Here is a 57,671-nt window from a genome sequence, read left to right as displayed (position 1 = left end):
AGCGGTTGCGGCCATTTTGCACTGGAAGCGGAATCCAGCCTGTTACGCAAAACTGACTCGCACCGTTTCCTCCGCCGGCATTACCCGGATCAGGTCCCAAGGGTCTATCTCTCAGGCCATCGTGCAGGTTTCCCCGTGATGACCACCCCTACGGTTGCGTGATCTCAAATGTAAAACAGTGCAGCCAGAATGTCAAGTGCGTTCAATCTGCTCGGCGAGACCGTGGCAACTCTTGCGGATGGGAACATGACCGCTGGGGAGCATCATCTGGGTTTTGATGCATCCGCGCTGGCATCGGGCGTTTACTTGTATCGCCTTGAAGGAGAGGGACTGTCAGCGTGCCGGAAGATGGTTCTCCTGAGATGAATGGCAACTCCAAAGCGCTGTGTCAAAGAGGACGTGAAATGTCTACTTTAACGCGGTGGATTGTCGCTATTATTTTGATTATGGGTGAGATATGATCCCGAAACGGACAAATATTAGAAGATTTTGAGATCTGTTAATGCGGCCCAACAGGGGAGAAGGCAGGGTCCATTGTGGTATGCTGCTGCCCCGTGCCTCCTCAGAAATCTGAATATTTTGCACCTGTCGGGATTTACGCTGTTTTGAGCGTCTGTTCTATACACTAAAGCGGTATTAAATATTACTTTGAGCAAACATTTGAACTGAACATCCGGGAAAAAGGACTCGAGTATTTTAAGTGGTAGTCCTTCCGGCGGTTTGGAAAAGACTTGACTCGGTAAGAATAATTATGTAATTTAACCAGACAAAATGGATCTGATTTAGGGGATTGTGACATGTTGGTTTCACTGCAAGCAGACTATGCACTCCGAGTGCTGGTAGACGTCGCCATGCATCAGGCACGCGGCACCGCCGTGGTCACCCGGGAGATTGCCGACCGGCAACACGTACCTCGAGTATTTCTCACCAAGATCGTCGCCCAGCTCGCCAGTCATGGCATGCTTCGCACTCAGCGCGGCAAAGGCGGCGGCGTGATGCTGGGACGTACACCGGATGCGATCAACTTGCTGGACGTGATCGAAACATTCGAAGGAAGCCTCCAGTTCAACCAGTGCGCGCACGATCCGAAGTTCTGTGTGCTTTCCAACGGGTGCATCATCCGTGGCTTCTGGCGCACAGCCGAGAGACATTTGAAAGAGTTTTTCCGCAACCGCACGTTGTCGGATCTGCTGGTGCTGATCGCCAAGGCGGAAGCGGAAGACACTCAGGGAGTTCCCGCGTCGTTCGAAGAGTCGGATGACCTGCGGATGATGCCGATGGTGCAGGCGGAAATCAGCCGCACTCAACCGACGGCATAGCCATACTTAGCACGGATAACGGAGAACGACTGTTGAATAGTCTTGAGATCAAAAACCTTCACGTCGCGGTGGAAGGCAAGGAGATTCTGAAGGGCCTCGACCTCGTAGTGCCCGTCGGAGAAGTCCATGCCGTGATGGGACCTAATGGCAGCGGTAAGTCTACGCTTGCATCGGCTATTATGGGGCACCCGCGCTATGAAGTGACCGGTGGCGACATTTTATGGAAAGGGCAGAGCCTGGTCGGTTTAGAGGCCAACGAGCGCGCTAAACTCGGCCTGTTTTTAGCCTTCCAGTATCCGCAGGAGATATACGGGGTATCTGTGACCAACTTTCTGCGGTTGGCCATGACCGAGAGATTCGGCAACACTCCATCGTTTGCCGAGTTCAATAAGGAGTTGAAGAAGTGGCTCGAGCTGCTCGAAATCACTCCGGAATTTGCGAAGCGCTACCTGAATGAAGGTTTCTCCGGTGGCGAAAAGAAGCGCAATGAGATCCTGCAGATGGGGATGCTCAAGCCGGAGATGTCCGTGCTGGACGAGACCGATTCCGGTCTGGATATCGATGCCCTGCGTATCGTGTCTAACGGTGTCAACGCTCTGCGCGGCCCCGATTTTGGTGCGCTGGTGATCACGCACTATCAGCGTCTGCTTAACTATATCGTGCCCGACTACGTGCACGTGCTGGTGAATGGCCGCATTGTCAAAACCGGTGACCGCACGCTCGCTCTCGAACTCGAAGACCAGGGCTACGACACTATCCGGGAAGCTTCCGAAGCCTGAAATCAAAAGTACTGAAATCAGAACCCCCTTCTGATTCCCCCTTTTACAAAGGGGGAATGATCAGAGTCTCCCCCTTAGAATAAGGGGGGATAAAAGGGGGGTATGGCTGTTTCAGTCTTTCGGCACCTGCTTAATAATGCATTGGCGGAATAGGGCGTTCTAATTATGGAGTGGTCCTATGGAAGCAAAGAAGTTCTTGCTGGCGTCTGCGGCCGCCTCGGGTGTGCTGGCTGCGGGCAGTCTGGTCTGGTACGGTTTGCTGCGCGACTTTTATAAGTCGCAGTCCGCCCGGGGTGGCCACAGGTCCCGGCCATCTTTAAGCGCAGACACTCTGGCCCGTGTGGTCTACGGTGTCGGCCTCGCGGTGACGTATCCACGGTCACGGTCCAATGCTCGCACGCCGGAAGGCAAAGGCTTCCGGACCGGGCTTTTGGTCGGCGCTCTGGCCAGCATCCCATCCAGTCTTTCCGAATACGGCGGGAAGCGCATGAGCCTGCGCGCCGCACTGGCCACGGCAGGTTTTGAAACTCTGCTGGGCGGTCTGGCCGGATCTCTGGTGGGCAGCATCTATGGCTACCCGGTGAACCGGCGGACGGATGAAGACATGGCGGGGTATGTGTCGATTGACCGTGAACCTGCTGAAGGCCCCATCGAGGACGAGCCTGTGCATCATTTTCGCAAGCAGGGTGCGCGGGCGCACAATGGCCGCTAAGCGGAACGCACGCCAAGGCCAACATTCCGGCCTGCTTTTGGCGTTTCCGCACTGAACTTTTTATGCCGGCGATGGACGATAGTGAAGACGATTATGACGGGACATCCTTATGGATACGAAGAAGTTTTGGATGGCATCGGCGGCGGCATCAGCCATTTTTTGGGCCGGGTCCGCCCTGTGGTATTCGGGAGTGATGCGGAGGTTCTACACGTCGCAGGCCCGGCGTGGCGTGAAGCGGCGGCATCCCCTTTACCCGGTCGATGTGCTCAGCCGGGCCATCTATGGCATGTGGTTCGCCTATGAATTTCCACGGGCGATGCGGCGCGACGGACATGCTCCGGTAAAAGATGGCGCGCGCTACGGAGCCTGGGCCGGATCACTGCAAGCGGTGCCCGCATCTCTGGTGCAGTTTGCCAACACCCGCGTTGGACTTCCGGCGACGCTTGCTTCGGGAATGTTTGAGACCGCGCTGGGTGCTGTAGCCGGGATGGCCGTGGGGGCCATTTACGGCAAGGACTATCATAGCAACGGCACCGAGACCTTGCCCGTGGAGGATGAAGAAACATCGTACCCTGCATTAGGCAGGCCGTGACCTCGACCTGATGAGTCGGATCTTTATACAGAGCCTGAGACCGCGGCGGGGGAAGGTCCCATGCAGCCGCCCACCGGAGCGCCGCTGGATGCCGAAGTGGCCGGGTAGCTTCGCGGCACTCTTCAGTGAAGTAGGATAAAGTTTGACGGCAGGGCCATCGAGTCCTGCCGCTCTACCTCCGCCGCCCACGCGCGGCCATAGTCATGCTCTACTTTATCTGTTCCACGGCACATCATTATGAAACAGGAGAAACTCCATGAAAGGGAATTTAGGAGCGACGGACAGGCTGGTACGCACGGCAATCGGTGCCGGTATGGTGGGAATCGGTCTTCTGCGCGGACGCAGGTTCATGGGGCTGCTGGGACTCTATCCGCTGATCACGGGCATCACGGGGACCTGCCCGGTGTACAAGGCCTTGGGCATCTCCACTAACAAGGATATGGATGATGAGATGGTGGAGAGCTTCGAAGAATCAACCGTTGAGGTAGCCGCGCCGTAATGCGACGCCCTGTCCTGATCCTGTTTGCAGCGATGTTTGCGTGGAGTCTGCTGGCTTTCGGCAAACCGCCGGAGCCGCCGGTGACGCTTCTGATTGGCAGCGTTCCCGCCGCGAAAGTTCATCCGGGGGATACTCTGGTGGTCACCATTCCGATCACCGTTGCTCGCGGCTACCATGTAAATGCCAATCCCGCGGCGAGTGATGACTACATCCCGCTTGAGGTGAAGCTGGACAGCACCGACGGCATTCGGGCGGGTGACGCTGTTTACCCCAAAGGAACCGTGTGGCGGCTCGAGGGTACAACGGAGAATCTTCTCGTGTATGGCGGGGATATCATGGTCAAGCTGCGGCTGGCGGTAAGCCGCAGCGCCGCCGCCGGGAAACGCGTGATGAAGGGAACGCTTGACTTTCAGGCGTGTAACAATCAGGTGTGCTTTCTGCCTGAATCGCGGCCGCTCGCGGTGACGGTAGAGGTACTGGCTACGCAGCCGTAGCCGACCGCTCTTTGTCACTGCGGACAGAGAACAACCCGCATAGTAACCCGTTCCTATTTACAAAGACATTTGTTCTGATTTCGGCGCGGTCTTATGACGTGGCGCGCGAAGTCTTCCCGGTCTTGCCCGGGAAGCGTCGGAATGGACACTTATTGAAAAACTACGCACGCGAGGCGTCTGCTGACCGGAACGAACCGACGCAGCAGGTTTAGACGACTCGTTTGGAATTTATGACTTAATGATTGACAGAATGGAGGAGTTCAGCTATGAAAGCACGTCGGTATGCACCCGGTCTTGCGATGGCTTTGGCGGCGTTAGTGCTGGCATGGGGCTCAATCGGAACACTCTCCGCGCAGGACTCAGGGGACTCGACTGGAACCACAAAGTCATCCAGGCACACATCGAAGATGCCCCACAAGTCATCTTCGAAAGAAACCGTTTACGATAAGCTGGGCGGTATCTCCGCGATTGACGCGCTCACCGACCGCTTTCTTGCGGATCTGATGGGCACGACGCCGATGGGTATGACCGGCACGGGCACCAGCAGCGGTTCGATGTCCGGCACCATGGGGCAAGGGCAGGGTGGCGTGAGTGGTATCGGTCAGACCGGCGTCAGTGGCAGCGGTATGGGTGCGGACACGATGGGCAATACCGGAATGGCTCCGCATGCGACCGTTGACAGCACCGGCAGAATGACCCCCGGAGTCTCGGGCACGACCGGAACTACCGGACCTGCCGGAACCACCGGCAGCCAAGGGTATTCCACGGGCACGATGGGTAACACCGGCACCATGGGGAACTCCGGCATGGGCAACACGGGTATGGGCACATCCGGTACGATGGGCAGCAGCCGCAACATGGGCGGCTGGGACTACACCGCCATCCGTGAGCATGTGCGCACCAAGTTGTGCAAAGCAGCCGGTGGCGACTGCAAGGTTGTCAAGCTGTCCAAATCGGAAATGAAGAATCAGCCGAAGGTCGGCCAGGGTGAATGGGACAAGGCCGTCGATGACCTGAAGACCGCGCTGAGTTCGTACAACCTGACGCAGGCCGACCAGAACAAGCTGATCGCGGCTGTGAACAGCATGCGCGGGGACTTCGTGAGCGGCGCCGGCAAGACCAGCAAGAGCCACACCGGTTCCAGCAGCTACTAAGTCCGTCACTTCCGTCGGAGTCTGACGAAGTCATGGGTATCGGGAGACCGGGTGACGGTCAACGATCATCCGGCCTCCCGGTTTTATATTTGGCCGTATACAAAAGAAAATAATGAAAAGATTACGCAACATTGGCTGGGGTGCCGTCGCTTTGGCGGTGCTCTCTGCCGTTATGGTCTTTCCACTGCTGGCGCAGCAGCAACCCCCGGCAGCCGGTCAGCGTGCCCGGTCTTCACCATCGTTGTACGAAGCTCTGGGCCAATTGAGCGGCATCGATTCTCTGGCGACGGACCTGACCGCCCGCATCCTGCAGGACTCGGTGATCATGGTCAACAGGTCCGTCACGGATGCCCTGGCCCTGTATAATCCTGCCGATTTGCATCGACTGCTGGTCAGCGGCGTCTGCCGGATTTCGGGCGGACCCTGCCAGATTGACACGGCGCTGCTGAACAAAGTGCCGTCCGCCCGGGTACGTATCCGGCTGACGGAACGGCAATGGAACGCGGGCATTAGCGATTTGCAGACGACGCTTACCAAGTACAGCGTCCCGGCAGACATCGCGGATCAACTGCTCATGATAGCACGGTCCGCCAAACATAAACTGGTGCCGATGTCGCGTCCCGCAAACTCGCGCGACAGGCAGGGCTGAGCGGCCGGCGCAATCCCATTGCCGGCGAGCATCTATGGAGTGTTTCTTACGGCATGATCGAACGAAAGCTCGGTTACGGGCTGCGACGCATCTGGTTTGATTTGACGGCCCCGAAGGATATGATCGCGGTGACCCACTGCGGCAAACTCGGGGATCTCATCGCGTGTCTGCCTATCACCTCCTGGCTGTTTAAGACCCGCCGCAAAAAAATCCATTTTATTCTCGCCCGCAAGTTCGCCCCGTTTACCCAGATCAAAAGCCTGCTGTGCTTGCAGGAGATGACCGGCGCGGTGACTCTGGCGGAATTTCCCGTGCGCGACTGGGAGTGCGGGGGCACCCCGTATAAATTCGATCCGCGCCGCTACTATGTGCCCTGCGGTGAGTATTACAATCTGGGTTTCCGCCGCCATCCGCGCAAGTTTGTGCCCGAGTATTGCGCCGAAGAGCACGGCCTGTCTTATGATCCGGATTTCAAGCTGAATCTCGGTGACTACCCGCGCACGGATGAGATCCTCTGCTCGGATGCCTACATCCGCGAGGAAGTCCCGCAGGCTACGCCGATCGATTTGAGCCGGCCCGTGCTCGACAATGCGCAGCGCATGGCCGGAGCGCGCGAATCGTATGTCAGCCAGTCCGGCCTGTTTCACATCTTCGATCTTGCCGGTGTGAAGCCCACCCGCGTTTTCATTTATCCCCACTCGGTGAACATTCATCTGTTTACTCCCAATCTGGATGCGCTGGATGTCGTGTACGTGCAGCGCGATGTCCGGTAGCTGACTCTTCTGATGGCCAACTACATTATCCACTCCGGCTGGTGGTGCGACGGCACCAGTGTGCATCCCGGCGCCACCAAGCATTCCGATCCCCGCATCCGCTCGCAAGACTGGTTCGAAGTCTGGTACGAGTTCGTGCGCTCCTACACCCATCCCGAAAAAGTCATCGTGGTGGATTCGGCCAGTCCTGTGATTCCCGATCTGGAAGGCAAGGACCTCGAATTTGTTTCCATGCGCCGCAATTTTCTGCATGGCATGAAGTGCGACACCAAGTGGGGCGGCTGGACGCGCTCCTTTTTCCTCGGCGCGTGCTACGCCATGCTGAACGAGGTGGACTATGCGGTGTTCATCGAGCAGGATTGCCTGTGCGTGGGGGAAGGGATCATCGAACGCGCCATCGAAAACATGGGAGACAAGCGGATTACGTTCTCCGTGGGCGGACCCAACCGCTCGGATCAGAGCCTGACCATTCTGCGCACGGATTACGTGCTGCCCTTCATGCAGAAGTTCATGGCCATTCCGCAGGATGACCGCGACATGGACACCGAAGACAAGTTTATGCACATCGTCGAAGAAGACGACTCCTTTGTGCCGCTGCCCTTCGGCTATGGCCGCAACCGTCCCATCGATTTCGGAGATCGGCATTTTTCCGCGCAGCAGTGGCGCCGTAAAGAACTCCTGCAGCTTTTCGACCTGACCGATTTTCAATCTTTGAAGCTGGTGCTGGGCTTCGAAAAATCGCCCGCATTAAAACTGCGCCGCTTCGTCAAGCGCGCTACGCGGTTGCGCTGAGGACTTCTCCTTGGGCAGACACACCGTACTTTTTTTAGGAACAGGTGGCTTAAGCAACGCCAGCGCTCGCGCCCGGGCCTTTGCCTATCTGCCCTATCTTGAGAAGTATGGCCTGCGCGGGTTTGTCGGCAGTTATGTCTACCACAGACACCTGCACCGCGCATCGGAAAAACGCGGGTTATGCGCCAAGCTCGCACTGGAACTGGTGCCTTTGCGCACCGCTTTCAACTTCCTGTCAGCGCGAACGCTCTGGTTCCATCGTCTGTCTTATACGCGGTGGCAAGTGAGGCTCGGGAAATGGCTGGGCAAGCGGATTGTCTATGATTTGGACGACGCCGTGTATCTCACGCCTTTGCCGGAAACGGCGGTACGCGTCGAGCATGTTCCCGAAGTTAATTCACAAAAGCGCGAACGCTGCGAATGGATCATGAAACGCGCCGATGTGGTGCTGGTCAGCGGGAACGAACTGGCCTCTTACGCCCGGCAACATAGTTCCAATGTCCGTATTCTGCCGTCGGTGGTTCCGAGTGTCGCTTCCGGGCCGTCGCCAAGCGCCAATCCGCCGGTCATTGGCTGGGTGGGAGCGCCGGAAAATCAGCGGTACATTTGGGATATAGAAGACGTACTGGTGCGTTTACAGGAGGAGCGGCCTGCGCTTGAAGTCTGGCTGGTCACCTCGCGCCTGACCGATCCGCCGCCGCGTTACCGCCACCGGCTGTTTCCGTGGAGTCTGGCAGCGGAGGCAGAATTCATCCCGCAGTTCACTGTAGGCATTGCGCCTCTGCGCGATGACCCATGGTGCCGCGCCAAGATGAATTTTAAGGCTATAGTTTGTCTGGGACATGGAGTGCCGGTTGTGGTCAGTCCTACAGGTTTACCGCTGGCTGAATTTGCAGATGGCCGCAGCGTATCGGTCGCAAATTCGCCGGAAGAGTGGTATCTTTGTCTGAAGCAGATTCTGGATAATCCGGCGCGGCGGAATGACTTGGCCGCCGCAGGCCTGGACGTCATCCGCCACCGCTTTTCAGCAGAGGCAAGGGCCGGGGAATTTGCGGAGGCGGTGCGGGGATAGAGTCAGACTTGCGGTATACATTGCTTACTATGAACCCAACATAAAAATATTAGAGAGTTACTCATGAAGCTATGGATTCTGCTTACGATTGTTTTGGGGATTCTGACCGGATCGGCATGGGCGTGCGATCCTCCGCGCCCAAGTGGCGAGTATCTACCCGCCGTGCGCATGGTTTTGCTTCGCTCGCTTCTTGAAAACACTCCGGCCGATGCCCGGTCCGAACCGGACACCATGTATGTGGCGCTCGTCGGTGAGCAGGATCCGCCTGCGGAACTCTTGCAGAATTTGCGGTCTGCGGATCTGGTGCTGGAGCCGTGGTCCAAACACCCGGGCAACTGGGCTCCTAACAACGCGGGATTCACTTTCTTTGAATTTCCGTCGCAGGATACTCTCAAGACACAGTTCAAGTGGATGCGCGCCCGTCACGAGAAGCCCGGCGGTACGGTCTATGGGGGTGCGGATGCCACGGTCATTCGCAAGGGCGATGCTTGGGAAATCCTTGCGTGGAATGATCTCGGTGGGAATGATAAATGATCTCCGGTTAAGGCGGATTAGGTGGCCGGTTCCATCCGGCCACACCGCCATCGCGCTTCACGCGCGGTCGGAGGGGCGGATCTTAAGATCCGCCCGCCAACTTTCCCTAAGGAGGACCCATGAAACAGTGGTGGCTGTTGGTGTTCATGGCGGGGGCTATGGTAGCGGTGGTGTCCGCGCGAGAACCACAATACGCGACTCCCGAAGCCGCTAAGTTCGCCCCGGCGGCCCGCGAGGTGTTGATCCGCATCATGTCCGAGAGCATCTCGGCCATACAGCCCGCGTCCGGTCAGGCAGACACCATGTACGTTGCCTATCCGTACTTGGCATCACCACCGCCGGATTTTCTGGCCGGCTTGCACTTCGAGAACGTCGTGTTCGAACCGATCTCCAGTAAGCCGCACGACCTTCGCGACAACTACGCTTACGTGAGCCTCCGTGTCATCGCGGCAGACTCTCTGATAGTTGCGGTGGAATGGTCGTTCTACGGGTTGCGAAATGCAGATGGTACGCCGAAGACGGCTCTGACCATGCCATACGCCAAAGCCGTCGAGGCTTCGGTGGTGCGGAAACAAGGGAAATGGGAAATTGCTTTGTGGAAGAGTATTCCGCTGATGTGAGCACAGCGGGGACGAATCAGGCTGAGTAAGATCTGAGGAATGAATGGAACAGAAAAAGTTTGAATTGGATCTCGACAATTACGACAAGTACGGGTTTCATGTGGCCGAGCACAATCTGGTCACCATGCCCAAGGGGCTGTCCCGGAAAGTCGTGGAAGAGATTTCCGAATATAAGAAAGAGCCCGAGTGGATGCTCAAGCTCCGTCTGAAGGGGCTCGAGTATTTCATGCGCAAGCCGACTCCCAACTGGGGACCGGATCTCTCCACTATCGACTACGACGACATTCACTACTACATCAAGCCCACGGACAAGGTCGCGTCGGACTGGAATGCCGTCCCCGCCGAAATCCGGGAGACTTATGACAAGCTCGGCATTCCCGAAGCGGAGAAGAAATTCCTCGCCGGGGTGGGCGCGCAGTATGAATCGGAAGTGGTCTACCACAGCTTACAGGAGCAATGGAGCAAGCAAGGCGTCGTGTTTCTCGATACCGACACCGGGCTGCGCGAGTACCCGGACCTGTTCAAGGAGTATTTCTCCAAGCTGATTCCGGCGGGCGACAACAAGCTGGCGGCGCTGAATACGGCGGTCTGGTCGGGCGGCAGTTTCATCTATGTGCCCAAGGGTGTGCACATGACCATTCCGTTGCAGGCCTACTTCCGCATCAATGCCAAGAACATGGGCCAGTTCGAGCGCACGCTGATCATCGCCGATGAAGGCGCCTTTGTCCACTATGTGGAAGGCTGCACCGCTCCGGTCTATTCCTCCGATTCGCTGCATGCGGCAGTGGTGGAAATCTTCGTCAAGAAGCACGCCCGCGTGCGCTACACGACGATTCAGAACTGGTCGAAAAATGTTTACAACCTTGTCACCAAGCGCACCGTCTGCGATGAAGACGCCACCATGGAATGGGTGGACTGCAATCTTGGTTCCAAGATCACTATGAAATATCCGTCGGTCTACATGGTGGGACGCCACGCCCGCGCGGACGTGCTTTCTGTGGCCTATGCGGGCAACGGCATGCACACCGAAGCCGGGGCCAAGGTGATTCACCGCGCACCGGAGACGACTTCGGTGATTCTTTCCAAGTCCATTTCGCGCGGCGGCGGCAGAACATCCTATCGCGGCCTTGTGGAAGTGGCGGCGGATGCTCCGAACTGCAAGTCCACTGTAAGCTGTGACGCACTTTTAATGGATGATCACAGCCGCAGCGACACCTACCCCTACATGAATATCAAAAATGATAAGGTGGAACTGGGGCATGAAGCCACGGTCTCCAAGATCGGCGACGAGCAACTGTTCTACCTGATGACGCGCGGCATTTCGCAGGCCGAAGCCATGACACTCATTGTGCGCGGCTTCATTGAGCCTGTCGTCAAAGAGTTGCCGATGGAATACGCACTTGAGATGAACCGCCTGATCCAGCTTCAGATGGAGGGTTCCGTTGGCTGATAAGACCACCGCAAAAGAGCAGGTGCTCGCGTACATCGAAGCGGCACCGGGACGTCTGTTTACGATGCAAGAGAGCGAACACGCCTTGGAGCAGGCCCGCAACGCCGCTGCGCCGTCACGTTTAGAAGAGGATTGGCGCAAGACCGATCCCGACGTCTTCCCCTGGAACCGCCTCGAAGAAGTCGATCCGGCGCAGACGCGTACGGACGTTGCCGTGTCAGCCATTGGCGGCGGGCAGGCAACAGGCCTTGAGCCCCTCGAAGCCAACGGCGAAGAACGCTGCCGCGCCATGCAGATGATTGCCGGCGACGATTACGATGCCAAGTTTCTCTATTATCACAAGGCGCTGAGCCGCAATGCGGTCTGCTTCCGTGTGATGAAGGGTTTTAAGGGTGATCCGGTCCAACTGGTGCAGAAAGCCACCGGCCCCGGTCTGGCCACCTTTACCACCGTGCTCCTTGTAGAGGCCGGTGCGGATGTGGTGCTTTATGACCGCTGGGAAGCCAGCGACGACTCTCCCGCTGCCGTTGGCCGAACGGAAATCATCGTCGAGGACGGCGCTAAGCTGACCTACCTGCAGGAAGACCAGATTAGCGCGCACACAGCCTTCTATCGCCGCGCGCGGATTCAGCTTGGCAATGACGCAAAGTTGAACTGGTTTTCTGCGACTCCGGGAGCGCCGTGGCATGCCGCGCGGCTCGAAATCGCGTTGCTGGGCAAAGGTTCGGAAGCGACCTTTAAGGGTCTGTTTGCCGGTACGGGCGAGTCCCATGCCGACCACCGCACCCATCAGTATCATGGCGCGCCTCAGTGTACGTCCAATCTGACCATGAAGACGCTGCTGGCCGGGCATTCGCATTCGATCTATCAGGGCTTAATCACCGTGCCGCAGCAGGCGCAGCGCACCGATGCCTATCAGCAGTGCCGCAATCTGTTGCTGGAAGCCGGTACCCATGCCGACGCGATTCCCAAGCTGGAAATCATCGCCGACGACGTGCGCTGCACGCACGGCGCGTCCATGGGATCGGTCAATCCCGAGCAGGTTTTCTATATGGAAACCCGAGGCCTGACCAAACTGCAGGCGATGGTCGCTATCGCCTCGGGCTTCGCCGAAGAGATTATCCGCTTTGTGCCCGTGGAAGCCGTCCAAAGCCGCTGGCGGAATCTCGTGGCGAGAACCATCGGTAGAGTTCAGGGCTGAGACAAGACCTGAGACCAAAAACCTGAGACAGGAAGAGAAACTTATGGCCAACCAGAACATTCGGATTTGCAGCGTCAAAGACATTCCTAAGGGAGAAGGCAAGGCCTTCAAAGTGGGAAGCCTTGACCTGGCCATCTTCCGCACGGAAGACGGCTACTTTGCCAGCAGCGACATTTGCAGCCATGAAGAGGAGCATCTGCACGACGGCTGGCTTGAAGGCCATTGCATCGAATGCCCGCGGCACGGCTCGCAATTTGATTTGAAGACAGGCGAGGCGCTCTCCCTGCCGGCCATAGACCCGATTGAGGTCTATGAGTTGAAGCTCGAAGGCGACGACATCTTCGTCACCATTCCGGAGAAGTATCTGGCTTCAGTCGAAGCCAGGAAGGATGCATGAAAACGGTTGAAGAGATCCGTAAGGATTTTCCCATATTGCAGGTGAAGGTGAATGGCCGCCCGCTGGTCTATCTGGACAGCGCCGCCAGTTCCCAGAAGCCGCAGCAGGTGCTCAACGCCTATTGCCGCTTCTGCGAGTCGCGCTATTCCAACGTGCATCGCGGTGTGCATACCTTAGGCGAGAATGCCACCAGCGACTATGAAGCCGCGCGCCAGACCGTGGCGACGTTCGTCAATGCGCCCTCCACCAAGGGGATCATCTTCACACGCGGCACCACCGAGTCCATCAACCTCGTGGCGCAGGCCTACGGACGCAAGTTCATCAAGCACGGCCAGGCGATTCTGCTGACGCCGCTGGAACATCACGCCAATCTGGTTCCGTGGCAGCTTGTCGCCAAAGCCGTCGGCGCGGAACTGCGTTTCTGGCCGCTGGCAAGTGACGGATCGCTCGACATGGAAGCGGGCCGCAAACTGCTGGACAGCCATGTCGCCATGGTGGCCTTTACCCATGTTTCGAATGTGCTGGGCACGATTACTCCGGTGCGCGAAATCGTGGAAATGTCTCACCGCGTCGGGGCGAAAGTGCTGGTGGATGGCGCGCAGGCGGCACCGCATATGGCGGTAGACCTGACCGATCTGGGCGCGGATTTCTATGCCTTCTCCGGCCATAAGATGCTGGGACCCACCGGCATCGGTGTGCTGTGGGGCAAGCCCGAAGTGCTCGATGACATGGATCCCTACATGACCGGCGGCGAGATGATCCGCGAAGTCTGGCTCGACCATGCCACGTGGAATGATCTGCCGTACAAGTTCGAAGCGGGTACGCCGCCCATTACCGAAGCGGTGAGCCTTGCCGCGGCCATCCGCTATCTGGATGACGTCAGCATGCAATGGATCGAAAGCCACGACCGCATGCTGAGTTCCCTCGCCTATGAAAAGCTGATGCAGGAACCGGGAGTCACCGTGTATGGTCCTTCCGGCGAGCGCGGCGGGCTGGTGACCTTCAATGTGGAAGGCATTCATCCGCATGACGTGGCGGCGCTGCTCGACCGCGAGGGCGTGGCCATTCGCGCCGGGCATCACTGCGCGCAGCCGCTCATGCGCTGGCTGGGAGTGCAAGCCACGGCGCGAGCGAGTTTCTATCTGTACAACACCGCAGAGGAGATCGACGAGTTGGTGTCGGCGATCCGTATGGCAAAAAAGGTACTGCAGCTCGTCTAACGCCGGAGTCTACGACTTGTTTGATCTCTACAGCGAAATTCTGCTTGACCATTATCGTCTGCCCCGCAACAAAGGCCGGCTTGAACATCCCACCGTGTCGGTCGAAGGCGTCAACCCGCTCTGTGGCGACGACCTGACCTTCGACCTCGAATTCGAAGGGGACGTGCTCCGGAAGGTGCGGTTTATCGGCAAGGGCTGCGCCATCTCCATGGCGTCGGCATCCATGCTGACCGAGATGCTCGAAGGCAAGACCACGGCAGAAATCGAGCACTGGATTCAGAACTTCAAAGAGTTCATTCGTGAAGGCGAAGCGCCCGACGGCGTGGACATGGGAGATTTGACGGCGCTGTCCGGCATCTCGAAGCTGCCCGTGCGTGTCAAGTGTGCCACTTTGCCATGGACGACGATAGAAGAAGGACTTCAGCGCTACCGGGGAACGTGAACGCAGGTTGACGTTCAGCGCGAACACAAAGCCGCTCGAGCCATCGGGCGGCTTTCTTTTTGTCTGCCATGCACCTACGATTGATAAAATGGAGGATCAATTTATAAAAATCACGCTTATGTATAAAATAAATCCCATATTTATAAAAATTGATTCTCAATATATCATGACGCGCAGGTAAAGATTAATAGCAGAGAAATGCCTCTATGATGATTGTGTTCAGCCGAAGAAAGTGGAGATAGATAAATAAAGGCATATTGACATCTCTTGTGTGGGGCGGTATATTTAAGCCATGAAGTCTGGGTCCGACAACATTTGACAATGGGGAGGGGGCCGTTTATCAACAAGGAGGTCTGTGATGAAAGTCGTTCTTGTTTTGGCGCTGGCGATACTGCTGGCTCTGCCCACTTTCAGTATGGCGCAAATCGTCTCGGTGAGCGACAAAGGCTGTACACTGGGGGATTGCCCGCCGCTCAATGCCACCGGATGCACATCGGCGAGCTTCACTGTTCCCACCACGGGGGAGTACGCTCTGGACGCATGGGTGGTGTGTCCCGATCATGACTGTCGTAGCTGCTATGCCTGCACCGCCATCTACCTCGCGGATGGGTCGCGGGTCCCCATAGCCACCTGCGGCGGCGGCTGTGGAAGCGCGAACTGCGGCAACACCTGCACTGTGCGGCTTGCAGCCGGCCAGACCTACATTATCGGAGTCTGCCTGGAGCCCTGTCCCACGGGAGCGGCTGATTGCAGCCCGTGTCGCGACTGTACGGCCAACGCCTGTGTGCGGTACCCGAACACCATCAGGCCCTGCTACTGACCTACATCCGCCGCGTAACAGCGGCGGACGCCGTTTTTGTCCGGGAACAATTCGGGGAGGTCGTCACCAACCCCACCTGTTACTGACGCGTCCCCGTTGGGATGCAGAATCATGAACGGAAAGAGTAGAATCCAAACCGGAGGTGTAGAATGAAAAATTTCTTTTTGGCTTTGCTGGCCGTTGCCCTGATGCTGCCGGCCATCGCGTCGGCACAGCCGCTGATCACGCTCAGCGACACGCGTCCGACTTCGAGCATGACCTGTCCGCCCGATGGGTTTGCAGGTTGCACGTCCGCCACATTTACCGTGCCCGTCACGGGGGACTATGTCATCGACTCGTGGATCCGCTGTCCTAACACCCCATGCCAGAGCTGCGTGTCGTGCGTGACCATTCACAGCATGACGGGTGCCCAGCTCTACAAGTGCAGCGTCGGATGTCCCGGCAGTGACTGCAATGAGAGCTGCCGCGTGAGCCTGCCGGCTGGAACCTACACGATCGACGTATGCCTGCTGCAGTGCGTGACCGGCACCACTCCGTGCGACGAGCGTTGCCAAGCCTGGGGCTGTGTACGGCCGCCCACAACGCCACCTTGCTACTAAGTGTCGAGTTGAGCGTTGTTCGCAAGGAGAAGAGAGTACACGAAACAGGAGGTGAACTATGAAATCCATTCTGTATGTGCTTTTCGCTCTCGCGCTGCTGCTGCCCCTGGCAGGCACGGCGCAACCCATTATCGCCTTAAAGGACACCGGATGCGATATTCTGCCCTGTCCGCCCACCAGCCCGTCCAATCTGTGCAAGGTATCGACCTTTACTGTTCCTGTGACGGGGACCTACGAGATGGACACGTGGACGGCCTGCGCTACCGAGTGCTGGCACTGCATGTCCTGTGCGACGATCTGGGGCACGACCGTTGTTCCCCTGATCACCTGCGCGACCACCGGATGCAGCAATCGCGACTGCAACAACACGTGCCGGGTCAATCTGCAGGCCGGAGTCATCTATACGTTCCAGGTGTGTCTGGAACCTTGTCCGAATGAGCGCGATTGCACGGCCTGCGCGAACGGGTGTGTCGCCGGAGGCTGCGTCCGGCCCGCGGCGTCGCCGCCCTGCAATTAATCGGGTATAGGCGGCGTCAGATGCGGAAAGCGAGATGCCGCCGGTGTATCTCACAAACGAAGAGGTGTGAAATGAGAGTCGTCATTGGTTTGTTACTGACATTGGCGCTGGTTCTGCCCATGACTGTTTGGGCTCAGCCGCCGAATCCCGTCGTCACCGTGATCGACCGCGGCTGCGAGCGTCTCACGTGTCCGCCTACGTTCATCACTCCTACCAGTTGCACGTCAGCGACGTTCACCGTGGAGGTGTCCGGAACGTATGCGTTCGATGTGTGGACGGCCTGCCAGTCCAGTACGAACTGCTTTGGCTGTATGTCTTGTGCGGCGATCTATTCTCCGTCCGGCACTCAGCCGGTGGCGGTATGCAGCAGCCGGGACTGCGTGAACCGGGACTGCAATAACACCTGCACCGTCAATCTCAGAGCCGGGGAACGCTATACCCTGCAAGTATGCCTTGAACCCTGCCCCAATCAGCCCGATTGCGGACAATGCAGGGATGACTGCGTGGCCGGTGGATGCATACGCGCACTCAGCGCACGGCCCTGTTATCAGTGATCTGCGGAGCAGGTCCGGGCGCGGCTGGTGTGCCGCCGCCGTGCCCGGCTGCTAATTGACAAGCGAGGGTTCTCACTGCCGGAGAACCCTCGCTTGTTTTCGGCCTGTCCTATCCCCCAACGTGCCTCTGCCTTGCCCGGCAAAATCTCGGCGGAACGTCTGTTCAGATGTTTGGGGCAGGCAATTGCCGCCTGTAGTGGCGGGGGGTTGCTTTTCGCAGTTATTGCCAAGCGGGGCAGGCCTAAGTCTCAAGAGGCCTGCCGCCGCGAAGCGTAAGGCCGCCGCCAAGCTCGCTTCTCTCCTCACATGCTGATCTATCTTATGCAAAGTGGGTCGAGGCCGAGGGTGTCGTTTCTCGTATTTCGTTCATTGATTCAAGCTCCCTCCGTTCTGCTGCTTGATTTTCGGCTAATCCACGTGCAAAGCATTGCGAATTGCTGAGGATTTTTCTATATTAGCCGATGGGAAAAGACCCGCTCTGGCGCGGCGTTTGCTACATACGGCTTGGATAAAGTGTAGAGAGGTGTTGCCGTATGGGAATGTACCGAAAAGTTTGTCTGGTGGGATTTGATCGCGTCGTTGGAAGCTTTGCGCTCGGGCTGAAGCGTATCGGCTTCCGCGGCTCCATTGTCGGCGTCGCCGAACCGGCGATCATCAGCGAGTGCTGGAAGCTCGGGCTGATTCAGGATGGCACGCAAGATCTCGCCAAGGCCATGGTGGGGGCGGATCTTGTCATGCTCTCGTCGCAGAGCGGCCACTCGTGCAGCCAGCTCGCTGCTGTGCTCGAGCATGCCGATGACGGAGCGACGATCTCCGAGATGACGCGTGTCAAGGGCGATGTCAAGGAGCTTTTTGAAAGCCGCCAGCGCTCGGATGTCCACTATGTGGGGTTTCGCCTGCTGGGCGACACGAGCAGCGACGGCGACGCATCGGAGTCCAACCGGTTCTTCTTCGAGAACAAGACGGTGATTCTGACGCCGCGCGGCAAAGATGACCTCGAAGCGTTCTCGACATTGCAGGATGTGACCAAGCGGATGGGTGCGAATGTGGTCGCCATGAGTCCGCAAGCGCACGACCGCCTGCTGGCCGTTCTGAGTCAGGTGCCCAAGACGGCAATGGTTGCCATTATCCAGTCCATGATGAACGACAATGCGGGTCTGAAGATCCAGCCGGAGATGCTCGGGCAGCGAATGCTTGATGAGATCCAGGATCTGGCCGCACTGCGGAAATCGGACTGGGTGCAGGATATGGCCGCGAACCGCGAACTGGTGCTGCAAGGGATCGACTCGCTGCTGGACCATTTGAAGCGCATCAAGGACTCCATCAGAAACGGGACCCTCGAGCGGGAACTGGACGCGTTGATCGAACTTTCGGGATTTGCCCTGAACCTTAGCGGGCCTGCCGACACTAAAGCCGACCTGGTGCTGGTGGCCGGGCAGGACATGAAGGTGCTGGAGAAGGCGTCGGAAATGATGGCCAAGGCGCGCATCACCATCGGTGCGCTGGAACGAATGGAAGATGCCGAGCCGGGAACCTATCGGCTGAGTCTGAAGTCCTCAGATGAGAGAAACCGCGCCTTGACGATGCTGCGTCACGCCGGAATAAATGTCGAACTATTAGCGTAGAGACTACCGTGGCAGACAAGACCGAGCAGAAAATGTCCGCATCGGTGGAAACGGCAACTTTGCCCGATCCGCTGGAACTGGTGGCGACCGAGTTCAGCCACACGGCGCTGATCGGCGTGGGGGTGATCGGCGGCTCCATCGGCCTGAAGATGAAGGCGATGGGATATACCGGAATCATCGTCGGCCACGACCAGCCGAATGTGCTGGACGAAGCGCTGGAGCGCGGCGCGATTGACCGCGGCGTAGGGGATCTGTCCGAAGCCGTGATGGACGCCGATCTTATCGTGCTGAGTACGCCGATCGAAGAGACGATTAAGCTGCTGCCCACGATTCTCAAAACCGCAAAACCCGGGGCGGTGGTTACGGATACGGCTCCCGTGAAAGTGGAACTGGCCAAATTGGCGCGGGAGACCGAGAACGCCGTCGGGCGCTATATCGGCGGCCATCCGCTGGCGGGAAGCAGCCGGCAGGGTGTGGCGAATGCGGACGCGAATCTGTTCGATGATGCCTTCTGGCTCTTGACGCCCGACGCCGATACGATGCAGGTGTGCCGTGATACGCTGATGTGGTGGGTGCGGATGCTGGGAGCCTATCCGCAGGCGATGGATGCAGAGACCCATGACAAGATCGCCGCCATGGTAACGCACGTGCCGCTGATGATCGCGCTGTCGCTCTCCAACTGGGTGGCGCAAAACAGCGGGGAAATTCCGGTGCTTGCCAAACTGGCGACGGGGAATTTTCAGAGCATGACCAGCATGGCGGCGCTGCCGCTGGGAGTGTGGGAAGGCGTCGTGCGCTCCAACCAGCGGGAACTGGAAGCGGCCATGAAGGAATTCCGCGAGATGCTGGACGGCACGATGAAGGATTTGCAGGAAGGCAAGTTCGCCGACCTCTGGCAGCACGCCCACGCCTTTCAGCGCAAACTGGCCCGCGAACGCCCCGGTGACTGGGACGCCAACTGCGAACTGGTGGTGACCGTGGCGGACCGTCCGGGAACGCTGGCGCGCATTGCGGGACTGCTCGCGGCGCATGAGATCGGCATTCGGGATATCAACGTGATTTACATCCGGGAACGGCGCGGCGGCATTTTGAAAGTGGTGCTGGAATCGCGGGCCGATGCCCGCCGGGCGATTGAGATCCTCGTTGAAGGCGGCTACACGGCGCGGCTGAAGGATTAGCGCTTTCTACCGTCCGATTGTCTACCGAACGAAGGGGCCATGTGCCCCTTTTTTCATACCCGCTCCATATGGGACAAAAATGGGCAACAATGGGCCGAAAAGCGGTGTGCCTCTCGGTTCGCCATAAGACATTTTATCCCTAAACACATGAGCAAGCCGCTCAATGGGTTAGGACTGCGGACGGGTGAGATCTGTGGATAAGTCTTAACGGCAAATTGGCGATTCCCTTACAGAAATGACAGTTTTGATTAGTATATTAGGGATTGTACAGGGAGAAATCCCTGCAAGGATTCGACGCTTACCGACCATCCCCGTGTATATATCGTTCACCATGAATAAGTACAAGGAATCTACTATGAAGAGTTTCCGATTAGTGTTGTGGCTCAGCATGATCATGCTGGCCGGTGCCGGAGCCGCGTGGGCAGGGCTTCACGATGCGCCGTATTCTCAGGCATTTCTTACCTGGCCGACGGATACCTTGGACTGGACACTTGACGGGTGTGCGGGATATACGACGGGACACGATGCGCCGAACAGCGTCAAGATCGACGCGACCGGTGACCACACCATTTCGCCGACGATTGACAACCCGGACACGATGAAGGTGTGGCTGAAAGGCAACAGCACCAGCACGACCGGCACCTTTAAGATCTACGCTCAGCAGGGTACGAACGGCTGGGTGGAGATCCGTAACTGTTCCTTCGGCACGGGGGCGGATATTCGCAATGGTTCTTACGCTGAGGTGGTCATCCCGCTGGCCGCACCGTTCCGCGGGGCGCAGGATGTATCTTTTAAGTTCATTTATGAAGTCAAGGTTGTCGGCAACGTAGCACTGGATGATTTCTCGGTGACTGCAGTCGGAGTGGATACCACGCCGCCGAGCATCGCGGGGATTACGGTGGTCAGCACGACGGCCATCAACGTACTCTTCAGCGAGCCGGTCGATCTGACCACATCGCAGGCGATTGCCAACTACACCGTGGATCACAGTGTAGGGCATCCGTTGACGGCTACGCGGGATAACACGAATACCGCGCTGGTGCATCTGACGTTCAACAATCTGGCCAGCAACAGCTATGTGCTGACGGTGAACGGCGTCGCCGATCTTTCGGGCAATCCCGCGTCCAACGCGACGGGCGGTTTTGCCATCAACGGGACGATCAACGCGGGTGACGTCGTGATCAACGAGATCATGTATGACGACACGGCTTCCACGGACATCGAATGGGTAGAGCTGCACAACCGCACCGCGGGTGCGATCAATATTTCGGGATGGATTCTGACCGACGCGCCGACCTATCCGCCGACAGGCGCGGAAGGCGCGATTCAGGTTCCGCAGGGGAACACCATTCCAGCGCACGGCTACGCGGTTTTGAGCCGTGACGTGGCGCCGGGACTGACCGGCTACATCCAGTGCGTGCAGTATTTCGGCGCGTGGGCGCTGGGCAATACGGGCGATAACCTCGCGCTGTATACCGATTCGACGGGCGGCATGCTGGTGGATGGTTCTTTGACCACCAACTATCCCGATCTGGCGGCGGCGGGCGCCGGCAATTCGATTGAAAAGTGCGACGAAAACACGGTGTGGAGTCCGGATTCTTCGGCGTGGCATATCTCGACCAACGTCTTTGCGGCTGCCGGGCGGTACCGCCATTGTACTCCGGGAGCCGCTAACACGGCGTGTGTGGTGGACAACGTTCCGCCGACGCTGTTGACAGCAGTTTCGTCCGGGGTGACGCAGGTCGATGTGACGTTCTCGGAAGATGTGGATCAGGCGACGTCGGAAACGGTCACCAACTACTCCGTGAACAACGGCGCGGGAACGCCCACAGGCGCGGTGCGCCAGGCGAATACGGCGGTGGTGCGCTTGACGTTCGCGTCTGCCTTGACGCCGAATACCTACACGCTGACGGTCAACAACGTGCGCGACCTGGCGGGCAACGCCATTCTGCCCAACAGCCAGATTCCGTTCTCCGTGGTTCCGCGTCCGGCGAATTTTATCTTCACCGAGTTCATGGCCAATCCCAACATGCCGGGTCTGGAAGACAGCCTTGGGGAATGGTTCGAAATTTACAATGCGGGCAACACGTCCGTGAACCTGAACGGCTGGCTGGTCTGTGACAACGCCGGGTGCGACAGCATCGAAGGCAATCACACGATCAACCCCGGTCAATACTTTGTGTTCTGCTCCAACGGTGACGGCGGCACCAACGGCGGTGTCCCTTACGATTACGCCTATCAGTACGGCACGTCGGGCTGGGGTCTGTCGCTGAACAACACCGGTGATTCATTGACGGTGAAGGATGCCAACGGCACGATTGCGGCGACGCTGACCTATACGGCGAGCTTCCCCTTCAGCGAAGGCCGTGCGGCGCAGCTTCGCGACTTAAGCTGGAGCCCGTCGGTAGACACCAACTGGTGCCGCGCCGATACATCCTGGGCGGGCGCTTATCTGGGTGACAAGGGTACGCCGCAGCACGCTTCGATCTGCATGGTGCAGGGGCAAGCGGCGCCGTATACGATCTGTGACATTCGCCAGCAGGATCAGTTCGGCATCTCCCAGCTTGACCTGCGCCGGGTGATCACTACGGGCGTGGTGACCTATGAAGATTCCTGCCGCCGCAACGCGTACATCGAACTGAACGGCTGCGGTGTGATGATCTACGGCAACGCCGTGCGCGACACGATGCAGAACGGCGGACGCCGCCTCCGGGTTGGTGATCTGGTGCAGCTTGAAGGCTATCTGAAGAACTATCGCGGCTTGACGGAGATCGACTCGTCGAACAACCTGAAGCCGATTATTACGTTGCTGGCTCAAAATCATGTGCTGCCGCTGCCGGTAACGGTCTCGCCGTCGCAGGTTTCGACGGTGGTAAATGACTGCTCGGCAGAGCAGTTCGAGTCGCGCCATGTCCGTATTCAGAACATGACGTTCCAGTACGGCGGCGATTCGACGTTCGCGGCGGGCACGAGCGGCCGCAACTATCTGGCGTGGTCAGGCACGGACACCGTGATCTTCCGCGTGGTTCCCTGTGACACGCTGGTGGGCACGCTGATCCCCGCCGGGCCGGTGACGTTCAACGCGATCGTCAGCCAGTTCGACGCCAGTTCGCCCTATTGCGGTGGCTATCAGTTGGTGACCGGACGAATTGCGCCGTTCACGTCGGGCCAGTGCGAAGTGCCGGTGCAGTTTACCGCGCTGCGGGATGGCGTGAATAACCGGGTGTTGCTGCGCTGGCAGCCGGGCGTAAACCAGCAGTGCGACTGCTACGAGATCTGGTCCTCGACGGACGGCGGAGCGATCTTCCCCAACGGCTACACGCTGCTCACAACCGTCACCGGAACTACGCAGTACACGGATGCCAGTACGCTGGCCACGCGCCGCTTCTATGTGGTGCGTGCCGGTGGGCCGTCCTGCCCGTAAGCGTCTGCGGTCATCAAATCGAAAATCTGCCGCGCGGAGCGCCCTGCTCCGCGCGGCACTCTTTTGCGCCGTAAACGGAGGCAGAGTTTGCCGTCAGGTGGAAGGATCGGTTCAGAAATCTCAATAGAATAGACCCGCGGCATAGGGATTGCAGTTGTGAGATCGCAACCTGTATCGGCTCGTGTTTTGGGAGGCTTATGGCGGACAATCTGGTAGAAGGGTTTTTGATCGGTCAGTCGACGTCGACGGTCGTGCTCAAGAAGACGCTGGATGCACAGGCCATGCGGCAGCGCGCCCATACGCAGAACATTGCCAACGTGGAGACGCCGGGCTATCGCCGGGTGGCGGTGGACTTTGAGGGCGAATTGAAGACCATGCTGGCCAGCGAGCAGGGGGGTGGGCTTCGTACGAGTGACGTCCGGCATATGTCGACGGATGGCGCGGGCAGCCTGAATGATCTGTCGGCGACGGCACGGCAGGAGACCCCGGATCCGGAAGGCAGCGGTGTGAACGGGGTGAATATTGACGTGGAAATGGCGCAGATGGCGGAAACACAGCTCCGCTACATGACCGCACTCGAGCTGCTCAAGCGCCGTTACACGAGTCTCAAATCCGCGATTAAGGGCCAGTAAAACTCCCTTGACCGATAAGCACGGGCCAGCCGTGCGGAAGCATCTCCTTAAACCTCATCAATGCGAGCCACGAAAGTGGTTCGTTTTTTTGTGGTTCTCCGGGAAACCCGATGGCCGACGGGACGGTTTCGCAAGGCGGGGCAGGGCCACGACACAAGAGCCCTGCCGCCGCGAAGGGTTGGGATGCCGCGTGGGTTGGGTCCGCTGCATAGAGATCCTGCATCCGAAGACGGATGCAGGATGACAATCGTCTCTGGGTGGCGCGAAATTTCTTACTGCGAGGACTCGCAGTTGGATGTTTCCAAGTGCAGGGTGGACAGGGACGCGATGAGCGATTCGAGATCGAAGGGCTTGACGAGATATTCATTGGAGCCGCCGTCGGGCAGGAGGTAGTCGCCGCCATCGGTGAATGCGACACAGGGGACATCGCCGCAGCGGGCGCGCAAGTCTTCGATCCAGTTTTCGGCGTCATCGAAATCGGTGAGATCGATGGCGGCGAGTTCGGGCTTCAGACTGTGGGTAATCAGCCAGACCGTGGCATCATCGAGGCTGGAAAACACTTCGCAGGGATGTCCCACTTTCTCGAGCAGGCGGCGCGCCACTTCCCGCACCGTAGGGTTCATGGTAATCAGCAGGCCGGGACCGACAGGCATCTGAGGCGGCAGCGTGGAAGCCACAGGTTGTTCCTCCGTAATCTGTTCCTCGGGCACGGGAGACTCTTCGACGGGCACCACGAGATTTTGCATCTGCTCCAGCACCACGAGCAGTGTGGGCATGCCTTCGATCTTGATCAGCTCATAGTGGAGGAGGCAGCGGGTGGTGTAGCCCGTGGTAGACGCGGCGACGAACGGCTCATCGGCCGCGGCAAAATCGTAAGGTTCGGCGGCCAGCGAATCGATGGCCTGACCGCGCAGATCCACCGGCGTAAAACCGAACAGATCGGCGGCGGCGGCATTGGCTTCAAGGATCACGTGGTCGCGGGGATCCACCAGCAGCACCGGCGAGGGGCTGAGCGCGCACATGGTGTAGAAACTCTCCTGCGCCTGCTTCAACTCCACTTCGAGTTTTTTGGATGCCGAGAGACGGTGAGCATAGAGCAGAATCTCGCTGCCGTTATGCACGATTTCGAATTCGTGTGGTCCCGAACCAAACAGCGATTCGAAGGCTGTACTGGATTCCGATGTCAGCAGGGAGGGAATGTCCCGGCTGTCGACTCCGGCGAGGACGTCGCTGAGGAGCGGCGTGTCTTCGAGTTTTGGGCAGGTCGCCCGGGCGGCATCGTTAAAGCTGGTAATCAGTCCGCCGGCAGTGACCGCCAGTACGGGGAAGGGACAATGGGAATCATGTCCGGCGGCAACGAAACCGGCGGGCACGATGGGCGGCGGCATGTAGGCGCGATCATCGGCGACGCGCGGCTGCTCGGGCTGCGGATGAAAATGGATCAGCACCGGGCCGCGTCCATCTTCATCGCGTGAGAGCCGAGTGGCCGTAATGACGCCGAACACGCTGGCTTCTCCGCAGGTAAACCGGCACAATCCGGAAATGGCGGCGGGGTCTTCCACGGCGCGGGACAGATAGTCATTCACGGTCATCTCGGACTGAACGGTGAGCACGGTCATCTCCGGATCAGGCTTGCCTTTGTTCAGGCGCAGCCAATCCTGGGCTGTGCGGTTGGCGCGGATGAACTGGCCGCTGTTGTCGAGCACACAGAGGGGATCGGCGACCGTTTGGAAGATCTGACGGAATCCGGTGGGATCCGAGGAGCTGACTTCTTCGACGGCTTTGCTGGCCACGGCCGGACCCGATGCCGATTCCGGCGAGCGGCGAGTCGACGCGACGAGCAGCGACACGGTTCCAATGCCGAGCAGTACCGCCAGCAGCAGAGTGGACGCTGCGCTGTGGGAGGCAACCGCCTCCACAAGGAGCAACGGCTCCATGCCGGGAATATGCAGCCGGACAAAACACAAGGTCCCGCCACCGGATTGCGGCACCGCACCGGATTTTTCGGCGAGCAGCAGCGGCCACGTGGCCGCGCTTACCGTGACCGCCGAATGCGGAGACGATGATGCCATGAGCGCGTCGGCAGGTGTCGCCAGCAGGGTCCACGACTCGGGGAGTTCCCCTTCGGTGGGCAAGATGGTTGCCGCGTCGATCAGGGCAAGTACATGAGCCGGATGCCGCCCATCGTCCAGCGCGACCGGGCTGTACTGCAGGACCAGTGTGCTCGCGGGACCACTCTTAGAGCCAAGCAGAGCCAGATCCGCGTTGTCTGAACGGCGGAGCAGGGCGGACGCTTCGCCGAGTCCAGCGGTGTCTCCGGCCACGGTATGAAGCTGCCCGTCATCGGTGATTACCACCAGACCGCGCAGGACTCCATCCTCTTTCGCCCATGTGCTGCGGATCGCGTCGAATTTGTTCTGTATGCGCCAATCAGACCAATCCTCGGGATGATCGAGAGCGGCCAGAACGTTATACCTGACCATTTGGTCATGAAAGAACAGACGCGTATTTTCCATCCGGCCTTCCCACAGCCGGGCAAGGGCTTCCAACCGGGCCTGTTGCAGGTGGACGGCCTGTGAACCGGAGTTTTTCAGGCTTCCCATCAGCAGAAGCGTACCAGCGACGACGGTAATACCGCCGCTGATCCAGGAGACGACTCGCCAAAAACGGGACATAACCCCTCTCAGACTTGCGTAAACATTTCTTATTCTCCTGACCAATTTGCAAATACGATGCCGTCCGGCAATGGCCTGCAATTGCTTGACAAAGTAAGAAAAAATATGTACCTTACATTGCTTGGAGAATGCTTTGTCACGCCCATTTCTGCCGCCTGCGGCGTTTCGCAACAGTCGTGAGTATGGCAAGTTGCACGGGCGCTCCGTGCCATCAGATCACACCAGCATTTCACAGACATAGCCGATTGGGTAGCCGGCCAATGACGATACGGTGGACGGGTCGCATCAAGGTACTTTGCATCGTGTGTATGCTCGCAGTTGCGGGCCAGGCATGGTCGCAGGGCTTTGTCCAGTCGGTGATTACGAACGACGTCAGCCACGTTTTTGGAGTAGCGGCTGCGGATTTTGACGGCGATGGGGATTTGGACGTCGCGGCCAGTGGCGCGTATGGCACACTGGCTTGGATCGAGACGACTCCCAACAACAATTTGACCCATGCCGCATTTTATTCGCCGGTAGGTCTGCGGGGTTTGGCCGTGGGGGATTTTAACGGTGACGGCAGGCCGGACATCGTGGTTGCCGTGTACGGTGAAGACCGGTTTGCACTGCTGACCAACACGGGGCAGGGAACGGATAATCGCTTTGCGGCCAGCACGTTGATGGGTGGTTGCCACGGCGCGTATGGAGCCTGCGCCGGCGATATCAACCACGACGGCACCACGGATCTGGTGACATCGGAATCGTTGGGCAATACGGTCCGGATGTTTACACAGCACAACGGAGTGCTGGAGCAAGCTGCCGCCATCAATGTGCCGAACAATCCTTTTGATCTGGCACTCGGCGATTTCGACGGCGACGGGGACGTGGATATTGTCGGCTGCCGCAACTACTCGACCGTGTTCTGGATCGAGCACGGCGCGAACGATTCCACGTGGACGCGGCACGATTTGGACTTCGGCACGGAGTGCACGGACGTGGCGCTGGCGGACTTGGACAGCAGCGGTACGCTGGACATTGTGGCGGCGCCGTTTGTGGAGTCGCAGTTTGCCTGGTGGCAGCACAGCGGGACCGTGTTCACACAGCACAATCTTTCCGGCACGGTGCGGTATCCGCGCGGGATCGGTGTTGCGGATTTTGATTTGGATGGCCGCCCGGACATCGTGGCCTGTGCACAAAACGGTGTGATGCAATGGTGGCGAAATGCGGGCAACGGCACGTTTACGCTGCGCACCATGCCTCAGGGATCGGCGCTGTATGCGCTGACCATCAGCGACTTCGATCAGGACGGGGATCCGGATGTGCTGACGGCGGACTATCAGGGATCGCAGGTGCTGCTTTACCGCAACACGCTGGGCATTCCGGCGGTGGTGGCGGGCACGGTGCGGTCGCTGCTGGACAATTCGCCGGTGAACGGCGCTCTGGTGCAAATCGTACAGACGGGCACATCGGCGCAGACGGACAATGCCGGACGGTTTCACATTGCCGGCATCCCCGGAACCTATGATTTGCGTGTGACCGGCGCCTGCTGGACGGATACGCTGATGAACAACGTTCAGATTGCGCGGGGCGAGACCACGCGGGTAGCGATTGAAATGACTCAGCCGTTACTGCAACTGGATGTTTCGTCCCTGAACGTGGCCGTGCACAATGGCGTTCTGACGCCGTTTGTACTCTCGGTGAGGAATCCGGGCAACGGCATGCTGGATATTTCGATTACGGCGCATGGGCGCTACGCCAATGACGACTGGCTGTCCGTGTCGCCGGCTGTGGCACAGGTTCCCCCGTCGCAGCCCTTCTCGTTCGTGGTGAACATCCATCCGGATACGTCCAACAGCGGACCGTGGGACTACTACGGGAGCCTCGAGTTGCGCAACAACGCGTGCCCCGACAGCATCGCCACGGTGGCGGTGGTTGCCTATGTGCTGGACGCGCCGGAGCCGCGCGGAGCGATTCCCGCGAAGACGGCGCTGCATCCGGTGTATCCGAATCCGTTCAACGGACGGACGACCCTGACCTTTGATTTGTCCGCGCCCGGCAACGCGGACCTTGCGCTGTTCGATATCACGGGCCGGGCCGTGCGCACACTTTCTTCCGGGACGCTGGCCGCTGGTCCGTACCGGATGCCGCTGAATGCGGACGACTTGCCGAGCGGTGTGTACCTGCTGGCGCTGCGCGCGGGCGGTGAGACCTTCTCGCAGAAGCTTTTGCTGATTAAATGAGAATTCAAATTTCGGGATAGTGCCATGACGAAAGAAACAGGAACCTTCACCGCCAAGGTCGGACTTGCGGAAATGCTCAAGGGCGGGGTGATTATGGACGTGACAGATGCCGAGCAGGCGCGGATCGCGGAAGACGCGGGCGCCGTGGCGGTAATGGCTCTGGAACGCGTTCCTTCCGATATCCGCCGGGACGGCGGGGTCGCGCGCATGTCCGACGTAAAGAAAATCCGCGAGATCCAGGAAGCCGTGTCCATTCCCGTGATGGCCAAGTGCCGTATCGGACATTTTGTCGAGGCGCAGATTCTCGAAGCTCTGGAAGTCGATTTCATCGATGAGAGCGAAGTGCTGACTCCCGCCGACGAGAGTTTTCACATTGCCAAGCACAAGTTCACGGTGCCGTTCGTGTGCGGTTGCCGGGATCTGGGCGAAGCGTTGCGGCGGATCGCCGAAGGCGCGGCAATGATCCGCACCAAGGGCGAAGCGGGCACGGGCAACATCGTGGAAGCCGTTCGCCACATGCGCACGGTCATGTCGGCGATCAAGCGCGTGCAGGTGATGGGCGACGAAGAGCTGGTGCACTACGGCAAGGAGATCGGCGCTCCCTACGAGCTGCTGGTGCAGGTGCGCGAACTGGGCAAACTGCCGGTGCCGAACTTTGCGGCGGGCGGCATTGCCACGCCGGCGGACGCGGCGCTGATGATGCAGCTTGGCGCGGAATCGGTGTTTGTGGGCTCGGGCATTTTCAAGAGTGAAGATCCCGAAGCGCGCGGCCGGGCGATTGTGCTGGCGACGACGTACTACAACGATCCGAAGAAGTTGGTGGACGTGTCGGCGGGTCTGCTGCAGGCCATGCCGAGTCTCGACGTGCGGACCATGAAGGAAGAAGAACTGCTGTCCACACGGGGATGGTAGCAGGGGTAACCCCTGCACCTGAATCGCCTGCCCGGCGGCAGGGCTAAGCCCTGCACCTGAATGCCTGCCGGCGTCGAGATTGTTGTTCGGGTGGCAAACCACGAAAACGTATTTTAGTGAGATAATGGCACGTCGGATTGGTGTTCTGGCCCTGCAAGGGGATTTCGAAAAGCACAAGCGCGCGCTGGAAGCCGCGGGCGCCGAAGCGCGGGAAGTGCGCACGGCGGAAGATTTGGACGGGCTGTCCGGACTGATTATTCCCGGCGGGGAGAGCACGACGCTGACGTTGCTGCTGCTTCCCGAATTGCTGGAACGGCTGCACACCTTCTGCGAGACGCATCCGGTGTGGGGCACGTGCGCGGGAATGATTATGCTTTCCAAGGACGCGAGTGATCCGCGTGTGAAGCCCCTCGGGTTCCTTGACCTGGATATTCAGCGCAACGGTTACGGGCGGCAGGTGCATTCCTTCGAATCGGACCTGAAGCTATCCGGCAACGTGGAAGATGCGCAGACTCCGCTGCACGGTGTGTTCATTCGCGCACCGCGCATTACGCGAATGGGGGAGAATGTCGAGCCGCTGGCCTGGCTGGGCAGTGATCCCGTGGCGGTGCGGCAAGGGCATTTCATGGCGTCGTCGTTTCATCCGGAGTTGACGGGGGATTTGCGGCTGCACCGGTTCTTTTTGTCGCTGCGGCCATGACGGACTATTCCATCTGCTGTGATTTTGACGGCACGATTTCGATTCCGGACGCCTGCGATTTTCTGCTGCAACGATACGCGCCGCCGGAGTGGAAGGAACTGGACGATGCCGTGTGGAGCGGGCGGCTGACGGAACGGGAAGCCTTTCCCCGGCAGATCGGTTTGCTGAACGTGACGTGGGAAGACGCCTGCGCGGCGATGGATAAGGGAGTGATTATCCGCGACGGGTTTGCGGAGTTCATCGCTTTTTGCCGGCGGAATAATCTGCCGTTCATGATTCTTTCCGGCGGACTGCGGCCCTTGATAGAAACGCTGCTGGCGCGGGCGGGAGTGCCGGATGTGCCGGTTATATCCCACACGGCGCAGATTGACGGCAGACGCTGGAAGGCGGTGCTGTGGGATGGTAAGCGGCACGCGGAGCATTGCAGCCATTGCAAGTGTTCTTATGTGCTGGCCGAGCGCGCCGCCGGAAAAAAGCTCGTCTACATCGGTGACGGTTACACCGATCTCTGTCCGGCACAACATGCCGATATCCTCTTTGCCACCGGAAATCTGGCGCGGGAGTGCCTGAAATCCGGCCGGCCCTTTATCCCCTACGAAACATTTTACGACATCGAGCACGCGCTCGGCAACATAATCCAAACAGAGCAGGATCTTCGACGATGAAACGGATTTTGGGAGGGATGCTCCTCCTTACCTTCGTGGCCGCGATGGTGATCTTTGGCGGGTGCGACAGCCCGAACTCGCCCGAATCGCAGCCGCAGCCTTATCATCTGGCGGCGACGTATTCCTTTTCCGCTGCGGCCAAGCATGTGGTAGCTTCGGGGGATCTCGCGGCGGTGGCCGTCGGAGCGTACGGCGGCGTGGTGCTCAACGTGCGCGATCTGGCGCACATTGACACGGTTGCCCGCTTCCCCGGCACCAGTGCCTTCACGGTTATGAATCGAGCGATGTTGGACACGCTCAATCATCTGGTGGCCTTCGCATCGAACCCCGTTGTGGGAGGAGTCGGCTCCAATCCTGCATACGATTATCTGCACCATTCGTACGTCGCTGAAGCGCTTCCCAGCAGCATCAGTTTCGGTGCTTTTCTTGCCACAGGTATTGTCAGCCAGCGGAACAATGTTTTGTTTCTCGGGGGGGAAGGGCGCGGCACAAGCGGTGGAAGTTTCGTTGGCTACCGTATGCAGCGTGATAGCGATACATCACAGTGGGTCCCCACAGGATCAGCGGACTTTACGTATGGAATCCCGACGACATCGTTCGGCAGCACCAATGCGCCTCAAGGCGTGGATCGCAGAGCGACAGACGGGATCAGTGCTTTAGCAACCGAGGAGGCGGGAGTTATCTTTCTCGACTCGGTAGGAACGCAGATGTCTGCACTGCCATTTGCCGGTGCGGCTTACGATTGCAAGTGGTACCGTGACAGCTTGCTGATCGTCGCGGGTGACTTCGAGATGGTCGTAATGAACGCACGTGATGCGGCTCATCCTGAGACGATTGGACGGCTGACGATTCCCACATCCGACCGGATGCGCGGTGTCGCCATTGACGGTGGCTACGCCTGCGTGATGGATGGTTACGATGGGATCTATGTGGTGGATATCACGAATCCGCGCACCCCTGCTTATGTGCAGCTTATGAAACTCGATTCACCGACCTCTGTTTGGGCAGATGCGGGACGGATTTATACGACGGAGCAGGTTGGGCGTTTGTCGGTGTTCACGCGTTAGGCGATCAGGAGCAAACATGTTCAGTCATCCAAAGAGAGCGGAATCCGGCGCGATGAAACCAATTTTGAGTGGAATCCTTCTTCTGGCGTTATTTGCTGTGACGTTTGTCGGGTGCGATAGCCCGAACAATCCCGACGTGCCGCCTCAGCCGTACCGTTGGGCGATGACCGTCAGCATTCCGGGTGAAGCAAAAGATGTATCGGTACAGGATGGTTACGCAGGCGTTGCCGCGAGTTCTTACGGCGCAGTAGTCTATGATGTGCGCGATCTCGGGAATATCACGCAGGTGTTCCACGACACGTTGCAGCACTATTATAATCCGACGGCAGGTGCTTCAAAGATTGCAATCGATGCGCAACATCATGTGGTCTGCTGGTTGACGGAACCCCGCTACTCGGGTGCGACGTCGATTGATTACATGACCGGCGGACCAGGTCCGGCTATAAGCATACAGGGACCCGTCTACGGACTATGTATGGAATCCGAACCAAACACCATCACATACTGGTTTACGTCACACAGCAGAGTGCTGGATGGCGGACAGACGTGCCGGGATTCGGACACATCGGCGTGGGATCCAAATTTCTGCAATTTCACATTCCAAGCTGATTCGATTCATTTGCCCTCATCCGGTTGGACCGGGAGCGACCGCGGGCAAGGGTTTTCCCACAGCAAGAGGAACCATTTATGGGCGGTCGCGGTCGAGGAAACCGGTGTTCACTTTGTCGACGATTCCACAGGTGCAGTGCGCTCCATTCAAATAGTCCCCGGTTCGGCCTTTGATTGTGCCTGGTACCAAGACAGTTTGCTGGTGGTGGCGTGCGATTTTGAGATGGTGATCATGAACGTGCAGGATGCGGCGCACCCGCAGATAATTTCGCAGTACACCATTCCCAATTCGAACCGCATGCGCGGAGTGGCGATTGACGGCAACTGGGCGTGCATCGTGGACGGCTATGACGGTATCTATATAGTGGATATCCGCGACCCGCGTCATCCCGAAAAGGTGCAACTGCTGCCGCTGACGCACCCAACCTCGGTGTGTGTGGACAATGGACGATTGTATGCGACGGATGATTTGTCCGGGTTGGTGATTTACACGCATTAGAGTATGTAGGATTAGAAATCGGAAACCCCCTTTCGGGGGTGCACCGGGGAGAGAAGCGCGACCTTTTGTGGGGTCGCGCTTCTGTTTTCATTCGATCATCAGGAAGAGAAGCACAGCAAGCTGTGCAACTACGTCATTTTCTCTCGATGGTGGCGGTGAGGTGCTGCCAGAGGGGATCACGGCCCGTGTGGTTCAGGGAAGAGTAGGGGATGACAGCGCGGGCGCCGAGGGAGATAAGTTCGCCTTCGAGCGTCTTCATGGCTTGCTGTTTCTCGCGGGCATTGAGCTTGTCGAGCTTGGTGAGCACGGCCATCCACGGGCGGTTCAGCGTGTGCAGGCCGCTGACCATCTCGCGGTCGAGGGGCGTCAGGCCGTGACGGATGTCGAGAATCAGGACCACGATAATCAGGCGCGAAGATTCGCGCAGATAGTCTTCAATAAACTGTCCCCACTGCTCCTTCAGATTGCCGGAGACACGCGCGTAACCATAGCCGGGCAGATCCACAAAGTAGCAGAGGCCACGGCCAATCAGATAGTAGTTGAGCATCCGCGTCTTGCCGGGAGTGCGCGAGGTGAGGGCGAGGCTTTTGCGGTTCAGCAGCGAATTGATGAGCGAGGACTTGCCCACATTGCTGCGTCCGGCAAAGGCGATCTCGGGCAAGGGACGCTTGGGCGCCGCCTGAATGTTGGGCGCGGAGAGCAGGTACTCGCCTTCGGGAATCTTAAAAAAGGGCATGAAATCAGTGGTGAAGGATGAAATAAGATGCCAAGAGGCCAACCCGGGATGCGCCCGGAGATGAAAAGAGGCGGCGTGATGCCGGCCTCTTTGGTCAGGTCATTCTATAAGGGGCGCTGCGCGGTGGAGCGAGCGGCGCGGGCGGAATCGCGTTTGGAAGGCGGGGACTGCGAGGGAGGGAAGACTTCCACCCACACCTGCTCGACATGATCGACGAAGACCACGGCGATATCCGAACGCAGGTCCTCATCAAGATCGAACCAGTCGACGCGATTGGTTTCGGGAACGAAGACCTTTTTGATGCCCGCGCGCCTTGCCGCCATGATCTTTTCGGCGAGACCGCCGATGGGCAGCACGTGGCCGCGCAGAGTGATCTCGCCGGTCATGGCGATATCCGCCGGAACCGCGCGGCCTGTCAGAGCCGAGAGCAGCGCCGTGGCCAGAGTGATTCCCGCAGAAGGCCCGTCCTTGGGAGTGCCGCCTTCGGGAATGTGAATGTGCACATCGTGGCCCTTAAGGAATTCATCGGGCACACCCCAGGGGCGCCCATGAGCGCGCAGGAAAGAGATCGCAGCCTGCGCCGATTCTTTCATCACATCGCCGAGCCGGCCCGTCAGCAGCAGCGTGCCTTTGCCCTTCATCATGCTGGCCTGAATATTCAGAATGTCGCCGCCGAGCGAGGTCCAGGCGAGGCCGATGGCGGTACCGACGCGCTCTCCCTGCTCGATCATGCTCTCTTTGAAGGGCGGAATGCCAATGTATTTTTCGAGCATATCGGGCAAAATGACGGTCTCGCGGCCACGGGCATTGACGGTTTCGCGGGCCACCTTGCGGCAGATGCGCGCGATGGTGCGCTCCAGTTCGCGCACGCCGGACTCACGGGTGTAGACGTCGATCATCGCATAGATCGTGTCGTCGGTGAGCTGCAATTCTCCGGGCTTGATGCCGTGTTCCTTAAGCTGCTTGGGAATCAGGAAGTGCTTGGCGATCTCCAGCTTCTCATAGCGCAAATAGCCGTGGATCTCGATCACTTCCATGCGGTCCTGCAACGGCAGCGGAATCTCGTGCCGCATGTTGGCGGTGGTGATGAAGAGGATCTGCGAGAGATCGAAATCCACTTCAAGATAGTGGTCGGAGAAGGTGCCGTTCTGTTCGGGGTCGAGAACTTCGAGCAGCGCCGCCGCGGGATCGCCACGGAAATCGGACGCCATCTTGTCGACCTCATCGAGCAGGAAGACGGGATTCATCGATCCGGCGCGCTTCATGGATTGAATGATGCGGCCCGGCATAGAACCGATGTAGGTGCGGCGGTGTCCGCGGATCTCGGCTTCGTCGCGTACGCCGCCTAAACTCAGGCGAACGAAATTGCGATTCATGGCGCGGGCAATGGAGCGAGCCAGAGACGTCTTGCCAACGCCGGGAGGGCCGACGAGGCAGAGAATTGGACCCTTGATTTTATCGACGCGGGCGAGCACTGCGAGGTGCTCGAGAATGCGCTCTTTAGGTTTGCGCAGGCCGAAATGGTCTTCTTCAAGCACGCGTTCGGCGGCATCGAGATCGAGATTATCCTTGGTAATAGTGGCCCACGGCATGGCGCAGAGCCAGTCGAGATAGTTTTTGATGACCGATGCTTCGGGGGACATCATGGCCATGCCCTTGAGCTTGTCCACTTCCTCTTCGGCGCGGTCTTTCACCGCCTTGGGCATCTTGGCTTTTTTGATGCGCTTTTTGTAGGCGATAACATCCGTGAAATCCTCGTCGCCATCTTCACCGAGTTCCTTCTTGATGACGCGGAGCTGCTCCTGCAGGTAGTAGGTGCGCTGCGAGCGGCTGATCTTTTCCCGGACTTGACCTTCGACGGTGCGCTCGATTTTCAGAATTTCGATTTCCTGTTCGAGAGTGCCATTGATGAGCTTGAACTGCTCGAGCAGGCTGTCCTGTTCGAGAGCTTCCTGCTTTTTGGGCAGGGGCAGCGGCAGATGGGCCATCATGAAGTCGGCGGTGCGCTCGGGTTCGGTCAGATTGGAGAGGGTGATCAGCACTTCATCGGGAAGCTGGCGGTTGAGGCTGACATATTCGCGGAAGCGCCGCGCACCGACTTTCATGTGAGCGCGGGTCTCCAGAGAGTCAGCGCCGGTGATGATCAGCGTGGCGGCTTCGGCATCGAAGGAGTTGTTGCTGTCTTGCGTAAAACTCAGGGCGGTGGCGCGTTCGAGACCTTCCACCAGCACCTTGATAAGGCCGTTGGGAAGCTTGAGGGTTTGCAGCACACTGGCAATGACGCCGACCTGATACAGATCCTGCACGGTGGGGTCTTCCTGATTGGAATCGCGCTGGGCCAGCAACAACAATTTGCGGTCGCCAAGCATGGCGCGTTCCACGGCGGCGAGCGTTCCCGGTCTGCCGATCAGCAGCGGGAAGATCATGGAGGGGAAAACCACCACGTCACGCAGCGGGAGAACAGGGTAGAGGTTCGGTCGGTCGGCAGGATTAAGCATGGTCATAAAAACTGTGCAGGGTTAATGTATGAAGGGAAAGGTAAGCCCATCAATATACAAATTTCGAGGGTACGCCGCCAGAGAGAGCCGCCCGAAAGGCAATTTGAGGGCTTACTCCGTGTGAAGGCTGGGCATATGCGAGAATTTTGGGTGCGGGGTATTGATTATTAGCATGTTGTGCCGAATACCGATGGTGTGGCATGGTGTGAATGCGCCTTGGATGCGACAGCACGACCGAATGCGAAATCCTTTTGAACCCGTGGGTGGGGGTAGATCTACGAGAAAGGCGAACCGGATTAGGGTTCGCCTTTGTGCGTTCTATGGGCGCGCGGGACAACGTTGAGGTCAGATTTCGCGGCGCAGTCTTTTGACGGGGATGCTCAGTTGCTCGCGGTATTTTTGGACGGTGCGGCGGGCGATGGGGTAGCCCTCTTTGGCGAGCATTTCGGCAATGGCCTGATCGGAGAGGGGATCGGACTTGTCTTCGTTGTCGATGATCTCCTGCAGGCGGGATTTGATCACCTTGGTGGAGATCTCTTCGCCCTCGGACGTCTCCATGCGCTCGGAGAAGAAATACTTGAGTTCGAACACGCCCCATTCGGTCTGCACATACTTGCCGGAGGTCACGCGGGAGATGGTGGAAATGTCCATCCCGATCTCTTCGGCGATATCCTGCAGGATCATCGGCTTGAGATGGTCCTTGCCGTGGCGGAAGAAGCCTTCCTGCCGCTTGACGATGGCGCGCATGGTGCGCAGAATGGTGGTCTGCCGCTGATGAATGGCATTGACAAACCAGCGCGCGCTTTCGAGCTTGCGGGTGACGAAGTCCTTGACCTTCTTGTCAGTGTTGCCCGCGAGGAACATTTCCTTGTAGGCGCTGTTGATGTGGAAGCTGGGGATATTGCCGTCATTCAGATAGACGACATATTCGGCCAGATCGCCGTCACCCACACGCTGCACCACCAGATCGGGGACGATGTAGTTCTGCTTTTCATCGAAGTAGCCTTCACCCGGTTTGGGATTCAGCTTGCGGATCTCACCGAAGGCGGCTTTGACCTCTTCAAGGGCCACACCGAGCTTGCGGGCGACGACTTCGAAACGCTTGTTAAGGAAATCTTCATAGGTTTCGGTAATCATCCGCAACGGGAGCCGCGCCTTGTCGGGAGTCTCGCTCTGGCGCAACTGAATGGCCAGACACTCCTGCAGATTGCGGGCGGCAATGCCGGGAGGATCGAGCTGCTGCACACAGCGGAGCACCTTGTCGGCCATCGGCACATCGACGTTCAGTTCGCGGGCAATCTCTTCGATGGGATAGTTGAGGTAGCCGTCCTTGTTGACCGAGCCGATGATGTACTGGCCGATGCGCAGCTCCTCGTCGGTGAGGCGCTGCATGTGAAGCTGCTCTTCGAGATGCTCGGCCAGAGAAGGGATAAACGGACGCGGCGTCTCGATGAGTTCATCGGGCATAAACTTGTTGGCGGCGAAGACCAGAGTCTCCTCGTCGTCCAGGTAGTTTTCCCAATCCACCTCATCTTCGGTCTTGGTGGCCGTCATGGGCTCTTCCGGCTTGGCGGCGGCGGTTTCGCGCTCGGCCTGCTCACCGGTGGTTTCGAAGGAGGCCGCGGCCTGTTCGGTCTCGATCTCCGCATGTTCCTTTTCGACAATAGCTTCGTCCTCGGGCAGTTCCTCGAGGAACGGGTTCTCCTGCAACTCCGTGCGAACGCGGAGTTCGAGTTCCAGCAGCGGTAATTGAATCAATTCGCTGCGAAGAATCTGCTGGGGCTGGAGGTATTGTTCGAGCTTTTGTCGTAGCTCTTGTCGAAGTTGGTGCATACGTGCTCTCCTCGAGGGGCTCGAGGTTTTCTAATTTATCCGTTAAACGGGGAAAGTAAACACATCTGGGGTTTGATGTCCGGCGGCGGGAAAGCAGATTGCCGGGGCGCAACCCTAACAAGGATCAGAGGGGTACCACACGTGTTATCGGCAGTGTCGCGTCAAACTTGAGCGGCAGTGCTATAAAGAGTGTTGTGTCAAAGATAGGAGATTCCGCGTTACCTGTCAAGTCGGAACGACTCTCCCAGATAAATTCTGCGGGCTTCTTCATCGCTGGCAAGGAATTCGGCGCTGCCCTCCTTGAGGAGGTGCCCGCTGTAAATCAGATAGGAGCGGTCCGTGATGGCCAGAGTCTCATGGACATTATGGTCGGTAATGAGCACGCCGATGCCCCGGGAGCGCAGTCCGCGCACGATTTCCTGAATATCATTGACGGCAATCGGGTCAATGCCGGCAAAGGGCTCATCGAGCAGCATGAATTTGGGTTCGGTGATCAGGGAGCGGGCGATTTCCACACGGCGGCGCTCGCCGCCGGAGAGGCGGTAGCCCCTGTTCTTGCGCACGTGGGTGAGACGGAACTCCTCGAGGAGCTGCTCCATGCGTTCGCGGCGCTGGCGGCCATTGAGCGGCGTGAATTCGAGCACACATTTCAGATTCTGCTCGACGGTCAGCTTGCGGAAGACAGAGGGTTCCTGCGCAAGGTAGCTGATGCCCAGCCGCGCACGGCGGTACATGGGCAAATGAGTGATGACCTTGTCATTGATCCGGATGCGGCCGGCATTGGGCTTAATCAATCCAACCACCATATAGAACGAGGTGGTCTTGCCCGCGCCGTTGGGGCCGAGCAGTCCGACGGTCTCACCGGTGCTGAGGCGAAGCGTGACGTCATCCACCACCTTGCGGCGGCCATAATACTTGACCAGGTTCTCCGCGATCAGCGTGTGCGGCTTATAGGCCACGGGAGCCGGGCCGTCAGTGGACGGAGGAGTCGGTGCGGGCTGCACGATCACGCGTCCGTCCTCACGTTGCGGCGCTTGCGCTCATAGAGGAACGCGCCGATCACCAGACCCCAGACGAGGAAGTGCGAGACGGTGGCGACCGCCATGCCGCGGTGCTCATACTTGCCGGTGTAGCGATATTCGATGCTATGGTCACCCGGTTGCAGGTAAATGCCGCGCACGAAGCCGTTGACCATGTAGATGGGCGTTTCTTTGTTGTTGTCGAAGGCTGTCCAGCCCGGAGCATAATAGGCATCGGACAGCACCAGAAGCGACGGAGCCGACGTGCGGGCGGAGATCTTCACGTCATCGGGAGTATAGTCCGTGACGCGGGCGCTGCGGGCGCTGTCCATTCCAACAGGACCGGGCAGCGACTTGTCGGTGATGGCCATTCTGCCCCACGGGAAGGCGGGATCGGCGATGCGCTTGACGGTGGCGACGCGGTCGGAAATGACCTGCACGGAATCCGCGAAGTAGACGCGGTCGAGCGCGTTGCGATTGCGGTAGAGATATTGTTTGGCGGCGGAATCACCCAGCATGGGTTCGAGTCCGGCGACCGGAGGCAGCGGTCCCTCGACGAGGAAGTACTTGCAGTTCATCGCCGAGAAGAAGGGGATATTCAGGGGCATGCGGCGGTCCGCGCCATTGTAGAACACGTTCTCCGCCAGATCCTGATAGCCGCGCATTTTGGCGCCGTGGTAGCCGCCCAGCGAGGCGACTTCCCACGCGGCCCAGCGATTGTCCTGCGACAAATTGCCGATGGGCATGACGCGGAAGATGCTCTTGTCCTGCTTCAGCATGTCTACCACGCGGGTAGGCTGAAGGGTCTCGAGCGTGGTCGTGGACGATTGCGGTTCAAAGAACTTTTTGGAGAAGAAGAACATGTCAATCGCCGTGATGGCCAGGATTACCACCACAAAAGAGTTGGCCGTAAACTTGATTCGCTCCGTGACCAATGCCCAGCAGGCGGCGAAGGCAAGACCCAGCCACAGCATGGACATGGCAAGACTGTTGCGAAGAATTTCGAAACGGATGTCACGGAGCATCTGCATGGTCTGTGCGCCGTATTGAGCGGGCTCCCCGGGGCGCTCAAACGACCCGAACAGACCTTCCAGAGTATTGCCGCTGACCAGTGCAATGACCAGAATGCCGGCGCAGACGCACATGCCGACGAGGAAGGCTTTCTTCCACTTGTCGGTGCGCGGCATGTTTAGCACAAAGCGGAGACCGTAGCCCGCCAGCACGATGCCGGAGAGCACCACCAGCAGGAGGATGAGCGACGGCGTGCGGAATTTATTGAAGAACGGCAGATAGTTAAAGAAGAGCGAATAGAAGCTCTGGAAGTGCGAACCGAACGAGAGCAGAATGGAAAAGCCGGACAGCGCGACCAGACCCCAGAACAGGCGGTCCTTCTTGCCGAAGAAGGCGAGGATGGCGAAGAAGAACGGCACCACGCCGAAGTAGAAGCTCGACGAGGTAAAGGGCATGTCCCCCCAGTACGCGGGGATCATCATCGCGCCCTGCGGACCGTTCCAGAGATAGCGCGAAGAGAGACCGAACCAGGACGGCACGATGAAGGTAATCAACTCGCCGGGCGAGAAGGACCAGCCGGTGGCTTCGGCAATGGAGTAGCCCGTGGCACCGCCGGCCTGAGCAATGGCCGGGCCCATGCCGCGAATCGAGAAGCCGGTGTATTTCAGGAGCGGGATGTACCAGAGCGCGCCGACGGCAAAGCCGAGCAACAGGGCAATGGCAACAAAGGCCGCCGGTTTGAGCACGAGCGGCGATTTGGTTTCGCGCCACTCGAAAATGGCCCAGACGACATACAGAATGGCTACCGTGACCATGCTGTAGAAGAGAATCTGTGTATGGCCGCCGATGGCGATCTGCCAGCCGAAAGCCAGTGCGAGAATCGCCAGATCGAACAATCGGCGTTTCTCGAAGACGTTCCAGGCGGCCAGAATGATCAGCGGCATATAAATGAACGTCAGCAACTTGCCGCCATGAGCCGCCGTGGCAAGAGAAATCAGGTAGGGGTTCCACGCCATCAGCAGTCCGCCCATCAGGGAAATCAGCGTGCTTAACCCCAGCCGCCGCATGAGCAGGAAGGTGAGCAGTCCGCCGTAAAACATGAGCGCCACATACCAGCTCGGGTTCAGATAGTAGGGATCAAAACGGGTTTGCGGATCCGCAGACTTGCCGAGGAACAGCCCGTCAATGGTCAGCACGTCCACCCAGTAGCGGGGATTGAGATAACGGTAGGCGAAGGCGTAGGGGCCGCCCATGAACTCATAGCTGCCATAGGCGCCCGCGGCCATGCCGGGGAAGCCGCCGAAGATGTAGGGGCACCACAGCGGATAACCGTGAGTTTGTGCTTCCTGCTTGGCAAAGGTGGTTGTGGAGGCTGCCGCCTCGGTATCATCACCGCGCGAGAACGTTTTCCCTTGCAGAGGGATCTGGTAGAAGAAGATGAAGACAGCCAGATAGATCACCGCGCAGGCGATGAGATCGGCCTGCCAGGTTTTGAGGCTGGTGCTCCGCGCCGGAGCGGTGGCGTGGGTTGCAGCGTTTTTGGACTGCGGTTGCGCCTTAATGTTCTTTGCGGTCAAGCGATCCTCGCAACGGGTTAGCTATAATATCCAACTTACGACGCCGGCTTGCTGACAAGCCGTTGGGGCGTGTACTGGCCTTCGGTGCCGCCTTCGACCCGGATGCGGGCGATTTTGCGGTCTTCGAAAAAGACCCACAAGCGGTCACCGGAGGTGATGTTCATGCCGCGCTTCTCGGCCTTCTCACGCACATAGTAGGTGGCGACGGCTGTTCCCTGCACAAGCACTTTGGAGATCGCCCCCTTGTCGAGGTAGAGCGTCATGTGCTTGCCCTCCATCCGGTTCAGAGGCTCAGGAGAGGTGCTGTCGGCAGGGCTGGTGACCAGCGCGTGGCCGGAGACCTCGACGCTGTCCAGCGCCTCCTTCTCCTTTTCGAAATAGAGACGGATGGTATCGCCCTTGACATGGTCATTGCTGCGCATGGCTTCCGGCCCGCCTACCAGAACGGCGTAGTGCTCCTGGGTGAAGTAATCCAGCGCGGTGCCGGTGGCGACAAGGCTATCACGGTCGACGCGGACTTTGCCGCGGACGCGCATCAGCTTGGTATCGCCGAAATACTCGATGGTGTCGCCATGCACCTGACTGATAATTTTCATGGTGCTGTCGCGCTCGGTGGCGACGGGATTTCCCGTAACCCAGCCGTACTTGCGGTCGTTGTCCCCGAATCCCTTTTGGCCGGTGAGCAGCACGCGGCGATTGTCCTCGCGCATGTTCACCTCATCATAGAGGTATCCGGCCTTCAGCCGGTCGAAGTAGTCGGCTGTGCGGGATGTGGCGGATAAGGTGTCACCCTGATAGACGCGCACGCGGTTGGAGGCGTGGACCTCTTCCGTATTCTCATTGTAAATGACCTGATCGGCCATGAGGATCCGGTGGGGAGTCTTGAAGACGACATCATCGCGGAAAATGACGATCCCGGAATCGGGATAATACTCGGCATTCTGGCAGGTGACGATCAGGCTGTCCTTGGTGATCTCCACGTCCCCTTGCAGTTCCTGCTTGCGTTTGCCGTTCTCCTCGGAAGACACCAGAGTGCGCGCACGATTGAGAACAATCGGCGTCCGTTCGGCGGCCCCGGACGCCAGACCGGCGCCGAGGAGCGCGGCGAAGCAAAGCATGGCAAGGAGCAGTCGCCGGATCATCGCAGCGAATCCTCGCGCGACGTGGTATCGCGCTGGGTGGTGTCGCGCGGCACAGCCTTGGACAGGTCGCGGAAAGTGCGCCCCGTGGGCTGGAGGATGCGCCAGTTCTTCAGATGCTCGTCCGAGTCGAAGCCTACGCCGTTGATGGTATCGGTTTTGGTCATCAGCTTGACTTGCGTATCCGAGCGGATGTGGCGGGTGCGGTTGTCCCAGCGCAGTTGATCGCTCAGCAATGTCTCGCCGCTGTCGGACTTGGCGATCACATGCCCCATGGCGATCATATCTTTGCGGTTTTCATCGGTGCGGGCGGAGTCGGCCCAGAGTTTGGTGGTGTGCTGGCCCTGCTCATTGTAGACGTCCATCACCACACCGCTGTCGAGGAGAATTGTCGCCGATTTTTCGAATTTGCGGATGCGGCCCGCCTGCAGAATGCCGTTGGGTTTGTCGCCCTGATAAAAGGTAATGGTTGCGCCGTAGAATTCCTGCTGCGGAGCTTCCGTCTTGGCCGGATCTCCTGTGGGTGGCGCACTGATTTTGGTACAGCCTGCAAGAAAGAGCAGACAAGCGGCGGCAAGGACGGTGCGTGAGTAGCTCACCGGCCAATCCCCGACTTGAGCAAATCGTGGAGATGCACAATGCCCAGCAATTTGCCATCGCTGTCGACCACCGGGAGCACCAGAATATTGTAGGTCTCCATCAGATTGATGGCCCGTGTGACAAGGGCACCCGGTTCGATGGTCTTGGGATGGTGCACAGCCACCTGCGTGGCGGTCATGGCGGTAAAGTCCATGCCGCGTTCGAGGGTCCGCCGCAAGTCGCCATCGGTGAAGATCGCTTCGAGACGGCCTTCGGCATCCACCACACACGCCGCGCCGAGGCGCTTGCGTGTCATTTCGAGAATCACTTCGCGCATGGGAGCGTCAGGCGAGACGCGGGGAGCCTCTTCGCCGGCGTGCATCACCTGCTCGACTTTCATCAGTAGCCTGCGGCCCAGCGCGCCGCCGGGATGCAAGAAAGCAAAATCTTCGGGGCGGAATTTCTTCTCGGTAAGCAGGGCCACGGCAATGGCGTCACCCATTGCCAGCGTGGCGGTGGTGGAGGCCGTGGGAGCCAGATCGAGGGGACAGCCTTCTTCGACGACGGAGCAGTCGAGACAGACGTCACACTTTTCGCCGAGGGAACTGTGGAGGTTGCCCAGCAGGCCAATGACCGGCACATTCAACAATTTGAAGTAGGGAATCAGGCTGAGGATTTCCGCCGTCTCGCCGCTTTTGGAGAGCAGCAGGACTGCATCGGCACGGGTGACCATGCCCAGATCACCGTGGGCGGCCTCGGTGGGGTGGAGGAAGTCGGAGGGTGTGCCGGTACTGGCCAGCGTGGCTGAGATCTTGCGCCCGATGTGCCCTGACTTGCCCATGCCGGTAATGAACACGCGTCCAGTGATTCCGGCGAGCAGATCGATAGCACGCAAAAAGGTGTCGTCAATCCGGGTTTCCAGAGCCTTGACCGATTCGGCTTCGATGCGCAGCAGGCGTCGGGCTACAGCCAGACTTTCCGTACGGGCGCTCTGGGTTTGAACGCCGTTAGAAATTTCCACGAAAAATATCCTCTAAGGCGGACTCCCAGCGTCCGGTTGCCATCAGCCACAGATCCAGAAAGCACCGAACGGCGCCGGAGCCGCCGGGACGGTCCAGAATAATGTCGACGCGGCGCAGGACTTCGGTGTGGGAGTCCGAAGGCGCGGCAGAGACTCCGACTTTCCGCATGATGGGCAGATCGAGCACATCGTCGCCGATATAGGCGATGGCCTCGGCGGGAATGCCGGTCCGGGTGATAATATCGTTCAGAACCGGGAGTTTGTGGACATCTCCCATGTGGATCTCATCGAAATGCAAATCGCGGCAGCGCATTTCCGTTGCCGGAGACTTTCGCCCCGAAATTGCGCCGGTGACCAGGCCGTATTGCTTCAGCCACACGAGAGCAAAGCCGTCGCGGGTGTAGAAGGCTTTGGATTCCACGCCGTGATCGTCGATGTGAAGGTGGCCATCGGTAAGGACGCCATCCACATCGAGCAGCAGCATGCGCACGTTTGCCAGGCGAGCCCGGACATCGGCAGAAAGTTCGTCTATGGTCATTCCAGCGCCAAGAATCGGCGTACCCAAACCTCACTTACTCAGGAGGGAAGGGTACAGTTTTTGCTTGTTAATCATAAAGATAAGGCTTTAGCGCTGCATTGTCAAGAGAAAACACCGTCCATTTGCATTCGGAGTCGCTTATCTAACCCCGTATAGTGTATCCTTTTAGCTCTTGGCTGTGATGTGTACCGGAGAATTGACCGGTTTGTTTCAGGTCTTTGACAGCTTCAGGGGAAGCACACCTCTTCAGCTGCAAAGCGTAATGAGGCCTGCGCGGGCAGGGCTTACGCCGGCTCTATGAAATGCACAGATCCTAACGGAAATCCAAGCGTAAGTTTTGTCTTGACTTTGTGGGGTCTGGAGGTTACCTTTTAATTCTGAGGAAGGTCAACCGCAGCAGGGGAAAGAGGCCGTGAGAGGTTTATTTTTTAAGGCATTTGCTATCGCTTTTGCGTTATCGCTGTCCGTTTGGGCGGCGTGGGCGCAGGATGGCGGTTTTGGCCGTGCTCCGGGAGGTCGAAATGCACTGGATGACAGCCTGCTTGTGCTGCAACTGGACAATGGGACGGTGGTGTACCCCTTCAAATTCCCCGATGTTTATGGCGATGATCTGCGCAATCAGCGCTTCCGGGCTCCCGAGAATTGCAGCCTTGTGGGCGTGATGATGGCCTTCGGGACGCGCGGATTCCGGTCTTTGACAACAGGCAGCCCGGCCCTTGTGACTAAGGTGTGGGCATCGGGCGCGGATTCTTTTCCGAACTTAAATGCGGAACTGGCAAGCGATACCCTGAGCTTCAGCCAGTATTCGGCATCCGTGTTCGATGTGGATTCCGTATGGCGAAATGTGCCGGCGCAATTTGTCATGGTGGACCTTACGGCAACTCCGGTGAGCCTGACGGCAGGTGAGTGGTTCCATGTGGGATACACCGCGATCCGGGGCGGGAGTGGCGACACGCTGGCGATTCTGGCAGACGGCAATACGGGGTCGATCTACTCCAGCGAATTCTACAACGGGCACTTCGAACTGATGCAGACAGGGTTCAGGGGAGTAGACTTTTTGATTCGGGCGATTGTGAGTATTCCCTCGGCGGGAATCTCGGTGCTCGCCCCCGGAGACAAGCCCGAGAGTTTTGCGCTGTACCCGGCGTATCCGAATCCCTTTAATCCGCAGACGACGATTTCTTTTGATTTGTCGCGTCCGCAGGCGGTGAAGGTGACGGTGCTGGATATTCTGGGGCGGGAGCGCGCGGAACTGGCCGGCAGGGTGTTCAGTGCAGGAACACACCGGCTGTCCCTGAACGGGCAGGATTGGAGTTCAGGAATGTACTTTGTGCGCCTTGAGGCTCAAGGCCACTCGCGGACACAAAGGATTCTGTTGGAAAAATAGCTTTCAAAGGTATGTATTTCGGATCTGCCCCGCTCTCTGCCAAGGATATTGCTGCCCATGTGATTCCGGGCGCGATTCTGGTGGCACTGACTCTGTGGTTCCTCGACGGGTTTGCAGGATTGATCATCAACCTGCTGACCCTTGGAACCGGCGTAGTTTCGCTGGTGATGTGGCTGCTGGCCGCCTACGTGGCGGGGATCTTTGTGCAGCTCTTCAGCGGTCTGTTTCCGGGGGAGGCTCGGCATGGCACGGAGAGCCAGGCTGCTGCCCAGCTTCTGGCGGGCAACGACCGAAGTTTCTCGGCAGAGTTCAAACGGGACGTGATGGCGCGCGCCCAGCGGCTGTTCGGCGCGGCGGCAACAGGGCCGGAACTGTATCGGTTATGCCAAGATTACGTCACGCAGCACAACGCGGCAAAACGGATCGAAGCCCTGGCAGCTTTCGGCCATCTGTTTCGGGGAATCTTGATTGCCGCCCGCATCGGGCTGATTACCAGCGCGCTGATTGCCGCCAAGCATCTGGTGCTGCTGCTGCTGCCGCAGTTCGGGATCATTATTCCGGTGACGGGATTCTTAGATTATGAAGCGGTGCATCTGGTAATGGGAGCACTGCTGGTGGTGGTATTCGGAGCGGGAATCCGGCTGCTTAAGGCACGGCTGGACTTCTGCGTCGAAGAGTCCGTTCGAGACGTCTATACAAGTTTTTTTGCCGTCACAGCCCACTTGCCGGAGAACGACCGATGAGCACCGTGATCCACGACCCTGTTTTCCGCCGCCCTATGGAACCGCGATTTCTGAAATGGCAGCCCACCGAACTGATGGAATGGGCGAAGACCGGTTACACTACCGAGGGCCATTTCAATCTGGCGCGCAGCGGCGTGCCGTCGATTACCAGCGTTTCCGATTGGCCGGGCGGGCCGTATGTGCCTGACCTTTACGGCCACAATGAGTGGGGCCATGAAGGACTGAAGGCTGTTATCGCGGAGATGTATGGCACGGGTGCGGAGAATGTGCTGATTGCGCAGGGGGCCAGTCAGTGCAATTTTCTGATGGCGGGCTCGGTATTGGCTGATGGCGGCACGGCGATTGTGGAGACACCGCTGTACCAGCCGATTCTGCGTTCGATACAGGTCTGGGCGGACCGCGTCGTGCGGCTGCCGCGCCGCAGGGAGAAGGGCTATCAGCCCGATCCGGCGGACTTGCGGAAACTGATTGACGAGCACACGCGGCTGGTGATGCTGACCAATCTGCACAACCCGACCCACGCGTCACTGGACATGGATGCGGTGGCGACAATGGTCTCGATTGCGGCGGAAGTGGGCGCGGTGGTGGTGATCGACGAAGTTTTTCTGGCGATGCTGCGGCGTGATCACCGGACGCACGGGTACTCGCGCGGAGCGATTTCTCTGAACAGCCTCGGCAAATCCTGGGGGCTCGATGCATTGCGAGTGGGGTGGGGAATTGGCCCGGCGGACATCGTGCACCGCGCTTACCGGTTGAATAATCTGCTCGGAGTCAACCAGCCGCATATGACCGAAGATCTGGCGTACCGCGTGTTGAAGAGCCCTGCGGCTGTGGAAACAATGCTTGCCGGGGTTGCCAAGGCTACCGCAGGACGAGACCTGTTCGAGGACTTTGTGGCGGCAACTCCCGAGGTGAGTTGTGTAATGCCGCCGGCGGGGATTTCCGCTCTGGTGGAACTGCCGGCGGGAACCGATGATCTGGAATTCTCGCGCGAACTTCAGGCCCAAAAGAAGACGGTGGTATTTCCCGGAAGTTTCTTTGAATGCCCGGGCACGGTGCGAGTGAGCTTTGGCGGGCCGGTGGAGGAAGTCAGGGAAGGCTTATCACGGCTGAGGAGCATGATCAAGGAGCGAGTATGATCCGATTGTGGTGGATTGGCTGCCTCCTGATTGCGGCATCGGCTTTTGCCGCCGTTCCGGCCTCGATTGAACGAGCGGCGCGTGAAGTGGTTATCAAGTGGCGGACGCCGCCGTCCCGGCTGGATGCTCTGACGGCTATGCCGGAGTTTGCAGGCCGCACCGAGAGCGTTCGTGCCGCGCTGCCCATTACGGAGCGCACCGAGCAGGGGCTGGAGCGGGTGAGTGTGCTTGTGGCCACATCGCGGCAGGCGGCAGAGGAGATTGTCGCCGGTTTGCAGGGAGATCCGCGCGTTGACTATGCCGAACTGCGGCCCGAGCGTCATACCGATGATTACACGGCGGCGCGGCGCGGAGGAAACGCGCTGGACGGTGTGCCGAACGATCCCTTCTATACTCAGCAATGGGCACTGCCCGCGGTGGACGCCGAAGCGGCGTGGAATATCACACGGGGCGACACCAATGTGGTGATTGCGGTGGTGGATGTGGGGGTGGATTTCACCCATCCGGATCTGGCGGCGCAACGCTGGGTGAATTGGGCGGAGGTCCATGGCCAGCCGGGAGTGGATGATGACGGCAATGGGTACATCGACGACCTTTACGGATACGATTTTGTAGACGGGGACGGAGACCCGACTCCGAACCCACGGCTGGGACCGGAGACTCACGGCACCCATGTCGCGGGGATTGCGGCGGCGACTCGGAATAACGGCATCGGCATTTCGGGACTGGCTCCCGGCTGCAAGGTGATGGGGGTACGCGCGGGGGCGGGCGGCGGTATCAACTTCGGATACGACGGCATCTACTACGCCTGCCGAAGCGGGGCGAAAATTATCAATTGCTCCTGGGGCGGGTCGGATGCGTCCGGCTTCGAACAGGATGTGCTGGCTTACGTGATGTCCCACGGTTGCGTGGTGGTGGCCGCGGCAGGGAACGATCCTGCGCTATCCCGGGAGTTTCCGGCGGGAACCGAAGGGGTACTGGCAACGGCGGCGAGTCAGATCGGCGACATAGCGGCGGATTTTACCACGCATGGCGACTGGGTGAAAGTGACCGCGCCGGGTGTGATGATCCTGTCGACAGTGATTGGCCCGAACGGCGAGGCGGCGTATGACTACTTTCAGGGTACCAGCATGGCCACACCGATGGCTGCGGCGACCTGTGCTCTGGTGGCCAGCCGTTTTCGGAATCTGGATGGCCGGCAGATTATGGAACGGGTTATCTTGTCATCGGATCCGATTGATGCGATGAATCCGACTCTGGCGGGGAAGCTTGGATTGGGGCGGATCAATGCCTGGCGGGCTCTTTCCGACTCGGTGGCCGGAGTGCGGCTGGTCAATGTGACCTACACTCCGAACGACGGCAACAACGATACCCACATTCAGGGCGGGGAAACCGCCAATTTGCAGATTTCTATTTTCAATGATCTGGGCAGTGCCGGAAATGTGATTGGCCGGGTCTCCACCACCAGTGACAGCGTCTCTCTGACCGGCACCATCGTAGATTTTGGCAATGTGCCGCACGGTGGGCCGTTTGTCAACACGACACCGCTGCGAATTCAGGTCATTGGTACGGCGCGGCGCGGTCCGATTATTCCGATCACGGTGGATTTCGAATCCGGCCAGCGCCTGATTGGACGAGGCACGGCGACGGTCATTTTGGATTCGACGTTTGTTGTTGCCGATAATGGCCGGTTGAAGCTGGGCTTTGCCGAAAACGGGTCCCTTGGATATTTCGATTATGTGCGCAACCAGTATCTTGGCCCCGGCTGGCAGATTTCCGATCACACCAATGCGCTGTATCACGGCAGTTTTGTGATGGCCGCCGATGGCGCGGCGTCGGACAATTTTTACAACAACCATGCGGTAGACAGCCTGCCCGATTATTTCGACTGGGCCGTCTTGCCGGACAGCGTGGCGCATGCGGTTTCATCGACCCGCGCCGATTATGAAGCGCGGACAACCTTTGATGACCGTGCGGCCGCCGAGCCGTTGTTTGCGCAGGTGGGCGCGTCAGTCCTTGGATGGAACAGCCCGGGTGCCAACGGTTCACTGGTGCTCGAATACACGGTGACCAACCGCTCGGTGAATACGTGGAATCAGGCCTACGCCTCCCTCTTTCTCGACATCGATCTGGCGTCGGCGATAACCAATGTGGCTCATTATGATACGGCGTCGGGGATCACGTACGTCGAACAGATCCGGCCATCGCATCCGCTGGCGGGCATCGTGCCGCTCACGGACACTTTGGGAACGCTGTATGTGATCGACAATCGCGCGCAGATCGATCCTCCAACATGGGGCGACAGCGCCAAGTGGCATATCCTGACGCAGGGAGTCCAACCGACGCCCACCCAGCCGATGGATTTGAGCCTGGCCCTGGCAATTGGACCGCTGACCATGACCAGCCACGAGACGCGAACGTTTGCTTATGCGATGCTGACGGGACAGACTATCGAGGATTTGCGGTTGCAGGCGGATTCGGCCCGGGCGCGGTACGGTCAGCACGTTTTGCCGCCAGTTCCGCCAACCGCGCCGCAGATGGTTGCCGAAAAGCCCCGGTTGTTCCCCAATCCATTGCCGCAGGGAGAGCCGCTTCACCTGCTGGTGCCGGACGCTCAGCCGGTGAATCTGCGTCTGTACAATGTGCTGGGACAGGTGGTGGCGGACCTGCATGGTTTGCGCGGCGGTCCCAATCCGATTGCTCTGGACCGCGGGATGCTCGACAATGCCAGCGGAGTCCTGTTTTACCGTATTGAATCCCAGTCCGGGCGTGTGGACGGCAAGTTGCTGATCCTGAGATAGAACGACGTGCGAAGCCATGATCCCTTGAATCCTTACGGATATCATCCTATGAAACGTTTCTCACAGCTACGCGGCATGATGCTCCTCGGGTTGTTGCTGGCGGTTGTTGCGCCGAACGCGTTTGCGCAATTGCCGGAAGTTCAGGGAATCGGTTTGTCCGGCAGTCCGGGCGTGCGGGATAGTATCGTTTTCAACGGGGATTCGCTGTATGTTATTGCCTCATACATTGCCGGACCGGAATACCCGATAGCGGGCGTCGGTCTGGAGCGGGACTCGTTGCAGATGATCCGCGTTTATCTGCACCCCGACACGATTCCGGGGCGGGAACCCATCGGTGTCCTCTATGGCCTGGTGGATCCGCAGCGGATGGTCTTTGATACCATCTCGGTGCCGCATACGGTGGAATTTGCCACGCTGCTGCCTGAGGTCACGGACCCCTATGTGCGCTCGCTTCAGGTGGAACTGGCGGTCTATTGGTCGGATACTTCCGGGCATCCCTTCTTAAGTGAACTGCGGGACAGCCAGTTCGGTGTGGACGGTGTTCCGGCGGTGCGGAACAGTGTCGATGCGTTGCATACGACCTATCTGCGCTTCCGCGACAATGTGACTCTGCCGCCGCACATCCTGTCTCTGGATTCCGGCATGACCATTGGCCGCCGTTTCAACTTCGTGTACAATCAGCCCGAGCCTGCGGATTCGGCCCTCGGCGCGTTGTCACTGGTCATCTCCCGGATGGAGCCATTCCAGGAAGCACATTTTCTGTACATCCACAATGATTCGGCGGGCGCGGCAAAGACGCTTCCGCTGGATGCCTACCACCTGTTTGACCGTACGACACTGGACACTCTGCTGGGCGGGGATTCGCTCTCCAGTGGGGCGACCTACCAGTTTGTACTCAGTTACCGCGATATTAACCACAATCCCATCGCCCGGGCTACGGTAAGTTATATCCATACGGATTTGCGGACGGAGACGCCGTCCCTTTACGAGCCGCGCATCGGCTATCAGCCTGCGGATCCCTACGATTCGACGGTCTATGTGGTCTACAGTCTGCCGGAGGGCGCCGATTCGCTATGGCTGACGTTTGAGCCTGACACCAACCTTTCCGCGGTCGCGGACACCATTCACATTTTGCGGATGGCTCCGGGGTACTACGGTCCGGGCCTGGTCAACTTCCATCTTGAAGGACAGAATATCGGCACCAACAACCCGATGGTGGTGGAGAGCAATATCGGCCTGAACGACCGGCTGGTGCCGCAGTGCATCTATAAGGTCACGCTGACGTACGGGGATTCTCTGAACAACGATAATGTATCCGTGACGAACGACGGCTACGTATGGCCACGGGACCAGACCACCATTCCGCCGCGCATGGTGTATCCCGCGCCGCCGCCGCCATCACCGGCGCCGCCGGTCAACTATGCGACCAACGCCACGATGCGTTTGGAGTATTACCTGCCCGAGACTCCGTGGCCGGGAAGCGTCTATATGATCCTTCAGGCCAATGCGGGAGGCGATCCGGGCTCACCGCATAATGTCTATTTGCATACGGAGGCTCCGGGCCACATGGCCCTGACGTTGAACGCGACGGGCTTAAGCTTTTCGAGCCTGGTGGACAGTGTGACCGGGGGCGGCACCGCCGATCAGAACAACACACTGGTCGACAGCCTGCGGTACCGGGTACGCGTGGCCTACCGTGATTCGCTCGGCAATCCCGTGGCGGTGTCTCCGCTGGCCTTTACCACCTTCGATAATCACACGCAGCCGGCGCAGATTCACTCGCCTGTGGATGGCGATACGCTGTACCAGATCAGCATGCCGGTTCGATTCTTCCAGCCGGAGGAATCGTTTCCCGGAAGTCTGCGACTGGTGTTGACTCAGACCGGTGGAACTTTGGATCCGGGGTCGCCGCACACGCTTTACCTGAGCAATGACTCGCTGGGTGAAAAGATGATTGTGCTGCAGCCGGCGTCGCTGGATGCCACTCCCGGAGTGGAGCGGGTGGAGGGCGGACTTTCACTGGTGGAACGAGGTCTCTACCGGCTTTCGGTTCTCTACAGCGATACCTTGAACAATCCGGCGGCGCGGGTGGATGTCAATCAATTGATCTATCCCAGCGGTACGGCGGTGTTCGCGTCAGGCGGTTCGCTTGGCGCGGGGAGTGTCATCCCCAATATGATGAGGCACGTGGTGTTCCGGCTGGATTTGAAGTCGCTCGGCGGTTCCAGTGTGCTGCGTCGTCTGCGATTTTCGGTGCAGGGCAGCATTCTGCCTTCGGATGCGGCAGCCAATGAGATCCGGCTGTTCTCCAGCGTGGATACCGTGTTCTCGGAGGGAGAAGATGTCTCACTGGACAGCTTAGGCACGTGGAATGGCGAGGACATGGTGTTTGAGGGCTTTACGGTTCCGATCAGCACATCGCCGACCAGCTTCTTCGTGTCGCTCTATCACGGTCCCAACGCGAATCCGGGGCACACGGTTTTTCTGTCGATTACGGAATCATCATACATCGACTGCGGCAGCGACCCGGTGCTGGCGGATCACTGGCCGATCGGTACGCGCGACGTTCCGCTGGCGGTCAACCTTACCAGCTTCTCTACGGCACAGGATACGCTGTTCGGCGCGTTGCGGATTCAGTGGGGGGTTGCTTCGGAAACGGCGAATGCGGGTTTTCTGCTGCTGCGCAGGGCGGAGAATGAAGATTCCTTTGCGGTGGTCGCCAACTGGCGGAACCACCCCGAACTGGAAGGACGCGGCACGGAAGCGACGGCCTCGGTCTATCGCTACGTGGATCGCGGACTCACGCCGGGGCGACACTACACGTACCGTTTGTCGGCAGAGTCCATCAATTTCGACCGCGTGAATTTGACGCAAGAGACGGATGGTGTTCCGCGTATTCCGCCGACCCGTTTTGAGATCGGCGACGCGTTCCCGAATCCGTTCAATCAGGATGCGAACTTTACGTACATCGTGCCTGCGACCGCCGATGTGCGGATTATCATCTATGACCTTTTAGGGCGGCAGGTACGCACGCTGGTGAAGGGACATCTGGCTCCGGCGGAATACCACGCCACATGGGACAGCCGCAATGATACGGGTGTGCTGATGCCGTCGGGAGTTTACTGGTACCGGATGAAAGCCGGGACCAACTACACCAAGGCGAAGAAGCTGCTGCTGATCCGCTGACCGTTACCGCTTCCTTTCCATAGCAAAGCCGCCGTGTGATGAACACGGCGGCTTACGCGTTTGGTTCGAGGCATGCCGTTACTCTGCGGTCTGCGGCTTGCTCCACTCGGCGATGTGCGAAAACTTCTGCGCAAACAACTCGGGGACGGTATTGTGAGGCAATACGCCGGGACCGAAGGGGTCGCATGCTGCGGCGCTTAAGCACTCCCGCAGGAAGTGTCCGCAGTGCATGGAATCGTCGCGGTGCAGTGGGCTGACGTAGGTCAGGTCATGTTTCAGCATGGCCACCCACGCCTCGGCAAGCTCGGCGAAGCGGTAGGAGTAGCCCGAGGACATCAGATGCTGGGCGGCGTGTTCGGCGGCCTCAAACTGCTCATGGGTCAATCCTGTATCCACCACGGCGGCGCGGTCAATCGTGGTCGATGACCATTTCTGCACGGGATTTTCCTGCGGGCCGTCGGGCTTCGGCAGGAATCCGGGAAGCGGCACGTGAAAATCGCTCTCCGCAATCCACGGCATCCCCCGGCGGGGCTTGGTGAACATGAAGACGTGGGTCCAGGGGGACGGCTCGCCTGTGGGAGTCACCCACTTCTCGCCCCAGTTAATCAGTTTGGCGGCGACGAAGTTTATGTGAATAAGACCGATCCGTCCCGGAGCGGCATAAGTCCGCCAGAATTCGAGCAGGTTCGGATCGGTGAGGCGCGGAGATTTCTTCATAACGTATGGCTATGTTTTTATACAGAAGTAAGATACCAATTGCACGGAGAGATGTCAAGGCTCGCTTGACATTTCGGTGCGCGGTCGCTATATTACTTGACCAGATTATACACAATGCGAAAGAACGAAGAACGTGGCACAACATAAGACCGATATTCTGATTATCGGCTCGGGGATCGCGGGGCTGAGTCTGGCTCTAAAGGCGTCCCACTACGCGGATGTCACGCTGGTGACCAAGAAAGAGTCGGCGGACACGGCCACGAACTGGGCGCAGGGCGGCATTGCGGCTGTCACCGCTCGCGATGACGATTTTCTGCTGCACGAGGACGACACGATCAAGGCCGGTGCGGGGCTGTGCCATGACGATGCCGTACGCCTCGTGGTGGAGACGGCACCGCAACGCATCCGCGAACTGATGGACCTTGGCGTCAGGTTTACGCGCTACGACGGCGAGTTGTCGCTGGGACGAGAAGGCGGGCACAGCAAGTCCCGCATCCTGCATCATCACGATCACACCGGGCAGGAGATCGAATCGGTGCTGCTTCAGCAGGCGCGCGCGAGCGGACGCCTGACGCTGATCGAGCATCACCTGATGATTGATCTGCTGGTGGAGCCCCGGCCGCGCGATGCGCGGCAGTCGAACCGCAAACAGCGGTGCTTCGGCGCGTACGTGCTGGACACGATGCACGACGTCGTCAAGACCATCACGGCCAAGGCGGTCGTGCTGGCCACGGGCGGCTCGGGCATGGTTTACTTGCACACGACCAATCCGACGATTGCCACAGGAGACGGTGTGGTGGCGGCATGGCGGGCTGGCGCGATGGTCGGCGATCTGGAATTCTTCCAGTTCCATCCTACGACGCTCTGGGAGCCGGACAGCGACGGCGGCTCGCGCGCCTTGATTACCGAAGCGCTGCGCGGATTCGGAGCGGTCCTGAAGAATCGCCGCGGCGAGCGGTTCATGGAGAAATATGATTCGCGGCAGGAACTGGCTCCGCGCGACATCGTCGCCCGCGCCATCGATGCGGAAATGAAAAAGTGGGGCGATCCCTACGTGCTGCTGGATTGCTCCCACCTGTCTACCGAGCGGTTGCAGTTGGAGTTCCCGCATATCGACCGGATTTGCCGCGCACGCGGCCTGGATTTTACTCAGCAGCCCCTGCCGGTTGTGCCTGCGGCGCACTATCAGTGCGGCGGCGTGGTGACCGATCTGGACGCGAAGACGACGATTGAAGGATTGTTTGCGGTGGGCGAAGTGGCCATGACGGGGCTGCACGGGGCAAACCGCCTGGCGTCCAACTCACTTCTGGAGGCGGTGGTTTTTGCGGATCAGGCGGCGAAGAGTTGCCAGAAATGGCTACAGGAAGCGCCGGCGCTTCCTGTAGCTGAAGATTGGTCTGCGGAAGGAACGGTCAACCAGGAAGAATGGGTGCTGGTTGAGCATAACCGGGACGCGATCCGCAAAATCATGTGGGACTATGTCGGTATTGTTCGATCCACGTTCCGTCTCGAGCGTGCCCGCCGAAGGATGACGCTGTTCAAGCAGGAAGTGGACGAATTCTATCGGCGCACGCGGGTCAATGAGCCGCTGTTGGAACTGCGCAATATGACGATTCTGGCCGATCTGATCGTACGCAGCGCCATGAGCCGCAAGGAGAGCCGCGGCCTGCATTTCATGACGGATTATCCGGAGCCCGATAAGGAGCGGGCGCCTCAGGATACACTACTGAGTCGTTTTTCGGATGCGCCACACGCTTTGTTGCAAGAAAGTCCCCAATCATAAGGGCGATACCGACGAAGAGGGGGATCAGGCCGAATCCGTTGAGGTCATGGTCTTCGCCGATAATGCCCCAGATCAGCAGGCCGAGGCCAACGGCGGCCCACACGAGACCACCGACATAGGGGCGACGCTTCTTGTTGTCGCCGGTTTCAAGGTAGTCGGGCGGGATGGGGATGCCCTTCTCGATGGCAAGCAGGCGTTCTTTGTGCAGCATTTCCGCGCGGGCGCGCCGGTTGCGGATTTGTGCGAGAACGATGATCAGGATAACGGCGAGGGTGCCGGCGATCGAAATCATACCGGTCAGCATTCCCAATTCCGCGATACCTGTAGGGTCGTGCATATGAACCTCCTTCGAGGGATAGTGCCAAAGCTGTCGTTTGTGCGCTTTCAGTGATGCCCTGACCGGGCGACCCGGCCTCATAAGGGCTCCTGATAAGTACGAGTGGAGGGAAATCGATATTGTTGCAGCGCGCGGTCAAAGGGGCCGCGCGCAACAATTCCGGCGGATTGCCGTCTGATTCAGCAGATACCTACCGGTGGAGCGAGGAAGACAGGCTCATGCAGCCCGATGAT

General features: G+C 58.9%; 51 protein-coding genes and 1 riboswitch (1 of these 52 running past the window's edge). Of the genes, 39 read left to right on the top strand and 12 right to left on the bottom strand.

All coding sequences use genetic code 11. The annotated features are described in order from the left end of the window. Positions 1–49 precede the first annotated feature (49 nt). Positions 50–160, bottom strand: a riboswitch (TPP riboswitch). 637 nt (positions 161–797) lie between these two features. The 26 genes from VGL38_04955 to flgB all read left to right on the top strand — a co-directional run bounded on the left by VGL38_04955 (position 798) and on the right by flgB (position 24,048). Beyond that, complete coding sequence (locus VGL38_04955) at positions 798–1,319, top strand: Rrf2 family transcriptional regulator (GenBank protein ID HEY3294762.1); 522 nt, start codon at positions 798–800, stop codon at positions 1,317–1,319. Between the two features lie 29 nt (positions 1,320–1,348). Continuing rightward, the gene (gene sufC / locus VGL38_04950; GenBank protein HEY3294761.1) at positions 1,349–2,098 is read left to right on the top strand and encodes a Fe-S cluster assembly ATPase SufC; all 750 of its coding nucleotides are present in this window, start codon (positions 1,349–1,351) and stop codon (positions 2,096–2,098) included. Positions 2,099–2,276: 178 nt separating this feature from the next. Further along, on the top strand, positions 2,277–2,810 hold the full coding sequence (locus VGL38_04945; GenBank protein HEY3294760.1) for a hypothetical protein: 534 nt from the start codon (positions 2,277–2,279) through the stop codon (positions 2,808–2,810). A 109-nt stretch (positions 2,811–2,919) separates the two neighbouring features. Then, positions 2,920–3,402 (top strand): hypothetical protein, encoded by a 483-nt coding sequence (locus VGL38_04940; protein ID HEY3294759.1) that lies wholly within the window; start codon positions 2,920–2,922, stop codon positions 3,400–3,402. A 256-nt stretch (positions 3,403–3,658) separates the two neighbouring features. After that, a complete protein-coding gene (locus VGL38_04935) occupies positions 3,659–3,901 on the top strand; it encodes a DUF2892 domain-containing protein (GenBank protein HEY3294758.1) in 243 nt (80 codons plus the stop codon). Further along, positions 3,901–4,395, top strand: a complete 495-nt coding sequence (locus VGL38_04930) for a protein-disulfide reductase DsbD domain-containing protein (protein HEY3294757.1) — start codon at positions 3,901–3,903, stop codon at positions 4,393–4,395. Before VGL38_04935 ends, VGL38_04930 begins: the two co-directional genes overlap by 1 nt. A 266-nt stretch (positions 4,396–4,661) precedes the next feature. Beyond that, positions 4,662–5,549: a hypothetical protein gene (locus tag VGL38_04925; GenBank protein ID HEY3294756.1), complete on the top strand. Its 888-nt coding sequence runs from the start codon at positions 4,662–4,664 to the stop codon at positions 5,547–5,549. A 112-nt stretch (positions 5,550–5,661) separates the two neighbouring features. After that, positions 5,662–6,198: a hypothetical protein gene (locus VGL38_04920; protein HEY3294755.1), complete on the top strand. Its 537-nt coding sequence runs from the start codon at positions 5,662–5,664 to the stop codon at positions 6,196–6,198. A gap of 53 nt (positions 6,199–6,251) precedes the next feature. After that, positions 6,252–6,971 carry a hypothetical protein gene (locus VGL38_04915; GenBank protein HEY3294754.1) on the top strand — a complete coding sequence of 240 codons (720 nt, stop codon included), beginning with the start codon at positions 6,252–6,254 and terminating at the stop codon, positions 6,969–6,971. Between the two features lie 12 nt (positions 6,972–6,983). Further along, positions 6,984–7,763: a hypothetical protein gene (locus VGL38_04910; GenBank protein HEY3294753.1), complete on the top strand. Its 780-nt coding sequence runs from the start codon at positions 6,984–6,986 to the stop codon at positions 7,761–7,763. Between the two features lie 10 nt (positions 7,764–7,773). Continuing rightward, a complete protein-coding gene (locus VGL38_04905; GenBank protein ID HEY3294752.1) occupies positions 7,774–8,835 on the top strand; it encodes a glycosyltransferase in 1,062 nt (353 codons plus the stop codon). A gap of 63 nt (positions 8,836–8,898) precedes the next feature. After that, a complete protein-coding gene (locus tag VGL38_04900; GenBank protein HEY3294751.1) occupies positions 8,899–9,369 on the top strand; it encodes a hypothetical protein in 471 nt (156 codons plus the stop codon). Between the two features lie 119 nt (positions 9,370–9,488). Continuing rightward, positions 9,489–9,989 carry a hypothetical protein gene (locus VGL38_04895; protein ID HEY3294750.1) on the top strand — a complete coding sequence of 167 codons (501 nt, stop codon included), beginning with the start codon at positions 9,489–9,491 and terminating at the stop codon, positions 9,987–9,989. A gap of 43 nt (positions 9,990–10,032) precedes the next feature. Then, a complete protein-coding gene (gene sufB / locus VGL38_04890; GenBank protein ID HEY3294749.1) occupies positions 10,033–11,439 on the top strand; it encodes a Fe-S cluster assembly protein SufB in 1,407 nt (468 codons plus the stop codon). Further along, positions 11,432–12,640: a SufD family Fe-S cluster assembly protein gene (locus VGL38_04885; GenBank protein ID HEY3294748.1), complete on the top strand. Its 1,209-nt coding sequence runs from the start codon at positions 11,432–11,434 to the stop codon at positions 12,638–12,640. Before sufB ends, VGL38_04885 begins: the two co-directional genes overlap by 8 nt. Before the next feature lie 43 nt (positions 12,641–12,683). Further along, positions 12,684–13,037: a non-heme iron oxygenase ferredoxin subunit gene (locus VGL38_04880; GenBank protein ID HEY3294747.1), complete on the top strand. Its 354-nt coding sequence runs from the start codon at positions 12,684–12,686 to the stop codon at positions 13,035–13,037. Next, positions 13,034–14,257 carry a cysteine desulfurase gene (locus VGL38_04875; GenBank protein HEY3294746.1) on the top strand — a complete coding sequence of 408 codons (1,224 nt, stop codon included), beginning with the start codon at positions 13,034–13,036 and terminating at the stop codon, positions 14,255–14,257. The genes VGL38_04880 and VGL38_04875 overlap by 4 nt, the downstream gene beginning before the upstream one ends. 16 nt (positions 14,258–14,273) lie before the next feature. Next, a complete protein-coding gene (locus VGL38_04870) occupies positions 14,274–14,699 on the top strand; it encodes an SUF system NifU family Fe-S cluster assembly protein (protein HEY3294745.1) in 426 nt (141 codons plus the stop codon). 358 nt (positions 14,700–15,057) lie between these two features. Continuing rightward, entirely contained in the window at positions 15,058–15,519 is a 462-nt protein-coding gene (locus tag VGL38_04865; GenBank protein ID HEY3294744.1) for a hypothetical protein, read from the top strand. Positions 15,520–15,668: 149 nt separating this feature from the next. Next, entirely contained in the window at positions 15,669–16,118 is a 450-nt protein-coding gene (locus VGL38_04860) for a hypothetical protein (GenBank protein HEY3294743.1), read from the top strand. A gap of 58 nt (positions 16,119–16,176) precedes the next feature. Beyond that, a complete protein-coding gene (locus VGL38_04855) occupies positions 16,177–16,635 on the top strand; it encodes a hypothetical protein (GenBank protein HEY3294742.1) in 459 nt (152 codons plus the stop codon). Positions 16,636–16,706: 71 nt separating this feature from the next. Continuing rightward, positions 16,707–17,189: a hypothetical protein gene (locus VGL38_04850; protein ID HEY3294741.1), complete on the top strand. Its 483-nt coding sequence runs from the start codon at positions 16,707–16,709 to the stop codon at positions 17,187–17,189. A 539-nt stretch (positions 17,190–17,728) separates the two neighbouring features. Next, the gene (locus VGL38_04845; GenBank protein HEY3294740.1) at positions 17,729–18,814 is read left to right on the top strand and encodes a prephenate dehydrogenase/arogenate dehydrogenase family protein; all 1,086 of its coding nucleotides are present in this window, start codon (positions 17,729–17,731) and stop codon (positions 18,812–18,814) included. An 8-nt stretch (positions 18,815–18,822) separates the two neighbouring features. Next, the gene (locus tag VGL38_04840; GenBank protein ID HEY3294739.1) at positions 18,823–19,992 is read left to right on the top strand and encodes a prephenate dehydrogenase/arogenate dehydrogenase family protein; all 1,170 of its coding nucleotides are present in this window, start codon (positions 18,823–18,825) and stop codon (positions 19,990–19,992) included. A gap of 355 nt (positions 19,993–20,347) precedes the next feature. Continuing rightward, the gene (locus VGL38_04835) at positions 20,348–23,416 is read left to right on the top strand and encodes a lamin tail domain-containing protein (GenBank protein HEY3294738.1); all 3,069 of its coding nucleotides are present in this window, start codon (positions 20,348–20,350) and stop codon (positions 23,414–23,416) included. Between the two features lie 197 nt (positions 23,417–23,613). Then, a complete protein-coding gene (gene flgB / locus VGL38_04830) occupies positions 23,614–24,048 on the top strand; it encodes a flagellar basal body rod protein FlgB (GenBank protein HEY3294737.1) in 435 nt (144 codons plus the stop codon). 272 nt (positions 24,049–24,320) lie between these two features. On the opposite strand, the gene VGL38_04825 is transcribed toward flgB, so the two are convergent. Beyond that, positions 24,321–26,723 (bottom strand): PAS domain-containing protein, encoded by a 2,403-nt coding sequence (locus VGL38_04825; protein ID HEY3294736.1) that lies wholly within the window; start codon positions 26,721–26,723, stop codon positions 24,321–24,323. Between the two features lie 308 nt (positions 26,724–27,031). Between VGL38_04825 and VGL38_04820 the strand changes: the two genes are divergently transcribed. The 6 genes from VGL38_04820 to VGL38_04795 all read left to right on the top strand — a co-directional run bounded on the left by VGL38_04820 (position 27,032) and on the right by VGL38_04795 (position 33,394). After that, positions 27,032–28,942, top strand: coding sequence for an FG-GAP-like repeat-containing protein (locus VGL38_04820; GenBank protein HEY3294735.1), 1,911 nt, complete (start codon positions 27,032–27,034; stop codon positions 28,940–28,942). A 24-nt stretch (positions 28,943–28,966) separates the two neighbouring features. Then, positions 28,967–29,854, top strand: coding sequence for a pyridoxal 5'-phosphate synthase lyase subunit PdxS (gene pdxS / locus VGL38_04815; GenBank protein ID HEY3294734.1), 888 nt, complete (start codon positions 28,967–28,969; stop codon positions 29,852–29,854). A gap of 121 nt (positions 29,855–29,975) precedes the next feature. Continuing rightward, positions 29,976–30,554, top strand: coding sequence for a pyridoxal 5'-phosphate synthase glutaminase subunit PdxT (gene pdxT / locus VGL38_04810; protein HEY3294733.1), 579 nt, complete (start codon positions 29,976–29,978; stop codon positions 30,552–30,554). Then, positions 30,551–31,219 carry an MtnX-like HAD-IB family phosphatase gene (locus VGL38_04805; protein HEY3294732.1) on the top strand — a complete coding sequence of 223 codons (669 nt, stop codon included), beginning with the start codon at positions 30,551–30,553 and terminating at the stop codon, positions 31,217–31,219. The genes pdxT and VGL38_04805 overlap by 4 nt, the downstream gene beginning before the upstream one ends. Continuing rightward, a complete protein-coding gene (locus VGL38_04800; GenBank protein ID HEY3294731.1) occupies positions 31,216–32,286 on the top strand; it encodes a hypothetical protein in 1,071 nt (356 codons plus the stop codon). Before VGL38_04805 ends, VGL38_04800 begins: the two co-directional genes overlap by 4 nt. A 52-nt stretch (positions 32,287–32,338) precedes the next feature. After that, positions 32,339–33,394, top strand: coding sequence for a hypothetical protein (locus VGL38_04795; protein HEY3294730.1), 1,056 nt, complete (start codon positions 32,339–32,341; stop codon positions 33,392–33,394). A 133-nt stretch (positions 33,395–33,527) separates the two neighbouring features. Here VGL38_04795 and yihA read toward each other — a convergent pair whose 3' ends face one another. The 9 genes from yihA to VGL38_04750 form a co-directional block, all read right to left on the bottom strand. After that, positions 33,528–34,130: a ribosome biogenesis GTP-binding protein YihA/YsxC gene (yihA, locus tag VGL38_04790; GenBank protein HEY3294729.1), complete on the bottom strand. Its 603-nt coding sequence runs from the start codon at positions 34,128–34,130 to the stop codon at positions 33,528–33,530. A 104-nt stretch (positions 34,131–34,234) separates the two neighbouring features. Continuing rightward, complete coding sequence (gene lon, locus VGL38_04785; GenBank protein HEY3294728.1) at positions 34,235–36,634, bottom strand: endopeptidase La; 2,400 nt, start codon at positions 36,632–36,634, stop codon at positions 34,235–34,237. Between the two features lie 339 nt (positions 36,635–36,973). Continuing rightward, positions 36,974–38,461 (bottom strand): RNA polymerase factor sigma-54, encoded by a 1,488-nt coding sequence (gene rpoN, locus VGL38_04780; GenBank protein HEY3294727.1) that lies wholly within the window; start codon positions 38,459–38,461, stop codon positions 36,974–36,976. A 218-nt stretch (positions 38,462–38,679) separates the two neighbouring features. Beyond that, a complete protein-coding gene (lptB, locus tag VGL38_04775; protein ID HEY3294726.1) occupies positions 38,680–39,399 on the bottom strand; it encodes an LPS export ABC transporter ATP-binding protein in 720 nt (239 codons plus the stop codon). Between the two features lie 68 nt (positions 39,400–39,467). Next, on the bottom strand, positions 39,468–42,068 hold the full coding sequence (locus tag VGL38_04770) for a hypothetical protein (protein ID HEY3294725.1): 2,601 nt from the start codon (positions 42,066–42,068) through the stop codon (positions 39,468–39,470). Between the two features lie 35 nt (positions 42,069–42,103). Further along, on the bottom strand, positions 42,104–43,210 hold the full coding sequence (locus tag VGL38_04765; protein ID HEY3294724.1) for an OstA-like protein: 1,107 nt from the start codon (positions 43,208–43,210) through the stop codon (positions 42,104–42,106). Then, entirely contained in the window at positions 43,207–43,806 is a 600-nt protein-coding gene (lptC, locus tag VGL38_04760; GenBank protein ID HEY3294723.1) for an LPS export ABC transporter periplasmic protein LptC, read from the bottom strand. Before lptC ends, VGL38_04765 begins: the two co-directional genes overlap by 4 nt. Continuing rightward, a complete protein-coding gene (locus VGL38_04755) occupies positions 43,803–44,807 on the bottom strand; it encodes a KpsF/GutQ family sugar-phosphate isomerase (protein HEY3294722.1) in 1,005 nt (334 codons plus the stop codon). The genes lptC and VGL38_04755 overlap by 4 nt, the downstream gene beginning before the upstream one ends. Further along, positions 44,794–45,345: an HAD hydrolase family protein gene (locus VGL38_04750; protein ID HEY3294721.1), complete on the bottom strand. Its 552-nt coding sequence runs from the start codon at positions 45,343–45,345 to the stop codon at positions 44,794–44,796. Before VGL38_04750 ends, VGL38_04755 begins: the two co-directional genes overlap by 14 nt. Before the next feature lie 412 nt (positions 45,346–45,757). Here VGL38_04750 and VGL38_04745 point away from each other — a divergent pair, with 412 nt between their 5' ends. From VGL38_04745 to VGL38_04725, 5 genes are read left to right on the top strand one after another with little or no spacing between them, the layout of a single operon-like run. Beyond that, positions 45,758–46,732, top strand: coding sequence for a T9SS type A sorting domain-containing protein (locus tag VGL38_04745; GenBank protein ID HEY3294720.1), 975 nt, complete (start codon positions 45,758–45,760; stop codon positions 46,730–46,732). 11 nt (positions 46,733–46,743) lie between these two features. Then, positions 46,744–47,475 (top strand): hypothetical protein, encoded by a 732-nt coding sequence (locus tag VGL38_04740; GenBank protein HEY3294719.1) that lies wholly within the window; start codon positions 46,744–46,746, stop codon positions 47,473–47,475. Continuing rightward, positions 47,472–48,614, top strand: coding sequence for a pyridoxal phosphate-dependent aminotransferase (locus VGL38_04735; GenBank protein HEY3294718.1), 1,143 nt, complete (start codon positions 47,472–47,474; stop codon positions 48,612–48,614). The genes VGL38_04740 and VGL38_04735 overlap by 4 nt, the downstream gene beginning before the upstream one ends. After that, the gene (locus VGL38_04730) at positions 48,611–51,415 is read left to right on the top strand and encodes a S8 family peptidase (protein HEY3294717.1); all 2,805 of its coding nucleotides are present in this window, start codon (positions 48,611–48,613) and stop codon (positions 51,413–51,415) included. The genes VGL38_04735 and VGL38_04730 overlap by 4 nt, the downstream gene beginning before the upstream one ends. A gap of 48 nt (positions 51,416–51,463) precedes the next feature. After that, positions 51,464–54,601 (top strand): T9SS type A sorting domain-containing protein, encoded by a 3,138-nt coding sequence (locus VGL38_04725; GenBank protein ID HEY3294716.1) that lies wholly within the window; start codon positions 51,464–51,466, stop codon positions 54,599–54,601. A 78-nt stretch (positions 54,602–54,679) separates the two neighbouring features. Here the strand turns inward: VGL38_04725 and VGL38_04720 are convergent, their stop codons facing one another. After that, entirely contained in the window at positions 54,680–55,318 is a 639-nt protein-coding gene (locus VGL38_04720; GenBank protein HEY3294715.1) for a hypothetical protein, read from the bottom strand. Positions 55,319–55,451: 133 nt separating this feature from the next. Between VGL38_04720 and nadB the strand changes: the two genes are divergently transcribed. After that, the gene (gene nadB / locus VGL38_04715; GenBank protein ID HEY3294714.1) at positions 55,452–57,101 is read left to right on the top strand and encodes an L-aspartate oxidase; all 1,650 of its coding nucleotides are present in this window, start codon (positions 55,452–55,454) and stop codon (positions 57,099–57,101) included. On the opposite strand, the gene VGL38_04710 is transcribed toward nadB, so the two are convergent. After that, complete coding sequence (locus tag VGL38_04710) at positions 56,992–57,438, bottom strand: DUF6249 domain-containing protein (protein HEY3294713.1); 447 nt, start codon at positions 57,436–57,438, stop codon at positions 56,992–56,994. The genes nadB and VGL38_04710 overlap by 110 nt on opposite strands. 119 nt (positions 57,439–57,557) lie before the next feature. Between VGL38_04710 and VGL38_04705 the strand changes: the two genes are divergently transcribed. Further along, positions 57,558–57,671: the 5' portion of a sigma-70 family RNA polymerase sigma factor gene (locus VGL38_04705; GenBank protein HEY3294712.1), read on the top strand. Its footprint extends 561 nt past the window's final position; the window shows 114 of its 675 coding nt (coding positions 1–114); its start codon is at positions 57,558–57,560; its stop codon lies beyond the right edge, outside the window.

This window comes from bacterium, from assembly GCA_036504735.1.
Lineage (GTDB): Bacteria > Electryoneota > RPQS01 > RPQS01 > RPQS01 > DASXUQ01.
The sequence above is the reverse complement of the archived record's forward strand: the minus strand, read 5'-3'. Positions and strand labels throughout refer to the sequence as shown.

Coding starts and splice junctions, on each gene's coding strand:
- VGL38_04935 (HEY3294758.1), top strand. CDS start 3,659: ATGAAAGGGAATTTAGGAGCGACGGACAGGCTGGTACGCACGGCAATC.
- VGL38_04900 (HEY3294751.1), top strand. CDS start 8,899: ATGAAGCTATGGATTCTGCTTACGATTGTTTTGGGGATTCTGACCGGA.
- VGL38_04925 (HEY3294756.1), top strand. CDS start 4,662: ATGAAAGCACGTCGGTATGCACCCGGTCTTGCGATGGCTTTGGCGGCG.
- VGL38_04855 (HEY3294742.1), top strand. CDS start 16,177: ATGAAATCCATTCTGTATGTGCTTTTCGCTCTCGCGCTGCTGCTGCCC.
- VGL38_04930 (HEY3294757.1), top strand. CDS start 3,901: ATGCGACGCCCTGTCCTGATCCTGTTTGCAGCGATGTTTGCGTGGAGT.
- yihA (HEY3294729.1), bottom strand. CDS start 34,130: ATGCCCTTTTTTAAGATTCCCGAAGGCGAGTACCTGCTCTCCGCGCCC.
- VGL38_04750 (HEY3294721.1), bottom strand. CDS start 45,345: ATGACCATAGACGAACTTTCTGCCGATGTCCGGGCTCGCCTGGCAAAC.
- VGL38_04915 (HEY3294754.1), top strand. CDS start 6,252: ATGATCGAACGAAAGCTCGGTTACGGGCTGCGACGCATCTGGTTTGAT.
- VGL38_04955 (HEY3294762.1), top strand. CDS start 798: ATGTTGGTTTCACTGCAAGCAGACTATGCACTCCGAGTGCTGGTAGAC.
- VGL38_04910 (HEY3294753.1), top strand. CDS start 6,984: ATGGCCAACTACATTATCCACTCCGGCTGGTGGTGCGACGGCACCAGT.
- VGL38_04850 (HEY3294741.1), top strand. CDS start 16,707: ATGAGAGTCGTCATTGGTTTGTTACTGACATTGGCGCTGGTTCTGCCC.
- VGL38_04920 (HEY3294755.1), top strand. CDS start 5,662: ATGAAAAGATTACGCAACATTGGCTGGGGTGCCGTCGCTTTGGCGGTG.
- VGL38_04940 (HEY3294759.1), top strand. CDS start 2,920: ATGGATACGAAGAAGTTTTGGATGGCATCGGCGGCGGCATCAGCCATT.
- rpoN (HEY3294727.1), bottom strand. CDS start 38,461: ATGCACCAACTTCGACAAGAGCTACGACAAAAGCTCGAACAATACCTC.
- VGL38_04895 (HEY3294750.1), top strand. CDS start 9,489: ATGAAACAGTGGTGGCTGTTGGTGTTCATGGCGGGGGCTATGGTAGCG.
- VGL38_04765 (HEY3294724.1), bottom strand. CDS start 43,210: ATGATCCGGCGACTGCTCCTTGCCATGCTTTGCTTCGCCGCGCTCCTC.
- pdxS (HEY3294734.1), top strand. CDS start 28,967: ATGACGAAAGAAACAGGAACCTTCACCGCCAAGGTCGGACTTGCGGAA.
- sufB (HEY3294749.1), top strand. CDS start 10,033: ATGGAACAGAAAAAGTTTGAATTGGATCTCGACAATTACGACAAGTAC.
- VGL38_04875 (HEY3294746.1), top strand. CDS start 13,034: ATGAAAACGGTTGAAGAGATCCGTAAGGATTTTCCCATATTGCAGGTG.
- VGL38_04720 (HEY3294715.1), bottom strand. CDS start 55,318: ATGAAGAAATCTCCGCGCCTCACCGATCCGAACCTGCTCGAATTCTGG.
- VGL38_04735 (HEY3294718.1), top strand. CDS start 47,472: ATGAGCACCGTGATCCACGACCCTGTTTTCCGCCGCCCTATGGAACCG.
- VGL38_04820 (HEY3294735.1), top strand. CDS start 27,032: ATGCTCGCAGTTGCGGGCCAGGCATGGTCGCAGGGCTTTGTCCAGTCG.
- VGL38_04725 (HEY3294716.1), top strand. CDS start 51,464: ATGAAACGTTTCTCACAGCTACGCGGCATGATGCTCCTCGGGTTGTTG.
- VGL38_04835 (HEY3294738.1), top strand. CDS start 20,348: ATGAAGAGTTTCCGATTAGTGTTGTGGCTCAGCATGATCATGCTGGCC.
- VGL38_04805 (HEY3294732.1), top strand. CDS start 30,551: ATGACGGACTATTCCATCTGCTGTGATTTTGACGGCACGATTTCGATT.
- VGL38_04945 (HEY3294760.1), top strand. CDS start 2,277: ATGGAAGCAAAGAAGTTCTTGCTGGCGTCTGCGGCCGCCTCGGGTGTG.
- VGL38_04845 (HEY3294740.1), top strand. CDS start 17,729: ATGTACCGAAAAGTTTGTCTGGTGGGATTTGATCGCGTCGTTGGAAGC.
- VGL38_04730 (HEY3294717.1), top strand. CDS start 48,611: ATGATCCGATTGTGGTGGATTGGCTGCCTCCTGATTGCGGCATCGGCT.
- VGL38_04710 (HEY3294713.1), bottom strand. CDS start 57,438: ATGCACGACCCTACAGGTATCGCGGAATTGGGAATGCTGACCGGTATG.
- VGL38_04860 (HEY3294743.1), top strand. CDS start 15,669: ATGAAAAATTTCTTTTTGGCTTTGCTGGCCGTTGCCCTGATGCTGCCG.
- lon (HEY3294728.1), bottom strand. CDS start 36,634: ATGACCATGCTTAATCCTGCCGACCGACCGAACCTCTACCCTGTTCTC.
- VGL38_04865 (HEY3294744.1), top strand. CDS start 15,058: ATGAAAGTCGTTCTTGTTTTGGCGCTGGCGATACTGCTGGCTCTGCCC.
- VGL38_04800 (HEY3294731.1), top strand. CDS start 31,216: ATGAAACGGATTTTGGGAGGGATGCTCCTCCTTACCTTCGTGGCCGCG.
- VGL38_04825 (HEY3294736.1), bottom strand. CDS start 26,723: ATGTCCCGTTTTTGGCGAGTCGTCTCCTGGATCAGCGGCGGTATTACC.
- VGL38_04795 (HEY3294730.1), top strand. CDS start 32,339: ATGAAACCAATTTTGAGTGGAATCCTTCTTCTGGCGTTATTTGCTGTG.
- flgB (HEY3294737.1), top strand. CDS start 23,614: ATGGCGGACAATCTGGTAGAAGGGTTTTTGATCGGTCAGTCGACGTCG.
- VGL38_04740 (HEY3294719.1), top strand. CDS start 46,744: ATGTATTTCGGATCTGCCCCGCTCTCTGCCAAGGATATTGCTGCCCAT.
- VGL38_04880 (HEY3294747.1), top strand. CDS start 12,684: ATGGCCAACCAGAACATTCGGATTTGCAGCGTCAAAGACATTCCTAAG.